This window comes from Christiangramia forsetii KT0803, from assembly GCF_000060345.1.
GTDB lineage: Bacteria > Bacteroidota > Bacteroidia > Flavobacteriales > Flavobacteriaceae > Christiangramia > Christiangramia forsetii.
The window spans coordinates 2,998,284-3,040,000 of sequence record NC_008571.1 but is presented as its reverse complement, the minus strand read 5'-3'; the positions used below and the strand labels follow the sequence as shown (position 1 = coordinate 3,040,000).

At 38.0% G+C, this 41,717-nt stretch carries 31 protein-coding genes and 2 tRNA genes (2 of these 33 cut by a window edge); 24 read left to right on the top strand and 9 right to left on the bottom strand.

The window, feature by feature from the left end; translation table 11 throughout:
• A protein-coding gene (locus GFO_RS13730; protein ID WP_049792111.1) for a DUF4382 domain-containing protein crosses the window boundary here: on the top strand, window positions 1–245 show its 3' end. Its footprint begins 700 nt before the window's first position; the window shows 245 of its 945 coding nt (coding positions 701–945); its start codon lies off the left edge, out of view; the stop codon is at window positions 243–245.
• A gap of 50 nt (window positions 246–295) precedes the next feature.
• Here GFO_RS13730 and GFO_RS13725 read toward each other — a convergent pair whose 3' ends face one another.
• On the bottom strand, window positions 296–1,756 hold the full coding sequence (locus tag GFO_RS13725) for a glutamate synthase subunit beta (RefSeq protein ID WP_011710762.1): 1,461 nt from the start codon (window positions 1,754–1,756) through the stop codon (window positions 296–298).
• Between the two features lie 2 nt (window positions 1,757–1,758).
• Entirely contained in the window at window positions 1,759–6,282 is a 4,524-nt protein-coding gene (gene gltB / locus GFO_RS13720; protein ID WP_011710761.1) for a glutamate synthase large subunit, read from the bottom strand.
• A gap of 642 nt (window positions 6,283–6,924) precedes the next feature.
• Between gltB and GFO_RS13715 the strand changes: the two genes are divergently transcribed.
• Together GFO_RS13715 and GFO_RS13710 are read left to right on the top strand one after the other, a co-directional pair.
• Window positions 6,925–10,404, top strand: a complete 3,480-nt coding sequence (locus GFO_RS13715) for a hypothetical protein (RefSeq protein ID WP_158308630.1) — start codon at window positions 6,925–6,927, stop codon at window positions 10,402–10,404.
• Between the two features lie 565 nt (window positions 10,405–10,969).
• Window positions 10,970–15,376, top strand: a complete 4,407-nt coding sequence (locus tag GFO_RS13710; RefSeq protein WP_011710759.1) for a T9SS type A sorting domain-containing protein — start codon at window positions 10,970–10,972, stop codon at window positions 15,374–15,376.
• Between the two features lie 69 nt (window positions 15,377–15,445).
• Here GFO_RS13710 and GFO_RS13705 read toward each other — a convergent pair whose 3' ends face one another.
• The gene (locus GFO_RS13705) at window positions 15,446–16,588 is read right to left on the bottom strand and encodes an acyl-CoA dehydrogenase (protein WP_011710758.1); all 1,143 of its coding nucleotides are present in this window, start codon (window positions 16,586–16,588) and stop codon (window positions 15,446–15,448) included.
• A gap of 90 nt (window positions 16,589–16,678) precedes the next feature.
• Between GFO_RS13705 and GFO_RS13700 the strand changes: the two genes are divergently transcribed.
• From GFO_RS13700 to GFO_RS13665, 8 genes are all read left to right on the top strand, one after another.
• Window positions 16,679–17,743: an anhydro-N-acetylmuramic acid kinase gene (locus GFO_RS13700; RefSeq protein WP_041250394.1), complete on the top strand. Its 1,065-nt coding sequence runs from the start codon at window positions 16,679–16,681 to the stop codon at window positions 17,741–17,743.
• 65 nt (window positions 17,744–17,808) lie between these two features.
• Window positions 17,809–19,035: a Glu/Leu/Phe/Val dehydrogenase dimerization domain-containing protein gene (locus tag GFO_RS13695; protein ID WP_011710756.1), complete on the top strand. Its 1,227-nt coding sequence runs from the start codon at window positions 17,809–17,811 to the stop codon at window positions 19,033–19,035.
• 113 nt (window positions 19,036–19,148) lie between these two features.
• A complete protein-coding gene (locus GFO_RS13690; protein WP_011710755.1) occupies window positions 19,149–19,850 on the top strand; it encodes a MotA/TolQ/ExbB proton channel family protein in 702 nt (233 codons plus the stop codon).
• 1 nt (window position 19,851) lies between these two features.
• Window positions 19,852–20,244, top strand: coding sequence for an ExbD/TolR family protein (locus GFO_RS13685; RefSeq protein WP_011710754.1), 393 nt, complete (start codon window positions 19,852–19,854; stop codon window positions 20,242–20,244).
• 1 nt (window position 20,245) lies between these two features.
• Window positions 20,246–21,070 carry a hypothetical protein gene (locus tag GFO_RS13680; protein ID WP_011710753.1) on the top strand — a complete coding sequence of 275 codons (825 nt, stop codon included), beginning with the start codon at window positions 20,246–20,248 and terminating at the stop codon, window positions 21,068–21,070.
• Entirely contained in the window at window positions 21,071–22,291 is a 1,221-nt protein-coding gene (locus GFO_RS13675) for a bifunctional folylpolyglutamate synthase/dihydrofolate synthase (RefSeq protein ID WP_011710752.1), read from the top strand.
• 155 nt (window positions 22,292–22,446) lie between these two features.
• On the top strand, window positions 22,447–23,268 hold the full coding sequence (locus GFO_RS13670) for a hypothetical protein (protein WP_148264628.1): 822 nt from the start codon (window positions 22,447–22,449) through the stop codon (window positions 23,266–23,268).
• 146 nt (window positions 23,269–23,414) lie between these two features.
• A tRNA-Val gene (locus GFO_RS13665) sits at window positions 23,415–23,489 on the top strand.
• 90 nt (window positions 23,490–23,579) lie between these two features.
• Here GFO_RS13665 and GFO_RS18090 read toward each other — a convergent pair.
• Window positions 23,580–23,786: a transposase gene (locus GFO_RS18090; RefSeq protein ID WP_148264692.1), complete on the bottom strand. Its 207-nt coding sequence runs from the start codon at window positions 23,784–23,786 to the stop codon at window positions 23,580–23,582.
• Window positions 23,787–24,080: 294 nt separating this feature from the next.
• On the opposite strand from GFO_RS18090, the gene GFO_RS13660 reads away from it, so the two are divergent.
• Window positions 24,081–24,155 (top strand) — tRNA-Val (locus GFO_RS13660).
• Window positions 24,156–24,222: 67 nt separating this feature from the next.
• Window positions 24,223–24,675, top strand: a complete 453-nt coding sequence (locus GFO_RS13655; RefSeq protein WP_011710749.1) for a DUF4440 domain-containing protein — start codon at window positions 24,223–24,225, stop codon at window positions 24,673–24,675.
• A gap of 3 nt (window positions 24,676–24,678) precedes the next feature.
• On the opposite strand, the gene GFO_RS13650 is transcribed toward GFO_RS13655, so the two are convergent.
• Entirely contained in the window at window positions 24,679–25,971 is a 1,293-nt protein-coding gene (locus tag GFO_RS13650) for a UDP-N-acetylmuramoyl-tripeptide--D-alanyl-D-alanine ligase (protein ID WP_011710748.1), read from the bottom strand.
• Between the two features lie 66 nt (window positions 25,972–26,037).
• A complete protein-coding gene (gene gldJ / locus GFO_RS13645) occupies window positions 26,038–27,732 on the bottom strand; it encodes a gliding motility lipoprotein GldJ (RefSeq protein WP_011710747.1) in 1,695 nt (564 codons plus the stop codon).
• Window positions 27,733–28,141: 409 nt separating this feature from the next.
• On the opposite strand from gldJ, the gene porV reads away from it, so the two are divergent.
• From porV to GFO_RS13600, 9 genes are all read left to right on the top strand, one after another.
• Window positions 28,142–29,293 carry a type IX secretion system outer membrane channel protein PorV gene (gene porV, locus GFO_RS13640; protein ID WP_011710746.1) on the top strand — a complete coding sequence of 384 codons (1,152 nt, stop codon included), beginning with the start codon at window positions 28,142–28,144 and terminating at the stop codon, window positions 29,291–29,293.
• 77 nt (window positions 29,294–29,370) lie between these two features.
• The gene (cdd, locus tag GFO_RS13635) at window positions 29,371–29,853 is read left to right on the top strand and encodes a cytidine deaminase (RefSeq protein ID WP_011710745.1); all 483 of its coding nucleotides are present in this window, start codon (window positions 29,371–29,373) and stop codon (window positions 29,851–29,853) included.
• A 110-nt stretch (window positions 29,854–29,963) separates the two neighbouring features.
• Entirely contained in the window at window positions 29,964–30,965 is a 1,002-nt protein-coding gene (pdhA, locus tag GFO_RS13630) for a pyruvate dehydrogenase (acetyl-transferring) E1 component subunit alpha (RefSeq protein WP_011710744.1), read from the top strand.
• Window positions 30,966–30,968: 3 nt separating this feature from the next.
• Window positions 30,969–32,678 carry a pyruvate dehydrogenase complex dihydrolipoamide acetyltransferase gene (locus GFO_RS13625; protein ID WP_011710743.1) on the top strand — a complete coding sequence of 570 codons (1,710 nt, stop codon included), beginning with the start codon at window positions 30,969–30,971 and terminating at the stop codon, window positions 32,676–32,678.
• 63 nt (window positions 32,679–32,741) lie between these two features.
• The gene (locus GFO_RS13620; RefSeq protein ID WP_011710742.1) at window positions 32,742–33,710 is read left to right on the top strand and encodes a M20/M25/M40 family metallo-hydrolase; all 969 of its coding nucleotides are present in this window, start codon (window positions 32,742–32,744) and stop codon (window positions 33,708–33,710) included.
• Complete coding sequence (locus tag GFO_RS13615) at window positions 33,710–34,393, top strand: SDR family NAD(P)-dependent oxidoreductase (RefSeq protein ID WP_011710741.1); 684 nt, start codon at window positions 33,710–33,712, stop codon at window positions 34,391–34,393. Before GFO_RS13620 ends, GFO_RS13615 begins: the two co-directional genes overlap by 1 nt.
• A 3-nt stretch (window positions 34,394–34,396) precedes the next feature.
• On the top strand, window positions 34,397–34,996 hold the full coding sequence (locus GFO_RS13610) for a SprT-like domain-containing protein (RefSeq protein ID WP_011710740.1): 600 nt from the start codon (window positions 34,397–34,399) through the stop codon (window positions 34,994–34,996).
• 5 nt (window positions 34,997–35,001) lie between these two features.
• Window positions 35,002–36,093, top strand: coding sequence for a mannose-1-phosphate guanylyltransferase (locus GFO_RS13605; protein ID WP_011710739.1), 1,092 nt, complete (start codon window positions 35,002–35,004; stop codon window positions 36,091–36,093).
• 3 nt (window positions 36,094–36,096) lie between these two features.
• The gene (locus tag GFO_RS13600; protein WP_011710738.1) at window positions 36,097–37,530 is read left to right on the top strand and encodes a DUF389 domain-containing protein; all 1,434 of its coding nucleotides are present in this window, start codon (window positions 36,097–36,099) and stop codon (window positions 37,528–37,530) included.
• Here GFO_RS13600 and GFO_RS13595 read toward each other — a convergent pair whose 3' ends face one another.
• Both GFO_RS13595 and GFO_RS13590 read right to left on the bottom strand, forming a co-directional pair.
• The gene (locus tag GFO_RS13595) at window positions 37,531–38,295 is read right to left on the bottom strand and encodes an ABC transporter ATP-binding protein (RefSeq protein WP_011710737.1); all 765 of its coding nucleotides are present in this window, start codon (window positions 38,293–38,295) and stop codon (window positions 37,531–37,533) included.
• Window positions 38,296–38,298: 3 nt separating this feature from the next.
• Window positions 38,299–39,036 carry an MlaE family ABC transporter permease gene (locus tag GFO_RS13590; RefSeq protein WP_011710736.1) on the bottom strand — a complete coding sequence of 246 codons (738 nt, stop codon included), beginning with the start codon at window positions 39,034–39,036 and terminating at the stop codon, window positions 38,299–38,301.
• A 116-nt stretch (window positions 39,037–39,152) separates the two neighbouring features.
• On the opposite strand from GFO_RS13590, the gene pafA reads away from it, so the two are divergent.
• Window positions 39,153–40,784 (top strand): alkaline phosphatase PafA, encoded by a 1,632-nt coding sequence (pafA, locus tag GFO_RS13585; RefSeq protein WP_011710735.1) that lies wholly within the window; start codon window positions 39,153–39,155, stop codon window positions 40,782–40,784.
• Here pafA and GFO_RS13580 read toward each other — a convergent pair.
• Window positions 40,781–41,635, bottom strand: a complete 855-nt coding sequence (locus GFO_RS13580; protein WP_011710734.1) for a glycosyltransferase family 2 protein — start codon at window positions 41,633–41,635, stop codon at window positions 40,781–40,783. The genes pafA and GFO_RS13580 overlap by 4 nt on opposite strands.
• Before the next feature lie 46 nt (window positions 41,636–41,681).
• Here GFO_RS13580 and GFO_RS13575 point away from each other — a divergent pair, with 46 nt between their 5' ends.
• Window positions 41,682–41,717, top strand: partial view of a T9SS type B sorting domain-containing protein gene (locus tag GFO_RS13575; protein ID WP_158308629.1) — the 5' portion only. 2,598 nt of this gene lie beyond the right edge of the window; the window shows 36 of its 2,634 coding nt (coding positions 1–36); the start codon lies at window positions 41,682–41,684; its stop codon lies beyond the right edge, outside the window.

Below are 41,717 nucleotides of genomic sequence, written 5' to 3'. Positions count from 1 at the left end.
CAAATGCAGTAAGTAGTTCTGCGGTCTCCAGATCAAATGGAGAATTTGAAATTCACTTTCTTGAAGAAGGTGATTATGAATTACATTTCGCTTCTTATTCTGACGAAAACTCGGATGGAAAACTAGAATTCTCGGGCATGGTGGAAGCAGATACAGCAAGTAGTATTGATTTGAGCGGATTTACTGTAGAAGCTAATTCTGAAGTAAATCTTCAGATTTCATTTACAGGTCTTTTAGGCTTGTAATCCTAGGAAATATGAAATTAAAGAGCCCCCGTTAATCGCGGGGGCTTTTTTTATGGAGTAGGAAGATCGCCCTCTCCTTTTATGGGTAATTTTGATTTCCCCATGAGGAATTTATCTACATTATGTGCAGCTTCACGACCTTCAGAAATTGCCCATACAATTAAAGACTGACCTCTGCGCATATCTCCGGCAACAAAAATATTCTTCATATTGGTTCTATAGTCGTCGGCTCCTTTTATGTTAGTTCTAGGATCTAACTCCAGGCCTAATTTTTCACTTAAAGTCTTTTCTGGACCTGTAAATCCAAGTGATAATAAAGCGAGATCACAAGGCCATTCTTTTTCAGAATTAGGAACCTCTTCTATTTCAGGTCTTTGCCCGGGTCTTCTTATCCATTCTACTTCTACTGTTTTTAATGCTTTCAGATTTCCTTTGGGGTCTTTTATGAACTCCTTGGTTTGAATACTCCAGTTTCTATTTACACCCTCTTCATGCGAAGAACTGGTTTTTAAAGTGAATGGCCAGTAGGGCCAAGGATTTTCCTGTGTTCTAGACTCCGCTGGAATTGGTAGGATCTCGAAATTTGTAACAGAGGTTGCTCCATGTCTATTGGAAGTTCCAACGCAGTCAGATCCTGTATCACCACCCCCAATTACAATCACATTTTTACCATGGGCATTAAGCTTTTCTTCAACTTCGTGCAACCCATCAACAGCTTCATTATTATGTTTTAAGAATTCCATTGCCTGTATTACGCCTTGAGCGTCTGAACCGGGGATTGGTAAATCCCTTTTTTCAGTAGCACCACCGCAAAGTACAACGGCATCAAATGCTTTTAATTCCTCTACTGAATAATTTTTACCAACTTCTGTATTAGTTTTAAATTCGATTCCTTCAGCTAACATTTGGTCTAAACGGCGATCTATTACTTTCTTTTCCATTTTGAAATCAGGAATTCCATACCGAAGTAATCCACCAATTTTGGCATCACGTTCAAAGACAGTAACATGATGTCCCGCTCTGTTGAGTTGTTGTGCTGCGGCTAACCCCGCAGGACCAGAACCTATTACTGCTACTTTTTTATCTGTACGATGAGCAGGCGGTTCAGGCTTAATCCAGCCTTCTTTAAAGCCACGCTCTACAATATACTTCTCGATCATTTCAATTGCCACAGGCGGCTCTATAATACCTAATACGCAAGCCGATTCGCAGGGCGCGGGACATAATCTTCCTGTAAACTCCGGAAAATTATTTGTCGCATGTAATATTTTTAACGCTTTTTGCCATTCATTTCTGTAGACCGCATCATTAAAATCTGGGATCAAATTCCCTAAGGGACAGCCACTGTGGCAAAACGGAATTCCGCAATCCATACAGCGCCCACCTTGTTTTTGGAGTTCTTCTGTTTTTAATTCTTGATGAAACTCGTTGTAATTCTTAACCCTTTCTGCGGGTTTTATATCTTCTTCCTGAATACGATCATACTCTAAAAATCCTCTTATCTCGCCCATTCTTATGCTGTTTTAAGATCTACCTTTTCTTCTTTTTGTTTTTCTGCTTCAAGCTTTTGTAGTGCCTTCTTATATTCTGTCGGCATTATTTTAATAAAAGCTTTGGATGCTTGCTCCCAATCATTCAAAATAACCTTTGCGATTTCACTTTCGGTATATTGATAATGATTTACAATCAGCTCTTCCAATTCTTGTAAATTTTCTTCGGAAGGAGCTTCTAGTTCTATCATTTCCATATTGAAATTATTCCTGTCCAGATCATTTTCCGGGTCAAAAATATAAGCAATTCCTCCACTCATTCCGGCAGCAAAATTTCTACCTATTTCTCCAAGTATCACGGCAACACCACCAGTCATATATTCGCAGCCATGGTCACCAATTCCTTCGATAACCGCTTTGGCTCCGGAATTTCTAACACAGAAGCGTTCGCCTCCAATTCCGTTGATATAAGCTTCACCGGTTACAGCACCATATAAAGCCACATTCCCGATTATGATATTTTCGTTGGATTTAAAAGTCGCTTCTTTAGGTTTTCTAATGGAAAGCACTGCTCCGGAAAGTCCTTTTCCGAAGTAATCATTTGAGTTGCCTTCAATATTCAGGTTTAGGCCTTTGGCAGCAAATGCTCCAAAACTTTGTCCGGCCGAGCCATTAAAATTCAGTGTTAACGTATTTTTCGGCAATCCTTTAGAACCATGAATTTTGGAAATTTCATTACTGATGATTGTTCCCGTGGTCCTGTTAGTATTGCTTATAGGAAAATTAAGTGTTACAGGTTCTTTTCTGTAAATAGCTGGATGGGCCTGTCTCAAAATTTCAAAATCCAGAACACCTTCTATATTATGAAGTTGCTTTTCGGTATTTGAAAGTGGTACTCCAGGCTTAATATTTGGTCTATGTAGGATGTTGGAAAGATCAATTCCCTGAGCTTTATAATGTTTAATAGCTCTATTTGTCTCCAGTTTTTGAGACTGACCTACCATCTCTTTCATGCTTCTGAAACCAAGCTGAGCCATAATCTCTCTTAATTCCTGTGCAATGAAATACATGAAATTGATCACATTTTCCGGGGTTCCTTTAAAGTTCTTTCTAAGCTCGGGATCCTGGGTGGCGATACCCACAGGGCAGGTATTTAAATGGCATGCACGCATCATGATACATCCTGTTGCCACAAGTGGAGCGGTGGAGAATCCAAATTCTTCAGCACCCAATAAACATGCAATTGCTACGTCACGACCAGTTTTTAACTGACCATCACATTCCACCACGATCCGGCTTCGCAGATTATTCAATAAAAGGGTTTGCTGTGCTTCGGCAATTCCAAGTTCCCAGGGTAAACCTGCATGTCTTAGGGAGGTTAACGCAGAAGCACCGGTTCCGCCATCGTAGCCCGAAATTAGCACCACATCTGCCTTCGCTTTAGCAACGCCGGCAGCGATAGTACCTACACCAACTTTAGAAACCAATTTTACATTGATACGTGCTTCTCTGTTTGCATTTTTGAGATCGAAAATCAATTGTGCAAGATCTTCAATAGAGTAAATATCATGATGTGGAGGAGGAGATATTAGGCCTACATAAGGTGTAGAATTCCTCGTTTTCGCAATATCAGGATTTACTTTCGCTCCGGGTAGTTGTCCACCTTCTCCGGGTTTAGCACCCTGCGCCATTTTTATCTGAATCTCACCTGCACTGGATAGATAATCGATACTCACTCCAAATCTTCCTGAAGCTACCTGCTTAATAGCTGAATTCCTCCAGTTTCCATCGATATCTTTCTGAAAACGATCGGAATCTTCACCACCTTCACCAGAATTACTTTTTCCTTTTATCCGGTTCATAGCGATGGCCAGATTCTCATGTGCTTCTTTACTAATAGACCCGAAAGACATTGCACCTGTTTTGAACCTTTTTACAATCTCGGTCCATGGCTCTACCTCTTCAATTGGGATTGGATTGAGCTCCTTGAATTTGAACATACCCCTTATGGTCATGAGTTTTTCATTCTGCTCATTGATGATATTGGAATATTCGGTATAAGTTTCGTAAGAATTTTGCTTGACAGCCTGCTGAAGTTTGGCAACACTGGCAGGATTAAAAACATGGCGTTCTCCATTTCTTCTCCAACGGTAATCTCCGCCCATTTCAAGATCAAGATCGGTTTCAGTTTCCGGAGGGAAAAATGCGTGTTGATAACGTTTCTGAATTTCTTTTTCTACTTCATATAGTCCAATTCCTTCTATCCTCGTAGGTGTATTACAGAAATATTTATTGACAAATTTCTTATTCAGCCCTAATATTTCAAAGATCTGCGACCCGCGATAAGAGAGCAATGTAGAAATACCAATTTTGTTCATGATCTTAACAATCCCTTTACCTATAGCGATATTAAAATTCTCAACAGCTACTTCAGGATCTTCCACATCGATCTCTTTTCTTTTTACCAAATCATAGATCACTTCATTTACCATATAAGGATTAATGGCACTGGCACCATAACCGAAGAGGGCTGCAAAATGATGTGGTTCTCTTGGTTCAGCAGATTCAATTACGATTCCGAAAGAAGATCTTCTATTATGATCTTTTGCGCGATGATGTACAAAAGAACAGGCAAGCAGAGACGGGATGGGAGCGAGTTTTGGATTTACATTTCTATCTGACAGGATGATCATATTACAACCATCATCAACAGCATGTTTAATTTCTGTAACCATCTCCTCCAAACGGTCCTCAAGACCATTCATTCCTTTTTCAGCTTCATAAAGTATTGAAATAGATTTTGCTTTGAAGCCCGGGTAATCGATGTATTTGATTTTGTCCAGATCCTCATTGGAAATAACAGGATTCTGAATTTTAAGTTTTTTAGCCTGCTCTGGAATTATATCAAACAGGTTGATATCTTCTCCAACGGAGAGGCTTATATCAGTCACAATTTCTTCACGAATTCCATCTAGCGGTGGATTGGTTACCTGTGCGAAAAGTTGCTTGAAATAATTAAATAATAACTGTGGTTTATCTGAAAGTACTGCCAGAGGAATATCTGTCCCCATAGAACCAATCGCTTCCTTAGCCTGAGAGGCCATAGGGGAGATGATGGTCGTGATATCCTCATAGGTATAACCAAAAAGTTTTAGTCTTGTAATATACGAGATGTCTTCAACCGGAGTTTGATTCCCTGTATAAGGAACATTTGCGAGTGGTAGCAGGTTCTCGTCAAGCCAATTCCTATAGGGTTTTTCTGAAACAATTTTTTCTTTTACTTCCTGATCTTCGATGATCCGACCTTCTATCATATCTACCAGGAACATTCTTCCCGGTTCCAGCCTTCCATGTTTTAGGACGTTTTCAGGCTCAATATCTAATACACCGGTTTCAGAAGACATGACTACATATCCATCTTTAGTGACGGTGTATCTGGAAGGTCTTAAACCATTTCTGTCCAGTAACGCACCGATATAATTTCCGTCAGTAAATGGAATAGAAGCAGGGCCATCCCAGGGTTCCATGATACAGGCATTATACTCGTAAAATGCTTTTTTCTTGTCGTTCATTGATGGGTTTTTCTCCCAGGCTTCAGGAACCATCATCATAATAGCTTCCGGCAAAGATCTTCCGGTTTGGAGTAGTAATTCTAAAGCCATATCCATCGAGGCGGAATCAGATTTTCCTTCCATTGTAATTGGAACGATCTTTTTTATATCCTCGCCAAATACATCACTTTCAAAAAGCTCTTCCCGCGCTTTCATTCTGCTCAGGTTTCCGCGAAGCGTATTAATTTCCCCATTGTGGCACATATATCGAAACGGCTGGGCCAGATCCCAGGTAGGAAAGGTATTTGTGGAAAATCGCTGATGCACTAATGCTAGTTTAGTGATCACATCAGGGTCGTTCAGGTCTTTATAATATTCGTTGATATCCTGAGGCATCAAAAGACCTTTATATATGATGGTATTAGTTGAAAGACTTGAAAAATAGAAATATTCACTTTCGGCAAGACCAGAATTTTCAATAGAATGTTCTGCGATCTTCCGGGCTGAATATAGTTTCGCATTGAATGCCTGGTCACTTAATTCTTTTGGTCTTCCTATAAATACCTGTTCTATAGCGGGTTCTACATTACTGGCCATTTTACCAAGGCAGGAATGATTTACCGGAACTTTTCTCCATCCCAGAACTTCCAGTTCCTGATTTTCGATTTCCTTCTCAAAAGTGGATTTACAAATTCCAGCCTGATTCTTATTCCTGGGAAGAAAAACCATTCCCACAGCATATTCTCTAGATCCTGGTAATTCGAATTCACAGACTTTTTTGAAGAATTCGTGAGGAACCTCAATTAAGATTCCGGCACCGTCCCCGGTTTTTCCATCTGCACTTACCGCACCCCTGTGTTCCAGTCTAACCAGGATGTCGATGGCTTTATGGATGATGTTATTGGTTCGTTCGCCATTAAGATTACAAATAAACCCCGCGCCGCAGTTATCGCGCTCAAATAGAGGGGAGTAGAGTCCCTGTTCTTTCATTTTCATATGTTTTCCTTCTGAATTATTCTTTTCAAGTTATATAAAACTTAGGAAAACAAATAAATTTTAAAGCTCTTTAAATCAAGTTTTTAGAGATTGACAATTTGAAGCCGTAATAATAAGAATATGCAAAAATATAGCTCATTAAATACGAAATAAATAATGCCGTCCCATTAAAAATCTAGGCGGGGGAAAACCATTATTTTTTGATTTCTATAACATTTATTTAGGGTGATATAAAATAAAATGTTAAATTTAACCTATTGAATATGAGACAATTACTCACTGTTGTTTTAATAAATATCGAAAATTTTGAAACTCAGTAGATTTCAAATTTTTCATATTCTCAATTTTATCCCATTTCAATTTTAATTAAAACCTATCCGTATAAATTGAATACTTCCCTCGGAGTAAATTAATTGCCTTAGAAGGTAACTGCCTGCGTAACTGCCAGGATGATTTGCACCCCCTCTTTTCATAATTATTTTTTCACGCGATAAAAAAATTTGACTGCCCTATCTGCTTTTGAAGGTTAGCCAGGCATATGGTGCCAACCTTTAAAATTATATTATGAAAGAAATTACAATTATCTCAAAATGCCTTTTTAATTCTATATTTAGAGAAAGGTTTTTGCCACGCAAAAATTGTTTGATAATAATCCTCTTTTTTATACCACTTATTGGATTTTCTCAAGCAGTAACAGATGCATTTGACCTTCCGGCAGAAAGAAGATGTACCTCTAACGATCTTGATGTTGTTAGTGCAAATCTGGATTTGGAAACCTGTGACTGTGAAATAGGGGAAACGGTATATGTTCCTCTAAACCTTGGAGTAATAAATAATACGAATTCATTTCGTACCAGTTATGCTTTTTGGGCAAGACTTACAATTACGCATCCAGACGATTCCGAGGATGTGTATTTCATTTCAGGATGTGATGCTGATATCCTTCCGGGTAATCAATTACCCGATCGAACAAAAATTATAAATACAGATGAATTGGATAATCCACTCACTGTTTTACAATATGATGAAGCTTCAGATTCTTATTTACCTGCAGAAGATCCAGAGGGAAATTTAATTACTAGTATACCCTATGTATGTGGAAGTACTCTTAATCTGGCAAATATCTTCCAGGCCTGGACCGATGCTTCTGACAATGCGGCAAGACAGTGTCCATTGGAATCTTCCAGAATTGCTCCAAAATGTGGAGTAGAACCTTCATTGACCGTTGGGGTAGGTTTATCGGCTGAAGAGGAAACTACAGATGTAACCTGTAATGATGAGGATGGTAGCAGTAATGATGGTTCAGTGACCCTTACATTTAGTGGGGGTAAGCCTCCATATTTTGTCAATTTTAATGGAGGAGATTTTATTGAAACCATAAGTCCGGCAGTATTCTCTAATCTTAGCGGTGATACTTATCAATGGGTAGTACGGGATTCTGAAACTCCGGTTTGTGTGAAAAACGGTTCGTCCATTGTTGGATTACCTGATCCTTTTAGTGCCGATGCTACCGGAACGAACCTCACCTGTAGTGATGAGGATGGTCCAAGCGATGATGGTACTGCGACTGCTAATCTGACCAATGGTATAGCACCGTTCAGTTATTTATGGGATGATGGCAGTGCTCAAACCACGGTAACTGCGACCGGACTGGCTGCAGGAACCTATAATGTTGTTGTAACAGATTTTACCGGCTGTAAGGCTTATGCGAGTTATGAAGTAACATCTCCTGATCCTTTTAGTGCCGATGCTACCGGAACGAACCTCACCTGTAATGATGAGGATGGTCCAAGCGATGATGGTACTGCGACTGCCAATCTAACCAATGGTATAGCACCGTTCAGTTATTTATGGGATGATGGCAGTGCTCAAACCACGGTAACTGCGACCGGACTGGCTGCAGGAACTTATAATGTTGTTGTAACAGATTTTACCGGCTGTAAGGCGTATGCGAGTTATGAAGTAACATCTCCTGATCCTTTTAGTGCCGATGCTACCGGAACGAACCTCACCTGTAGTGATGAGGATGGTCCAAGCGATGATGGTACTGCGACTGCTAATCTGACCAATGGTATAGCACCGTTCAGTTATTTATGGGATGATGGCAGTGCTCAAACCACGGTAACTGCGACCGGACTGGCTGCAGGAACCTATAATGTTGTTGTAACAGATTTTACCGGCTGTAAGGCGTATGCGAGTTATGAAGTAACATCTCCTGATCCTTTTAGTGCCGATGCTACCGGAACGAACCTCACCTGTAATGATGAGGATGGTCCAAGCGATGATGGTACTGCGACTGCTAATCTTACCAATGGTATAGCACCGTTCAGTTATTTATGGGATGATGGCAGTGCTCAAACCACGGTAACTGCGACCGGACTGGCTGCAGGAACCTATAATGTTGTTGTAACAGATTTTACCGGCTGTAAGGCGTATGCGAGTTATGAAGTAACATCTCCTGATCCTTTTAGTGCCGATGCTACCGGAACGAACCTCACCTGTAATGATGAGGATGGTCCAAGCGATGATGGTACTGCGACTGCTAATCTTACCAATGGTATAGCACCGTTCAGTTATTTATGGGATGATGGCAGTGCTCAAACCACGGTAACTGCGACCGGACTGGCTGCAGGAACTTATAATGTTGTTGTAACAGATTTTACCGGCTGTAAGTCGTATGCGAGTTATGAAGTATTACTTCCTGATGAATTAACATTGAGTTTAGATAAACAATTTGAGCCCACATGTAAAGACGCCTTTAATGGATCAATTGAAGTCAGTATTGGAGGAGGTGTAGCATCATACGATTTGGTACTTAAGAGATTTGACGTGATACACGATACAAAAGAAAATGTTGCTGCAGGTACGCATACATTTTCTGATCTTGGAGGAGGCACTTATGAGGTGGTGTTAACAGACGATAGTGGATGTATCAATTCTGAGAAATTAATTATCCTGGATGAACCTTTAGAAATTTTAGGAGATCCAACTCCTGGAGCAGAAACTTGTTTAACCAGTGATGGTACAATTAGTTTAGAAGTATCTGGTGGAACACTACCATATACATATGCATGGGAAATGCTTGAAGATGTGAATTTCTCAAGTACAGACCAGAATCTTAGTAATTTGATTGCTGGTACTTATAAATGTACAATTACAGATAAAAATGGATGTATTGGAGTTGTACAAGACGTGTTGGTAGAGGCCCCAATTAATTGCTCTCATTTATTCCCGACTCAAACTGATTGTAGTGATTATTTATACTGTGATAAAGATAGTTTTGTACAGGAATATATGTGTGCTACCATTAAAAAAGTGAAAGGTATAGACCAGGTAACAAACGTGATCCCTGGAGCATTGTTCTATTACGGCGATTTTTCTGTATCTCAGGCAATGGTTAATACACCTATGATAGTTGAATTGCAACAGGAAGCTCCTGTAGGATTTAAATTCATGCTCTTTGTAAACAATTCAAATGTTAGGATATACCAGAATGGTTGTCAGGTAGCGACGATCCGCAAGGTGACAACGCGTGTGGAAAATGGTAAATATTATGTGAAAGCTGAGTTTACACCAGAAATTGCTGGAACACACGTATTTTCTGTGAAGCTTGATCCAAAATCAGTGATTGGCTCTACCGGATTTACCCGTGACGATGGTAATTTCCAAACCAATTCCTATTTAATGGGTATGATTGTAGATGGAAGTCCTTTAGGAGTGAGTTTTGGAAGCCTTGGAATGAATACAGACAGAAGGTGTTCAGATCCGGCGATATTTGATAGAGGAACTTGTAATTATCCATCAAATTCAATAGCTGATGCATTACAATCTGAAACTTTAAAAGCTTCAATATTAGTTGAAGAACCAAGTTTCAGTGTGGCACCTGTACCATTTACAGATCAGTTGAGTTTGAGATATGATTTTGAGTATACTTCCGATGTTAAGATCCAGTTTTTCGATCTTAATGGATCCTTATTGAGAACCTATGCAGATAAGCAGGTGACTCGTGGAGATGAAACATCAATAAGCATCGATTTTGCACTTAAAGCGAATCAGGTTTATATAATTAGAGTAGAAACCGACAGGGATACATTCTCGAAAACTGTGATGTCGGGTAATTAAGAAGTATTTTCGATGAAAAAAAAGGCTGGCCTTAAATAGGACAGTCTTTTTTTTTGATTTTAAGAGTGGCTGGGGGAATACCCTAGTTTTTTGATTAGAATCCTTAAAAAACGTAGTAAATATCTGATATTAAGATTTTTATAGATGATTTGTTATATATTTGAATTAACTATTATTATAGAATGTTCACCCTGAATTTTCTGATTACTAGATTCACGTACCCTACAATTTTTTAATTTCTCCCCCCACTGATGATCAATGAGTTTAACCTTCATTTCAGAATATAGCTGAATTTTAATGTTGTTGATTGCCCTTACTTGCTTATTTAAAGATTATAAAATTCGATTTTCATACTTTTTCTAAAAGTTATTCAAATCGATGTTCTTCCCCCCGGTAGACGGTTTGCCTATTTGGCAATTCCCCTGGTCACATGTGATTCAGGTTTACTACTCTACTCTTAACAGTTTACGATTAATAATTCGATAGATTTCGGAAAAGACATTGCCCAATCGATCTTCCTTTTTTCATAACCTATGCCATGGTCTAACCATTAAAACTAATTATTATGAAGAATTTTACATTGAAGTCTTTCGATTGGTTTTTTAAATCCAACAAAAGATTAATTAAAAGGCAAGCTATTTGGATAATTGCTTTGTTGTTTTTCGTTTTTAACGGTTCATTTGTTTTTGGACAGTCGGCAGATTTGGATCAAATTAGGAATGGAGGCGTTGATAATGTAACCGATCCCGGTGACTGGGTAAATGGAAATGCAGGAAAGCAAACTTCTCATTATGCTGAGGGGATGTCAATTCCCTATAGGGTAATTATGGAAGATATGGTTGCTGGTCAAACCGTAGAATTAACATTAGAATATGATGTTAAGCATAGTGGGAAACATGCTTTAGATTATTTAACTAGTTACGATAGACTCCAACCTCACGAATTGGCATTTGGACATCCCGATCAGGAAGAGATTGATCCAACAATAGGAATTACAGGTTTTTCTGAGCCGCCTGACGATACTTATCCTATTCCAACTCCGCCGTCTGTTGGTTCTCCCGTTTCTGGGCAACCAGGGGATAGTTTTGAGTTAATTAGTGATGCGGGAGATGCAGAAATGTCTATATGGAATGCTACTTTAACAGATGTTTCCTATGGACCTGCAGCAGCAGGAAATTTAAGCCTGAATAAAGTTGAACAGCAAATTACTGTTTCGTTTACGGTAACCAATTCTGGTACTGTTATTCTCGCATGGGGAGGTCATATAGCTAGTAGAATAGACTGGGGAGAATTTGGAGGAGTACCTCAATCAGCAGGTGGTATTTCAGGTTCTCCATATCATATGAGATTAATTGATTGGAATTTAAATAATCTTGGTAATCAAGATAGGTCTTTATCAGCTGATGCTGTTGTGCCTGCTCCTCGCTGTGAACTTGCAGGACCAGATTTGATATGTGAAGGACAGCAGGATGTGATTTATACACTTACTCCTTTGGGAGCGGAAAATCCTACATATACCTGGGAAATTTTAGATAACACGGCTGGAGCTTCCTTTGTTGATCCTCCTCCAGGGGATTTAAGTACTCAGGCCGAGATAATTACTACTTCTAATGGTAGTTATACTGTACGGGTAACAATAACTTCTGCTTTTGGTACTAATATATGCCAAGTGGTTGTTGCTGTAGATAAAGCTCCAGATGCTGGAGATGATGATGATGTAAGCTTTTGTGTAACAACATCGGGTCTTGATATGTATGACCTTAGTGGTCTTCTGTCTGGGGATGCGAATACTGGCGGGACCTTCTCGGTAACCGGCGGTGCGGACATCGTTGGATCTGTTGTGGATGTTAGCGCAGTTGGCGATTATAGCTTCACCTATACCCTTGCTGCCAATGGGGACTGCGACGGCGACACTGCGGTGTTCACCATCGAGGTCTTTGAACAGCCTGATGCTGGAGATGATGATGATGTAAGCTTTTGTGTAACAACATCGGGTCTTGATATGTATGACCTTAGTGGTCTTCTGTCTGGGGATGCGAATACTGGCGGGACCTTCTCGGTAACCGGCGGTGCGGACATCATTGGATCTGTTGTGGATGTTAGCGCAGTTGGCGATTATAGCTTCACCTATACCCTTGCTGCCAATGGGGACTGCGACGGCGACACTGCGGTGTTCACCATCGAGGTCTTTGAACAGCCTGATGCTGGAGATGATGATGATGTAAGCTTTTGTGTAACAACATCGGGTCTTGATATGTATGACCTTAGTGGTCTTCTGTCTGGGGATGCGAATACTGGCGGGACCTTTTCGGTAACCGGCGGTGCGGACATCATTGGATCTGTTGTGGATGTTAGCGCAGTTGGCGATTATAGCTTCACCTATACCCTTGCTGCCAATGGGGACTGCGACGGCGACACTGCGGTGTTCACCATCGAGGTCTTTGAACAGCCTGATGCTGGAGATGATGATGATGTAAGCTTTTGTGTAACAACATCGGGTCTTGATATGTATGACCTTAGTGGTCTTCTGTCTGGGGATGCGAATACTGGCGGGACCTTCTCGGTAACCGGCGGTGCGGACATCATTGGATCTGTTGTGGATGTTAGCGCAGTTGGCGATTATAGCTTCACCTATACCCTTGCTGCCAATGGGGACTGCGACGGCGACACTGCGGTGTTCACCATCGAGGTCTTTGAACAGCCTGATGCTGGAGATGATGATGATGTAAGCTTTTGTGTAACAACATCGGGTCTTGATATGTATGACCTTAGTGGTCTTCTGTCTGGGGATGCGAATACTGGCGGGACCTTCTCGGTAACCGGCGGTGCGGACATCGTTGGATCTGTTGTGGATGTTAGCGCAGTTGGCGATTATAGCTTCACCTATACCCTTGCTGCCAATGGGGACTGCGACGGCGACACTGCGGTGTTCACCATCGAGGTCTTTGAACAGCCTGATGCTGGAGATGATGATGATGTAAGCTTTTGTGTAACAACATCGGGTCTTGATATGTATGACCTTAGTGGTCTTCTGTCTGGGGATGCGAATACTGGCGGGACCTTCTCGGTAACCGGCGGTGCGGACATCATTGGATCTGTTGTGGATGTTAGCGCAGTTGGCGATTATAGTTTCACCTATACCCTTGCTGCCAATGGGGACTGCGACGGCGACACTGCGGTGTTCACCATCGAGATCTTTGAACAGCCTGATGCTGGAGATGATGATGATGTAAGCTTTTGTGTAACAACATCGGGTCTTGATATGTATGACCTTAGTGGTCTTCTGTCTGGGGATGCGAATACTGGCGGGACCTTCTCGGTAACCGGCGGTGCGGACATCATTGGATCTGTTGTGGATGTTAGCGCAGTTGGCGATTATAGCTTCACCTATACCCTTGCTGCCAATGGGGACTGCGACGGCGACACTGCGGTGTTCACTATCGAGGTCTTTGAACAGCCTGATGCTGGAGATAACGGAGATGATAAATTCTGCTTCGGAGATTTATCTAAAAGTTCTGTTAATTTGATAGACGTTTTGGAAGGAAGTCCGGATAACGGCGGGTCTTGGATAGAAACTAGTATTGTTAGTTCTGGATTAACCATTGGAAATGGGATTAATTTAGATTTCACAGAAGTGGTTTCTGGAGTCTATACATTTAAGTATACAGTAAATCCTATTGGTGAGAATTCTAATTGTGAACCAGATTTTGCAATTGTGACAATTACCATTGATGTTGTGCCTTTAGTACCAGAAATTCAAATAAAACAGGCAGATTGTTTTGTTGATACCGGTTCAATTACGATCACCTCTTCGATGGATGGTTTAACTTTCTTGCTTGTAAGAATTGATGGCGATGCTTTATTGGTTATTGAAAATTATGAAAATTTAGAAGAAGGAGATTACGAGCTAACTGCGGAAAATGAAGCTGGATGTATTTCTGATGTGAGAGAATTTTCTATTGAAGGGCCAAGAGATACACCAATTACACCAATAGTTGATAAAATTGATCCTGATTGCGAAACTTTACAGGGAACTATAATAGTTACTTCAAGAACCATAGGGTTAAGGTTTGCGATTCTATTAACTTCAGAAGTTCCTAGTGAGATAGCTTCTATACCAGATTCAGAGTTTATGACATATACTGAAGGTGGATTTGAAGGATATGCGCCAGGTGACTATACTGTAGTTGCTAAAAGTAATGACGGGTGTTTATCAGGTCTAACTGCCGTAAGTCTTATTGAGCCGATTTGTGAGGAATTCGAAGGTTGTACTTTAGGGTACTGGAAAAACCATACCGATAGATGGGGTTGTTATTCAACATGTACACTTTATTCTGCCGTATTTGGAATTGGAGAGGATCATTATGTACCAGAGGAATTACAAGGAAAAACCTTATTACAAGTGTTGAATCTTGGCGGTGGCGGAGTTTACAATATGGGTCGCCAGTCTGTAGCAGCATTACTTAATATTTGTCATGGTGATGTTAATTATGAAATTCTAACAGAAGCTGAGTTAGTACTGTATGTACAGGATAGCTTTGACAACGCAGGTGCTGCTGGAAGTTATTTGGATGAACTGAATAATGCCGGTTGTACCCTTGGAGGTTCAAGAGCTACAACAGCTCCTTCAGAAGGATGCGATGTGCCTGAAGATAGCAAACCAGGTAAAGGTAAACCAGCTAAGAACAATAGAATTTCCGAAACTGGTAACTTTAAAGCATCCCCTGTACCATTCAATGAGAGGTTGACAATTCAGTATGATTTTGAATACACTTCAAGCAAAATTGAGATACAGGTTTATGACCTAACTGGTAGACTTCTTAGAACTTATAAGGACAAAAAAGTGACCAAGGGAGATACCAAGGAACTGGATATTGATTTCGCACTCAAAGCAAATCAAGTGTATATAGTGAGGATGATAACAGATAGAGAAGTAATCTCGAAAAATATAATATCGTCTACTAAAAAGTAAATTGAAGATTAACTAAAAAAAAAGAGCAGCCAACTGGCTGCTCTTTTATTTTATATAAAATTCAAAAAATTAATCTTTAAGAATACTTCTTGAAATTACAATTTTCTGAATCTCTGAAGTTCCTTCGTAGATTTGTGTGATCTTTGCATCGCGCATTAATCGCTCTACGTGGTATTCTTTTACGAATCCATTTCCTCCATGAACCTGTACCGCTTCCACAGTCACATCCATCGCAGTTTTAGAAGCGTAAAGTTTAGCCATTGCTCCTGAAAGATCATAATTCTGTCCCTGATCTTTATCCCAGGCAGCTTTCATGACCATATGTCTTGAAGCTTCAATAGTAGTATGCATATCTGCAAGTTTAAATGCGATCGCCTGGTGGTTGCAAATTTCAGTTCCAAAAGCTTTACGCTGTTTAGAATAATCTTTGGCCAATTCATAAGCCCCTGCAGCAATTCCTAATGCTTGCGCAGCGATCCCAATTCTTCCACCTGAAAGGGTCTTCATGGCAAATTTGAATCCGAAACCATCTTCACCAATTCTATTTTCTTTAGGTACTTTTACGTCGTTGAAATTTAAAGAATGGGTATCACTACCTCTAATCCCTAATTTTTGCTCTTTTGGACCTATTTCAAAGCCTTCGGAATCTTTTTCAACGATAAAAGCATTAATTCCCTTATGCTTTTTCTCCTTGTCAGTTTGAGCGATCACTAAATAATAATCAGCTGTACTCCCATTGGTGATCCAGTTCTTCGTTCCATTTATAATGTAGTGGTCACCTTTGTCTATCGCTGTGGTTCTTTGCGACGTAGCATCACTTCCGGCTTCAGGTTCAGAAAGACAAAAAGCGCCCAGTTTTTCACCAGTAGTTAGCTTAGAAAGGTATTTTTTCTTTTGCTCTTCATTACCAAAAGAATCAAGCCCCCAACATACAAGAGAGTTATTTACAGATATCATCACTGATGCAGATGCGTCTATCTTAGAAATTTCTTCCATCGCCAACACATAAGAAATGGTATCCATACCACCCCCGCCATATTCCGGAGAAGCCATCATTCCAAGAAACCCAAGATCTCCCATTTTCTTCACAAGTTCTCTGGGGAATTCCTGCTTTTCATCTCTCTCGATAACACCCGGTAATAATTCTGTCTTTGCAAAATCACGAGCGGCATCGCGTATCATTAAATGCTCTTCGGTAAGTTTAAAATCCATATTGAAATATTTGTAAAAAACTGATTTTTGGAGGGCAAAGATAGCTTTTTGATACCTATTTTTCAATTGATATTGAGTATTTTTACGAATATGGAAAAAACTGAATACAGATTGATCGGTGTTATGTCTGGAACTTCCCTTGACGGGGTTGATCTGGTTTTCACAACTATCAATTTTCAAAGTGAACCTGAATTTTCTATAATCGCTGCTGAAACTTTTCCGTATTCAAATGAGTGGCGAAATAAATTGTCAACAGCTATTACCTTAGATCCACCGGAGCTTAATAAACTGGATGAAGAGTACACCGTATATCTGGCACAAGTAATTAGGCGTTTTATTCAGAAATATGAGATAGACCTTTTAGATGCGATTTGTAGTCACGGCCATACCGTTAAACACAGGCCAAAACAAGGAATTACCTTTCAGATTGGGAATATACCAAATCTGGCAAAATTGATAGATGCACCCGTGGTATGTGATTTTAGGGTTCAGGATGTAGAGCTTGGTGGGCAGGGGGCCCCTTTAGTTCCTATTGGAGATCGTTTGCTATTTAACGAATATAAATACTGTATCAATCTGGGCGGTTTTGCAAATGTATCCATGGAGAAGGATTCTCAAAGAATAGCTTATGATATTTGTGCCGTAAATACAGTCCTTAATCATTTCATGCGAAAATTGGATAAAGAATATGATGAGGATGGTAAACTGGCAAGAACTGGAGATTTAGATAAGGACTTACTGGATAAACTCAATGCTTTACAATATTTTAAAAAAACACCACCAAAATCTTTGGGGATTGAATGGGTGAATTCTGAAATAATTCCTCTATTGGAAAAGAATCAAAAAGATATTCCTGCGATTTTGAAAACTTTTTCTATTCATGCTGCTACTCAAATAGCCAATTCGCTGGATGATGATCCAGAATCAAAAGTATTGCTAACAGGTGGTGGAACATTCAATAAATTTCTTATTGAAGAAATTAAATCCAGATCTTCCTGTGATTTTGTGATACCAGATAAACAATTGATAGATTTTAAAGAGGCATTAATATTTGCGCTCTTGGGGGTTCTAAAACTGAGAGGTGAAATAAACGTTTTGAGTTCTGTTACCGGTTCTAAAATGGATCATTCTTCGGGACGTGTTTATGAACCCTGAAAATTTTGCCAATTTCGGAATTGCGCCTGCTTAGTTTTTTATATTTGTCTCAAAATATTTCAAAAATGAAAGAATTACTCAAAGTATACGAGAATAAAGAGCCTGAAATAGTATTTAACTGGAAAGATTCTGAAACTGAAGCCGAAGGCTGGACAGTTATCAACTCCCTTCGTGGGGGAGCTGCCGGTGGTGGAACGAGAATGAGAAAGGGATTAGACCAAAACGAAGTTCTTTCATTGGCTAAAACTATGGAAGTGAAATTTACAGTTTCGGGACCTCCGATAGGCGGCGCAAAATCTGGAATTAATTTCGATCCAACCGATCCTCGTAAAAAAGGAGTTCTAGAACGTTGGTATAAAGCCGTATCTCCACTTCTTAAAAGTTATTATGGTACTGGTGGTGATTTAAATGTTGATGAAATAAATGAGGTAATCCCAATCACAGAGAACTGTGGTGTTTGGCATCCGCAGGAAGGTGTTTTTAGCGGGCATTTTCAACCAACCGAATCTGACAAGATCAATAGAATTGGTCAGTTAAGGCAGGGTGTAATTAAAGTACTGGAAAACACCAATTTTTCGCCAGATATCAGCAGAAAATATACCGTAGCAGATATGATTACCGGTTATGGAGTAGCTGAGGCAGTTCATCACTATTATAGTATTTATGGAGGTGATATTAAAGGAAAAAAAGCCATCGTTCAGGGATTTGGAAATGTTGGTTCATCAGCAGCCTATTATCTTTCTCAAATGGGAGCGAAGGTTGTTGGAATTATAGATCGTGCCGGAGGACTTATTAATGAAGAGGGTTTCAGTTTTGAAGAGATCAAACAAATGTTTTTGAATAAGGATGGAAATGCTCTGAGAAATGAGAATTTAATGCCTTTTGAAGAGATCAATGAAAAAGTTTGGAAGCTTGATGCGGAGATTTTTGCACCATGTGCAGCTTCAAGATTAATTTCAAAAGATCAGATCACCAATCTTATAGATCGTAAACTGGAAGTTATTTCTTGTGGAGCCAATGTTCCATTTGCAGATAAAGAAATTTTCTTTGGACCAATTATGGAATATACCGATGAAAAAGTAAGTCTTATTCCAGACTTTATTTCAAATTGTGGGATGGCTCGTGTCTTTGCATATTTTATGGAGAGAAGAGTTCAGATGACAGATGAAGCCATTTTTAATGATACTTCTATGATCATTAAGAATGCTATTCAGAATACTTTTGATAATAATAGCAGTAAGACCAATATTAGTAAAACGGCTTTTGAAGTAGCTCTTAAACAGCTTGTTTAAAAGTTTTTATAAACATTTTGAAGGTTCAGATAAATCTGCCCGGTTGTTTATTTAAATTTGGTTTACAATTAAAATCATATTAGCACGTTACAATACAAAACCCAATTATACATATGCTTAACTTTTTTCAGCAGGACGAGGTGGCTGAAGCTGCACAGGCAGCAGAACCGGTCGTAGAAGAGAAGACTTTATCGTTATTCGATCTAATGTTTAGCGGCGGTCTTGGTGGCCAGATCATCATTATTATTCTCTTTGTTCTATTATTCGCAGCGGTATACATCTATTTTGAAAGACTTTTTGCAATCAAAGCAGCAAGTCGGGTGGATAAGAACTTTATGCATCAAATTAAAGATAGTGTTCAGGGGGGTAATATTGAATCTGCAAAGATTAGATGTGCCCAGAGCGAATCCCCTGTTGCCAGGCTAACTGAAAAAGGGATATCCAGAATTGGAAGTCCGTTGGAAGATATTAATACCGCAATCGAGAATGCAGGTAGGCTAGAGGTCTATAAACTGGAAAAGAATGTGAGTATTCTGGCAACTATTGCCGGAGCAGCGCCCATGATTGGTTTCCTTGGAACTGTAATTGGTATGGTGCTTGCTTTCCATGAACTGGCTACAAGCAGCGGGCAGGCGCAAATGGGAGCACTGGCAGAAGGAATTTATACTGCTATGACTACTACCGTCGCCGGTCTAATAGTGGGAATTATCGCTTATATAGGTTATAACCACCTTGTTGTAAAGACAGATAAAGTGGTTCATCAAATGGAGGCTACTGCGGTAGATTTCCTTGACCTTTTAAACGAACCTGCTTAATATGAATTTAAGAGGAAGAAATAAAATAAGTCCGGAGTTTAGCATGAGCTCGATGACAGATGTAGTTTTTCTACTGCTCATCTTTTTTATGCTAACCTCACCGGTAATCACTCCAGAGGCATTGGATCTAATCCTTCCGAAGGCAAAAGGTAAAACTACCAATAAGCAAACACTTTCGGTAAGTATTACTAAAGATCTTCAGGTGTATATCAACAGTGAAAGAATTAGTAATAGTGCCCTGGAATCAACGCTGAAAAGTAAATTGGCCGGGGAAGAGAATCCAACGATTATCCTGAGAGCTGAAGAAGGAGTACCTATTGAAAAGGCGGTAAACGTAATGGATATTGCTAATAGAAATAGTTATAAGATAGTTTTAGCGGTAAAACCTGAATAGAATGTCAATGCTGGAAACAAAACATGAGAAGAAATCACTGACCATTACAGTAGCAATACATGTAGTGCTTATTCTTCTTTTGATTTTTTTCGGTCTAACCTATTTAGATCCACCACCAGAAAGTGGGATTGCTATAAACTTTGGGACTTCTGAAGTTGGTTCAGGAAATGAGCAGCCTAAAGAACCTGTAAAATCTGCACCAAAACAATCAACAGCACAGCCGGTAAAATCTGAACCAGTGATCGAGAAAGAGGTGGTTACTCAGGATATTGAGGAAGCCCCGGTGATCGAAAAGAAAAAGAAGAAACCAACTCCCGTTGAAACAAAACAACCTGAACCTCCTAAAGAAGACCCTAAGCCAGTAAAGAAACCGGAACCAAAACCAGATAAATCTACGAACGATGCTCTAAGTAGTATTCTAAATGGACCAGAAAGGTCTGGTACTGCAAACGGTGGAGAGGGAAATGATAATGTGGCCGGAGATAAAGGAAGTCCGGATGGAGATCCAAATGCAAGTTCTTATTATGGGCAGGGATCAGGTCTGGATGGAGATGGTAATTATAGGCTGGGAGGAAGAAAGGCGCTGAATAAGGAGAAATTTGTTCAGGATTGCAACGAATCTGGAATTGTGGTAGTGAAAATAGTGGTAGATCAGTCAGGTAGGGTTGTAAGCGCACAGCCAGGAATGAAAGGAACTACAAATAGCGCTTCGTGTTTAACAGGACCTGCAAAAAGAGCCGCCCTCGCAACAAGATTTAATAGCGATTCTAACGCACCATCTCAGCAGGTAGGAACAATCATCTACAATTTTAAACTTACCGAGTAAGTGAAAGCTTATAAAGAAACTGTTGACTGGATGTTTCAGCAGTTACCAATGTACCAGCGAGTAGGAAAGACAGCTTTTAAAAAAGATCTTTCCAATACTTTGGAATTAGCTGAACATTTGGATCATCCCGAAAATAAATTTAAAAGTATTCATGTTGCCGGGACCAATGGGAAAGGCTCTGTGAGTCATATGCTGGCTTCAATTTTTCAGTCGGCCGGTTATAAAACCGGCTTGTATACTTCACCACATCTAAAAGATTTTAGAGAGCGTATTAGGATTAATGGAAAGTTAATTTCAGAAGGAGATGTTGTTCCGTTTATTGAAGAAAATCAAAATTTTCTAGAACAAAATAAGCTTAGTTTTTTTGAAATGAGCGTGGGAATGGCCTTCGATTATTTTGCAAAACAGGAAGTTGACATTGCCATTATTGAGACCGGAATGGGGGGCAGGCTTGATTCTACTAATATTATCATTCCTGAACTTTCAATAATTACCAATATAGGCTTGGATCATACTGCTTTCCTTGGAGAGAATTTATCTGAAATCGCTGGAGAGAAAGCCGGGATCATTAAAGCTAATATTCCGGTGGTGATAGGTGAAAGGCAAACAGAAACTGAAGCTGTTTTTAAAAATGTTTCAGAAAAATTAAATTCCAGAATATTATTTGCTGAAGATTTTAAGTTCCAACAATATTATACAGATTTAAAAGGGGATTATCAGAAAAAAAATATCAGAACTGTGCTTGCTTCAGTAGAGGTATTAAAGGGAGCCGACTGGGATATTTCAGAAGAAGCAATTATAAATGGATTAACCAGCGTAAAACTACATACGGGACTTCAGGGACGCTGGGATGTGATACGTGAGAAGCCAAAAGTAATTTGTGATACAGCGCATAATGCTGAAGGTCTCAAACTTGTAATGAATCAACTGAAAAAAGAGAAATTTCAGCAACTTCATATAGTTCTCGGTGTGGTGAATGATAAAGACCTTTCTAAAGTTTTACCATTATTTCCTGATAGTGCGAAATTTTATTTTGCACAACCTAACGTTCCCAGAGGACTTGAAGTTGATATTCTTCAAGCTGAAGCTGCTAAATACAGTTTAGAAGGAAATATATACATGTCAGTTTTGGAAGCTTTTCGAGCTGCGGAAGAAGAGGCCTTAGATGAAGATCTTATTTTTGTTGGAGGCAGCAACTTTACAGTGGCAGAAGTATTATAATTTAAAGATTACTTAGAATTAAAATTTACCTTATCTTTATAAAATACTGTAATTCAGTAAATTGAGTTATTCTTCGTTTTAGTATTTTTCCCATACCTACCTATTAGTTGACTTTTTATACTATGAATATTTATTCACTAAAAAATCAACTCACAATGAAAACTATTTCAAAACTCGTATTATTTGTATTCATGCTATGCCTATGCAGTATTGGCGTGAGTCAGGAAGAGACAGATCAACCAGAGGCGCAAGCCTATGAACCTGTTTTTATTACAATGACCATTACTCATTGGAACGATGATCCCAATACCGATTTTTCAGATTGGTTAGATACCGAAAAAAAGTTTTTCCAAAATGTTACCAGTAAAAATGAACTTATCCTTTCTTCAGGGGTTTATACCCATTATTTTACTCCAGATAATTCAGAGGTTTTGCTTGTAAATGTCTATAAAACCTGGGCAGATATTGAAAAATCTAATGAAATAAATCAAAAGCTAATAGAGGAAGCATGGCCTAATGAAGATGAAAGACAGGCATTTTTCGTTAAACAGGAAAATTATTATTCACGCGATCATAGCGATGAGATCTATCAATCCATGAACTTTATGATTCCAGAATCTGAGACAGATAAATCACGTATCTATTATATGCGTAGCAATAATCTTGCAATGGACGGTGAGGGTTCTCCAGAAAAATTCAAAGAGTATTTTGAAAAAATTACAAAGAAGAGTCAAAAACTTAAAGGTTACTACACTCACAGACATTTATGGGGCTCTAACAGCCGTGAAATGAGTGAAGTTTTTGTATTTGATAGTTTGGCAGATATTGAAGAATTTTTTGAAGAAGAGGAGGGCTTGGTTTCATCCAATTGGGAGGATGAAAAGGAGCGAAGCACTTTTATTAAAGATATGGGGAAACTTTTTACAGGTAAACATGCAGATTACGTCTATCGAAGTGTACCCGAATTAATGAAGTAAAAAACTGATGTAGAACTCTTTAGTTTATATCTTTTTTCGTGGGGTTTATTCATCAATTTTAGGCTGGAAAAAATAATTTAATTTTTTTCTTGAATTGTTTTGCGTAATTGAAAATGTAGCCTATATTTGCATCCGCAATCACGCAAGGGCGCGTAGCTCAGTTGGTTCAGAGCACTTGGTTTACACCCAAGGGGTCAGGGGTTCGAATCCCTTCGCGCCCACAGAATCTAAAAAGGTTTCCAATTATGGAAGCCTTTTTTTATTTCTATCATGATTTAAGTCTAATTGTGGATCAAGCCTAATTGTTGTGTTTATGCAAAAATATTGGTTAATCTATATAGGAAGAATTCTACATTTCTTACTCCTCTAAATTGGGACCTAAAGGCTTTTATCTTTGCATTAAATGATTCTGCTGAAGCATTTGTGCTTCTATTGATAAAAAAGTTCAAGATGGATCTATAGTTGAGTTTTATCGTGTTTGCAATTGTATTGAATGCTTTAAACCCTGTTTCTTCTATATCTTTGTACTAGTGAGCCAGTTTTGTATAAGCCGCCTCTATTGACTTTGCTTTACTAAATATATCCCATAGCCTTTGCGCAAGGGTAAATACCAGTGCGATATTGGGGTAAAGTTCAAATAGTATTTTACTTCGCCCGTATTGGTTTTCTGTCCAGTTTGAAGGTGCTTTGTAAAGGAGGTACCTATGCTAGGAAGTCCGGAGCTTTGGAGTGAAGATAATAAGCCTTGGAATTTTAATGTGAAGAGCAGTTATATATTCCAGACGGAGTTTTTATATATTTGTTTTGTGATTGGGTGATTAGCTCAGTTGGTTCAGAGCATTACCTTGACAGGGTAGGGGTCACTGGTTCGAATCCAGTATCACTCACATGAATTAGGCCTCACAATTATGTGAGGTTTTTTCGTTTTCCGGAAATTCATTAAAATTTTGACTCATGAAAAAGCTTTTAATTTACTTTGTTCTATTCTTCTATATGATTAATACTTCGCGTGCTCAAACCGTTTCTGATGAGGAGCAATTAAAAACTTTGGTTCAGAACTCTTTTGATGATATTTTATCTGAATTGGATGCGGAAAGCATCCCTGAGTATTTTACAGATGATTTCGTTCTCCTCGAAAATGGAGAAGTTTGGGACATGATGAAACTTAGGAGGATGCTGAATTCAGAAACTATGAAAGGTGTAAAGCGTATGAATGATTTTGAGTTCATTCAGATAACCATACATGGAGATGCGGCCTGGCTTGCTTATCATAACAAAGCGACTTTCAGGAAAGGGGATAAGATTGTTGGTGAAATGAATTGGTTGGAAAGTGCAACGGCTATTAAAACTAAAGATGGCTGGAGACTGGATATGCTCCACTCTACCAGGAAAACTGAAGTTAAATAGATTTTATTTCTTTATGGAATCCAAAACTCTTTCCAGGGCCATTCCTCTAGAACCTTTAATAAGGAAATAGCAATTTTGAAAATCGGTTTCTTTTAAATGTTCTTTTAGGCTCTCTATAGATTTAAATTTAAAGATAAAATTGCTACTTGTATTGGTGTTTTTGAAATTATCCCCAAGGAGATAAGTTTCTGCGAAATCACTATTTTGAACATAATTTGCAATAATTTGATGTTCTGTGACGGCGGAGCTTCCAAGCTCGAACATGTCTCCCAGAATAGCAATCTTTTGCTTATTGGTTTTAAGTTGCTTAAAATTCTCTAATGCGGCGTGCATGCTGGTAGGATTTGCATTGTATGCATCCATTATTATAGTGTTGGAAGCAGTGTTTAAAGTTTGGGAACGATTATTATCTGGGCTGTAATTTGAGAGTGCTGTTTGGATCTCTTCAAACTTCACTTTAAAATAAAGGCCTATACATAGTGCGGCAGCCATATTTTTAGCATTGTATTCGCCAGTTAGCTTGCTCTTAAAATCGGTATTATTGTAATTAAGTTGTGCATTAGCAAGTCCTGATTGATAGCTTAGTTGTACATCGGCCTCGTTACTTTCTCCAAAGCTAAAGGTGTGGTTGTAATTTTCGTGTTTCCTTTGAACTTCATCATCAATATTCAGAAAGATCAATTTATGTCTTTCCTGTAAATTTTTATAAAGTTCGGTTTTGGCTTTTACAACTCCTTCCAGACTCCCAAAACCTTCAAGATGGGCTTTTCCAAAATTAGTAATATATCCGTAATCCGGGTTAGCAATTGTGCAGAGAAACTCTATCTCTAAGGGGTGATTTGCCCCCATTTCCACGATTCCAAATTCAGTATGATCATCCATGGATAACAAGGTAAGAGGAACTCCAATATGATTGTTTAAATTGCCTTTAGTGGCAATGGTTTTAAATTTCCTTAAAAGAACAGAATGAACAAGCTCCTTTGTCGTTGTTTTTCCATTGCTTCCTGTAATTGCGAGAATAGGAATGCCCAGATATTTTCTATGAAAAATAGCTAATTTCTGAAGTGATTCCAGAACATTCTGAACTAAAATATAGTGTTCTTTATTTTTGACAAATTTTTTATCATCAACAACTACATAGCTAGCTCCCTGTTTTAAAGCTTCACCAGCAAATTCATTTCCATTGAAATTAGTGCCTTTTAGGGCAAAGAACATACTATCTTTCCTAATATTGCGGGTATCTGTATCAACGCCAGAGCAAAGCAGAAAACGTTGATGTAGTCGAGCTGTATTCATAAAATAAAGCTATAAAAAAAGCCCTAAACAAATTAGGGCTTTAAGTTTATTTTATGGTAATGGCCTTTAATTACTTCTAGCCGTTTTATTTTTATCTAATGATTTAGATCCTACTCTTGACATTGCATTTCTAAAGCCTATATAATCTGTAGCCATGCCCTGTGGGAAATAACGTCTTTGAGCCGGGTCTAACCAATAAGCTCTGTCTCTCCAGCTACCTCCTTTGTAGACTCTTACTTCATCACTTATAAGAGTAGTTCTCTTTTCTTTGTCATAACCTCTTTCGGTAATTCCACCTTCTGCACTGCTATCTGCATAAGTAAAATTATCGTAAGTTGGTGAGTTGTACATTCTCTTGGAAGGATCTTCTTCCGTTTCCTGAAAAGGTTGATAGTATCTACTTGAACTCTTGTCTCCATCACGGTAATCTCTTTGATCGCTTTCTGTGAAGTTTGTCCTCATATATGTGTCTTCCTCAGTAACAGGAACCTGAGCGATTTCACCTGGAAGGTTTCTCGCAACGAGTTTACCATTGCTCAATGTGTCATAAACAATATCGTCTGTTCCTACAATTTTTACGCTTCCGTCTTCATTAATAGCATGCTTAGTGTAGACATTACCACGGTAGTAGTTAAAATCGTTGAACTCATCATCTACGATTGGTCTGTAGACATCTGCAACCCATTCAGCTACATTTCCTGCCATATCATAAAGTCCGAAATCATTTGATTCATAAGATTTCACTTCTGCAGTAATATCTGCACCATCATCACTCCATCCGGCGATTCCGCCGTAATCACCATCACCTTGCTTAAAGTTAGCAAGCTGATCTCCCATTTTCTTTACATCACCATTTCTGGTGTATTGTCCATCCCATGGGTATTTTTTTCTACCACGATATGTGTTGTAATTTCTAATTCCGGTAAGTCCAAGAGCTGCGTATTCCCATTCAGCTTCCGTTGGAAGTCTGTATTCAGGATAAATCAAGCCACTTTCCCGACCAGGATAAATCTTTTTAATAGGATTTCCATTGTCGTCTGTATCTGCAAGTCTGTCTTGAGACTCATCTCCACCCTGACTAATTTCAGTGTTTCCTCCGTACGCTTTACTTGGAGTGTGTATGTAGGTATCTGTATTAAAAGTAGAAGATGCATCTACGTCTGTGTATCTAGCGCCTTCTTTAATGAAACCTTCTCGTTCAAGATTGCTTTCATTTACACGATCTGTTCTCCATTTGCTAAATTCAACAGCCTGTATCCAGCTCACTCCTACTACAGGATATTCTGCATAGGCAGGGTGACGAAGATAATTAGTGACCATTGTTTCATTATAACCCAGTCTGTTTCTCCAGACTAAAGTATCAGGAAGAGCTCCGTCATAAATATTCTTGTAATTTTCTTCACTAGGAGGAAAAACACGTCTTAACCAATCCAGGTATTCAAGATACATTTTGTTGGTAACCTCAGTTTCGTCCATGTAAAAGGACTGGACGTGCTGTTGAGTAGGAGTGTTGTTCCAATCATGCATAGGATCATCTGCTACCCGTCCCATTGTGTAAGTTCCTCCTTCTACAAATACCAATCCCGGAGCAGCTTCCTGCTCTTTGAAATCAGAATTGTATTGGAATCCACCTTCGTCCGAATTTATGTCCCATCCGGTAGCACGTGAGGTATTTTTGTAATTGTTCGATTTATTACAGCTTAGTAAGCTAACGCCACAAACAACAGCAATAATGGCTTTTAAAGCTACATTCAATTTCATAGTATTCCCTTCTTTATGATAGAAATTTAGGCTTTGCAATATACTAATTAACGATAAATGTACAAGATTATTTTGTTAATTCTAAAAGAGGTTGCAATCGTATAACTCTCTGATATGCTATGCGCTAAGTTCGCTATATATTTTCTTTATAATTAGGCTTTTAAGTTTTAAATCTTAAGAGTAATAGTAAACGGCAAAATAACCTAAAAATTATATTCAATTGTCATTTTTATAGTTACTTGTATATCGGTTACAATAATTTCCATTAATTTGAGTTATATTTATTAACCCCTAACCTTATCGTTATCTTGATTTTATTGAGTTTATACTGTTTGAGAAGGCTTTTTCCTTTAGACGTTCTTCCTTAACAGGAATATTACTATATATTTGTTTATCATTAACTACTATAATGAAAAAAAATACATTCTTTTTGATCGCGGCAGTTTTGTTTGCCAATCTTTCATTGTTTGCACAGGAAGGTACCAGGGATAGGGTTATTACAACGGCAGTGCCTTTTCTGAAAATTGCATCAGATGCCAGATCTGCCGGAATGGGAGAATTAGGAGTGGCTACTTCTTCAGATGTATATTCTCAACAATGGAATCCGGCGAAATATGCTTTTTATGAGCATGGTAATGGGGTGGGAGTAACTTATACTCCTTACTTAAGCAGGATCGTTAACGATATTTTTCTTGGAGGCGTTTCCTATGTTCAAAAACTAGATGATCGAAGTGCTATTGCCGGGGGCTTACGATATTTTAGTCTTGGCTCTATTGAGACCAGGGAGGTATTTGAGCAGGAACCTTTATTTGTTAATCCAAATTCTTTTACTCTGGATCTTTCTTATTCATTGAAACTAAGTGAAGATTTTTCAATGGCCGTGGCAGGGCGCTATTTAAGATCAGATCTTGATACCGGTGGAGATGAAAATTTTCCCGGTTCTACATTTGGAGTAGATGTGGCAGGATATTACCAAAGTCAGCAAATTACTTATCAGAATTTTGATGGTGTCTGGAGATTGGGTGCTAATATTTCAAATATTGGCCCTAAGATTAAATACGACGATGCTGGTCAGGAAAATTTTATCCCGACGAACCTTGGAGTAGGTGTAGGTTTTGATTTTATATTTGATGCAGATAATAAATTAGCGACCTACCTTGAATTCAATAAATTGTTAGTGCCAACCCCTCAGGATTTTGATGATGATGGAGATATTGATAGTGAGGATGATGAAGAATACAATTCTACAGGGTCTATAGAAGGAATTTTCAAGTCTTTTGGAGATGCACCTGATGGTCTTTCAGAAGAAGTTAAGGAGGTAACCGTTGCTCTTGGTGCTGAATACTGGTACCAGGAGAAATTCGCTTTAAGAGCGGGGTATTTTAATGAAAGTGAAGAGAAGGGATTTAGAAAATTCTTTTCCTTAGGTGCTGGTTTTGCTTATGAGAATATAGTTATTGATGCATCTTATTTATTTTCTACCTCTTCTGTTCCAAGTCCTTTGGAAGGAACACTTAGATTTGGCTTAAGTTTTAATTTTGGAGATAACTACAGTAATTAAAATTATTTCTTAAAACTCTCTTATTGCTACTTGAAACCTATGTAGTTTCTATTATCTTGTTTTCCCAATAAATTTATATGAAGCCACTTACCATTACTTCACGTTTAGAAGTTTATGAATCTATAGAAGAAATTCCTGAGGATGTTCAGGATTTAATGCAAGAAGCGATTGAGGTTAGAGATAATGCTTATGCGCCATACTCCAACTTTAAAGTAGGAGCTGCAATTCTTTTGGAGAATGAGGAGGTGGTTGTTGGGAGCAATCAGGAAAATGCTTCTTATCCATCCGGTCTATGTGCAGAAAGAACAGCCGTCTATGCTGCCGGAGCTAAATATCCCAATACCAGAATTTTAAAGATTGCTGTTACTGCAAAATCATTGAGACATAAAGTGATATCTCCTGTACCTCCTTGTGGTGCCTGTAGGCAGGCACTAATTGAATACGAAGTAAAACAGGAAGAAGCTATAGAGCTTTATTTTATGGGTGAAACCGGAAAAGTTGTAAAAGCTGAATCTATTAAAGATATACTACCATTAGTTTTTGATAATTCCTGTCTATAAGGTTTTCGTGATTTTTTGCGATAAAACTGTTTTCGTTTCTTATCGAAAATAGTATTTTTGTTATCCGCTTGGCAAAACCAATCTGTCTGGCCTTTAAATATAAATTTTAGATGAAGAAAATTACAAAAGCCACCTACTTAAAGTGGTACGAGGATATGTTGTTTTGGCGCAAATTTGAAGATAAACTTGCGCAGGTTTATATTCAACAGAAAGTTAGAGGATTTTTACATTTATATAACGGGCAGGAAGCTATTTTGGCCGGTGCGCTGCATGCAATGGATCTTGAAAAGGATCGTATGATCACTGCATATCGTAACCACGTTCAGCCAATAGGAATGGGAGTAGATCCTAAAAAAGTAATGGCGGAGCTTTATGGTAAGAAAACAGGTACTTCTATGGGGCTTGGTGGATCTATGCATATTTTTTCTAAAGAACATAGATTTTATGGAGGTCATGGTATTGTAGGTGGTCAAATTCCTGTAGGTGCCGGACTTGCGTTTGCAGATAAATATCATAAAAGAGATAATGTCACCTTGACTTTTATGGGGGATGGTGCTGTAAGACAGGGATCACTTCATGAAACACTCAATATGGCTGTAAACTGGAATCTTCCGGTAGTTTTCTGTGTTGAGAATAACGGTTATGCAATGGGAACCTCAGTTGCTCGTACTTCTAAAGATACAGAGATATGGAAACTTGGGAATGGGTACGAAATGCCGTGTGGTCCTGTAGATGCGATGGATCCTGTTAAGGTTGCTGAAGCACTTGATGAAGCGATTACAAGAGCAAGAAAAGGAAATGGCCCTACGTTTCTGGAATTAAAAACGTATAGATATCGTGGGCATTCAATGAGTGATGCTCAAAAATACCGTACAAAAGATGAGGTTGCAGATTATCAAAAACTGGATCCTATTTCTAAGGTTAAGAAGGTGATTAAAGATAAAAAATACGCTTCAGAAAAAGAAATAAAAGAGATTGATAAGCGCGTTAAGGAAAAAGTTTTAGAATGTGAGAAATTTGCAGATGAATCTGATTTTCCTGATAAGAATATAATGTATGACGTTGTTTATGAACAGGAAAATTATCCTTTTCTAGCACATAAATTAGACTAAACTATGGCAGAAGTTATCAAAATGCCACGTTTGAGCGATACCATGGAAGAGGGTACCGTTGCAAAGTGGCTGAAAAAAAAGGGAGATAAAGTAGAAGAAGGTGATATTTTGGCCGAAATCGAAACAGATAAGGCTACAATGGAATTTGAATCCTTTTACGAAGGTACTTTGCTTCATATTGGTGTTGAAGAAGGAGACGGTGCACCGGTTGATGAATTACTTGCCATTATAGGTGATGAGGGAGAAGATATTTCTGAGCTTATCAGTGGAGGCGGAAGTGATGATGCTGAAGATAAGAAAGAAGACAAGAAAAAAGATAAGTCTGAAGAGTCTGAAGAAAAGAAGTCGAAAGATGATTCAGATAAGGATGATGAATTAGAAGACGATTCAGATGATGATGACGATCAAGATGGTGGAATTCCTGAAGGGGTAGAAATCATCAATATGCCACGTTTAAGTGATACCATGGAAGAAGGTACGGTTGCTTCCTGGTTGAAAAAGGAAGGTGACAAAGTAGAAGAAGGAGATATTCTGGCTGAAATCGAAACCGATAAAGCAACAATGGAATTCGAGTCCTTTTATGATGGTACATTACTGAAAATAGGTATTCAGGAAGGTGAGTCTGCCAAAGTAGATAGTCTTTTAGCTATTATTGGTCCTGAAGGAACTGATGTTTCAAAAATCGATACTTCCGGTGGAGGAGAGAAAAAGAAAAAGAAATCTGATTCAGCAGACAAAAAAGAAGAAGATACAGATGCTTCTAAAGATTCAGAAAAACAGGATAAAGAAGAAAAAGATTCTTCAAGCCAGTCTGAAGGGAAAGACGGAAAAAGAATATTTGCTTCGCCATTAGCTAAAAAGATGGCAGAAGATAAAGGAATAAATCTATCTGATGTCAGCGGTTCTGGAGAGAATGGCCGAATCGTAAAGAAAGATATAGAGAACTTTAAAGAATCTGATAAACCTGCAGAAACAAAAGCCGATTCTGCTGAAAAAACTACAGCAGCTCAACCATACACTCCGGCAGGAGAAGAAAGTTTTGAAGATCGCAAGAATTCTCAAATGCGTAAGGTTATAGCCAAACGTTTAGGTGAGTCCAAATTTACAGCACCTCATTACTATCTTACTATTGAGGTAGATATGGCGAATGCCATGGCTTCAAGAAAGCATATTAATGAGATGCCAGATGTTAAGGTGTCTTTTAATGATATGGTAATTAAGGCTTCAGCAATGGCGCTTAGAAAACACCCGCAGGTAAATAGTCAATGGACGGGAGATAATACTAAAATTGCGAAGCACATTCATATGGGTGTTGCGGTAGCAGTGGAAGAAGGTCTTGTGGTGCCGGTACTTAAGTTTGCAGATCAAATGTCCCTAACTCAAATTGGTGGGAATGTGAAAGATCTTGCAGGTAAGGCTAGAAATAAGAAAATTCAGCCAGCCGATATGGAAGGAAGTACTTTCACGGTGTCCAACCTTGGAATGTTCGGAATTGTAGAATTTACTAGTATTATTAATCAGCCTAACTCAGCAATACTTTCCGTAGGAACTATTGTAGAAAAGCCTGTGGTTAAAAATGGTGAGATCGTTGTAGGAAACACGATGAAGCTAACTCTTGCATGTGATCACCGAACGGTAGACGGTGCAACTGGAGCAGCCTTTTTACAAACTTTGAAAACGTATATGGAGAATCCGGTTACCATGCTGGCCTAATCCTAAACTTTAATAAATAATAAGAATCCCGCCTAATCGCGGGATTTTTTTATCTTTAGCAGTATGAGAAAAATTAGAATATTCAAAGGGTTTAACGGAGTGTTTTTAATGTTTTTTACCATTTTAGCCTGTACCGCCCAGAAACCAAAAACTACTGATATTGAAGTTTCTAAAGAAGAAGTTCAGAGAACTCTTGATTATTTATCTTCTGATGAATTGAAAGGTAGAAAAACCGGCACTCAGGGAATTGAAGATGCCGCGGTTTTTATCGAAGATAAGTTTAAGGACTTTGGTGTAAAACCATATTTCGAAACTTATAGGGATAGTTTTAATATTAACGAAATAAACGGTTTCAACATAGTTGGCTATCTTGAAGGGAACGACCCTCAATTGAAGGATGAGTTCATTCTTGTTGGAGCGCATTATGATCATATTGGGGCCAGTAAAGAGGTGAATGGTGATACCATCGCAAATGGTGCTAACGATAATGCTGCAGGAACAGTTGGAGTACTTCAACTGGCAAAGTATTTTGCTAAAAATGGAGGTAATAAAAGAAGTATTATTTTCGCTTTATTTTCAGGAGAAGAGATGGGTTTAAAAGGTTCAGAGCATTTAGCTGAAAAGTTAAAATCTGAAGATCTTGATCTTTATGTAATGTTCAATCTAGAAATGATTGGAGTGCCTATGAAGGCCAAGGATTACAAAGCTTATTTAACCGGTTTTGAAAAATCTAACCTTGCAGAAAAATTCAATGAATATTCTAACGGAGATAAAGTACTTGGGTTTTTACCACAAGCCCAACAGATGAGTCTTTTCAAAAGAAGTGATAATTATCCGTTTTTTGAAGCTTTTAATGTGCCGTCACAAACAGTGAGTACATTCGATTTTTCTAATTATCCTTACTATCATCATGTAGATGATGAATCTGAATTTCTCGACACAGGATTTATGGCTTCACTAATAGAAGATTTGATTCCCGGTCTTGTAAAAATGTCTAATACCGATGGGATGGAAATTAAAATGAATGATTAATGAAGAATATTGTAGTTACAGGGACAAGTAGAGGGATTGGTTTTGAAATGGTTTCAATTTTGGCAAAAATGGGACATAATGTTCTGGCGCTGTCGAGAAACGCAAAACCTGTAAAAGATTTAAACCTGGATAATGTACATGCATTTTCTTTCGATATAACAGACGAAGATAGCCACATTCGGGCTGAAAGTTTTATTGATGATCATTGGAGTTCCAGAGTGGATGTACTTATAAATAATGCCGGGGCTCTTTTAAATAAACCATTCGAAGAAACAAAATCTGATGATTTCAGAGCAGTATATGAAGTAAATGTAATTGGAGTTGCGACTATTACCCGCAAATTACTTCATTTTATGCATAAAGATTCCCATGTTTTGAATATTAGCAGTATGGGCGGAATTCAGGGAAGTATGAAATTTCCAGGTTTAGCAGCCTATAGCTCCAGTAAAGCTGCGATATTAACTCTTACAGAATTGCTCGCTGAAGAGTACAAGGAAAACGGACCTTCATTTAATGCATTGGCACTTGGAGCTGTCCAGACTGAAATGCTTGAAGAAGCGTTTCCTGGATATAAAGCTCCGGTGACAGCGCAAGAAATGGCTCAATATATTGCTGATTTTAGCCTTAACGGGCAGAAGTTCTATAACGGTAAAATTATGCAGGTGTCTAATAGTACACCTTGATGAATGAAAGATATTCTTGTTAAATATTTACCGGTAAATGCAGTAGAACCTGTTTCAGAACTGATAAAAATGAACGGAGTTCATTTGAAAATAGTCAATGAACGGGTGACACGGCACGGGGATTATCGTAGAATGCCAGATGGCTCCCAGCAAATTACCATCAATGCTAATTTAAATAAGTATAGGTTTCTTATAACCAGTATTCATGAAATAGCACATTTAATAGCTTTTGAAAAATATGGAAAAGGAATAAAACCGCATGGATCTGAGTGGAAACATTGTTTTAGAAGCTTAATGCTGCCATTTATAAGGCCGGAGATATTTCCTAATACTTTATTGCCGGTAATAGCGAATCACTTTAGAAATCCTAAGGCAAGTAGTGATACAGATGCCGGATTGTCTATAGCGCTAAAAAGTTTTGATCCTGAAAACGATAAAAGCTATATTTTTGAAATTCCTGTAGGAAGTTTATTTAAGATACATAATGGAAAAACCTTCAAAAAAGGTCCTCGGAAAATAAAGCGATACGAATGTCTGGAAATGGATACAGGAAGAATTTATTTATTTCAGCCTAATGCTGAAGTACACTTAATTAAGGTTTAATTTTTATGACGGGTACAAAAAAAGATAATTACTATGCAATTCTTATGGCAGGTGGTGTTGGATCACGATTCTGGCCGGCAAGTAAGGCATCAAATCCCAAACAATTTATAGATATACTTGGAGTAGGAGAAACACTATTTCAAACAACATTTAAAAGACTTTCAAAGCTCATTCCTGTAGAGAATATCTATGTGCTTACCAATAAAAAATATGTAGATATAATTAAAGAACAGGTTCCGCAGATTAAAGAAGAGCAAATTGTTCCCGAACCTGAAATGAGGAATACCGCACCCAGTATTTTGTTAGGTGCTTTAAAGATCTATAAAAGAAATCCCAAGGCCTTAACAGTAGTTGCGCCAAGTGACCATTGGATTAAAGAAGAAGACGAATTTATAGATTCTATTAAGGAAGCTTTTACAAATATAGAAGATAGCGATAAGCTTGTAACCCTTGGGATTGAACCAACTTTTCCAAATACAGGTTACGGATATATCAAATACAATAAAGAAGATAAGGAAAGCCTTAAAAAGGTTGATGTTTTTACAGAAAAGCCAAATAAAAAGAAGGCGGAAAAGTTTATTGAAGCCGGGAATTATGTCTGGAATGCAGGGATTTTTATCTGGAGCGCTAAATTTATCATTGAAAATTTCAAGCAATATCTTCCGGATACTTTTGCAGTTCTAAATAAAGGAGAGGATAAATGGAATACCAGGGAAGAGAAAGAGTTTTTAGAAGAGAATTATTCTAAGACCTCGAATATTTCTATTGATTACGGGATCATGGAGAAATCTGATTCAGTATATGTTATTCCCGTGAGTTTTGATTGGAGTGATCTTGGAACCTGGTCTTCAGTTAAAACCGAATTGCCTTCAGATGAAGATGATAATACTGCTATAAATTGCAGGCTGGTTTCAGAAGATTCAGAGAATAATATAGTTTCTACAACTAATAAAAAGATCGTAGTTTTAAAAGGCCTTTCAGACTATATTATTGTTGAAGATAAAGACGTTCTAATGATTGTTCCAAAATCTGAAGAGCAGGAAATAAAACAGATTAGGGAGAAAGTAATGAAAGATTTTGGTGAAGATCTAGGTTAGAAAATGGCAGATATAAAAAATACAGAAACCGAATCTAAGAGTTCCAATGGAGAAAATCTCCGGGAAGATGCAAAGGAGATTAAAGAAAAGGCCAGAACCTTTTTTAGTCGATTATTGGATATTCGTGAAGATACCGATAGGGAGTCTACAGTAGAAGCGGTACAAAAGGATATTTCATTTAAGGGGCATAATGCCTGGATCCTTATATTTTCAATTTTTGTTGCATCTATAGGTTTAAATGTTAGTAGTACGGCAGTAGTAATTGGTGCCATGCTAATTTCTCCATTAATGGGGCCTATTGTAGGTGTGGGTATGTCTGTAGCTATTAATGATGTAGATACGCTTAAACGATCTTTTGTCAACCTTGGGATTATGGTTGGACTTAGTGTTATTACAGCGAGCATTTATTTTTTTATATCTCCTGTGAAAAATGAGACGCCGGAGTTAATTGCCAGAACGTATCCTACTATTTTGGATGTTTTGGTGGCTATATTTGGTGGGCTCGCATTAATAGTTGCTAAAACGAAAAAAGGAACAATAGCAAGTGTGATACTGGGGGTTGCGATTGCTACCGCTCTTATGCCGCCGCTTTGTACTGTTGGTTACGGTTTAGCAAATGCTAAATGGGATTTTGCTTTAGGGGCTTTATACTTATTTTCGATCAATGCTGTATTTATAGCCTTATCAACTTTTGTAGTATCTAAATTACTAGGATTTCCCCTGGTGAAATATGCAAATAGTAAAAGGAGAAAAAGAACTGCCCAGATAGCTTCTACGGTTGCTATAATTGTAATGATACCTAGTGTAGTTCTTTTTGTGAAATTACTCAGGCAGCAGGTTTTTCAGAGTAAGGCTACAGAGTTTATAGAAAATTCGATAAGATACTCCGGAACAGAGACTTTGAAAGCTACCAGTGATTATAAGACGAAGACCATCGATGTATATATGATAGGAAATACTATTCCAGGTGCTACAATAACTACATGGCAGGAAAGATTAGGAGAGATAGAAGCTTTGAAAGAAGCACAGCTCATAGTGCATCAGGGAAATGATCAAAGTCAGGATATAAATCAACTCTCAACAGAGGTTAGAAGTGGTATACTGGAAGATTTGTATGTCAAGAATCAGGAAGTTTTGCAGAACAAGGATCGTAGGATCGAACTACTTGAATCTGAACTTTCTAAATATAGGGGAGATAAATTTTCTTTTGTTAGTTTGAGTAAGGAGGCAAAGATCAATTATGAAAATATTCAGGAAATTGGCTACTCTAACTTAATAACCACCAACTTTCAGAAGACCGATACCATCCCAACATTCACCGTGATATGGAATGATAAAATTGGAAATAAGGAGCTTGTTTCCCAGCAGTCAAAGTTTGCAGATTGGATGCGGGTGAGACTAGATCTTGATACGCTGTCTATAAAGAATGTTAGGTAACTAGTGCCCTTTTAGCTGCGCTTCTCTTACTTTTTGAAAAAGATTGGATGAGTATACAAAATCGGTTACCGTTTTATCATCGGTTTTAAAAATTTCTTCCTTCGTGCCTTTCCAGGCAAGTTTTCCATCTTTTAAGAAAGCAATACGTTCTCCAATTTCTAATACCGAATTCATATCGTGTGTAATCAGTACCGTGGTAATATCATTTTCATGAGTAATATCCTGAATTAGATTATCTATTACCGTAGCGGTTTGAGGATCAAGACCTGAGTTTGGTTCATCACAGAATAAATATTTCGGTTTGTTTACAATAGCCCTGGCAATGGCAACCCTCTTCTGCATTCCTCCACTAATCTCAGAAGGCATTTTATTTCCGGTTCCATCTAGATTAACACGTTCCAAAACTTCATGAACCCTTGAAAACATTTCTTTTTTCTTCTGCTTAGTGAACATTTTTAATGGGAACATTACGTTTTCTTCAACAGTCATAGAGTCAAATAATGCTCCACCCTGAAAAAGCATCCCCATTTCAGTTCTTAGTTCTCTCTGTTCTTCATCAGAAAAACTTGAATATGGTTTTCCGTCATATTCAATAGTTCCTTTATCAGCCTTAAAAAGGCCAAGCATACATTTTAGAAAAACACTTTTACCAGACCCAGACTGACCGATGATTAAGTTTGTCTTACCTCTTTCAAAAGTATAGGAGATTCCCTTAAGAACTTCCTGATCGTTAAAACCTTTATGTAAATCTTTTACCTGTATCATTCGTTAACTTAATAAGAGTTGAGTGATTGCATAATTGGTTATAATTAATACTACGCTAGTCCATACAAAAGAAGTGGTGGATGCTTCCCCAACCTCTAGCGCTCCTCCTTTCATATAATATCCATGATATGAGGGCACTGTTGCTAAAATAAAGGCAAAAAGAAATGTTTTTATAAAGGCATATGTAAGGTGAAAGCCGTTAAAATCATCCTGAAGTCCCGTTAAAAATTGATCTGAAGTAACAAAACCACCAAATACTGCAGCAAAATAAGCTCCGGCTATACCCAGAAACATTGCGATCGCAATCAAAAAGGGATACGTTAGCATGGCAATTATTTTAGGTAAGATGAGATAATTTTTAGAATTTATACCCATCACTTCCAGTGCATCAATTTGTTCGGTAACCCTCATGGATCCTATACTGGAAGTTATAAACGAACCAACTTTACCAGCCATAATTATTGATATAAAAGTAGGGGCAAACTCCAGAATCACCGATTGTCTTGCGGCAAATGCCACAAGAGACTTGGGTATAAGCGGATTATTTAAATTTAGTGCGGTCTGGATGGCAACTACCGCTCCGATAAAAAACGAAAGGAATGCAACAATTCCCAGTGAGCCCATGATAAGCTCGTTTATTTCTTTAAAAATAAGATTTCTGAGAACCGAACCTTTGGTCATTCGGCCAAAAACTCCTTTAAGCATTATAAAATATTCCCCAATGGAGTGCAGGTAGGTCATTAATTGGATTTTGAAAAGCTAAAATACTAAAATTTCGCGCTAAACTATTTAACGCTTAATTAAACTTTAGCGTTTCAAGTTTAGTATTTTTGAAGCCTATTCAAAAAATTAACCTAATGAGACGGTATTTATTCATACTAATATTGCTGCTTAACTTGTCGCCCTTAAAGGCGCAGATTGTAAATGAAAAGCCAAAACTAGTTGTTGGAATTGTAGTGGACCAGATGAGGTACGACTATTTAACTCGTTTTTGGGGCCAATTTGGAGACGAAGGTTTTAAAAGACTGGTAAATGAGGGCTTCAATTTTAAGAATAATCATTTTAATTATGTTCCTACGTATACCGGTCCCGGTCATGCTTCAGTATTTACAGGTACTACGCCAGAATATAATGGAATTATAGGTAATGGTTGGTTCGATAAATTCGAGAATAAATCGGTTTATTGCGCGGGAGACGATTCGGTAGAGTCTGTCGGAACCACGAGTGAGGCGGGTAGAATGTCTCCACATAGAATGAAATCTACCACCTTTGGAGATGAGAACCGACTTCATACCCAAATGAAGGGGAAAACTATTGGAATTGCCTTAAAAGATCGTGGCGCTATTTTACCAGCGGGCCACACAGCAAATGCAGCCTATTGGTTTCATGGAAGAGAGGAAGCAAAATGGATTACCAGTACTTACTATATGAAGGGACTACCTGATTGGGTAAAAAACTTTAATAATTCTGAGAAGGCTAAAACATATTTAAAAACCTGGAACACTTTACGGGATATTAATTCCTATAAAGAAAGTGGCGTAGATGAAAATGACTTTGAATTTGGATATCAGGGTAAGGAAACGGCCACTTTCCCTTATGATCTTAAAACCCTGGCTTCAGAAAATGGCGAATACGAATTGATTAAAGCGACTCCTTTTGGAAACGATCTTACTGCAGAATTTGCAAAGGCCGCGATCAAAGGAGAGAATTTAGGGAAAGATGATGTTACAGATGTTCTAACCCTTAGTTTTTCGAGTACAGATTATGTGGGTCATAACTTTGGGGTAAATTCAAAGGAAATTGAAGATACTTATTTGAGACTGGATTTAGCGCTTGCAGATGTTCTTAAATACTTAGATCAAACGGTAGGAGAAGGGGAGTACACTGTCTTTTTAACTGCAGATCATGGTGGGGTGGATGTCCCTTCCTATTTAAAAAGTCGAAAAATTCCTTCCGGCTATTTTGATGATGTTACAGAAAATAAAAAAATTGAAGAATTTGTTCGTGAAGAATTTAAAGTTGATAGTTTAATTCAGAATATTTCTAATTCACAGATTTTTCTTGATTACAAGGTAATGAGGGGGGAAGGCTTGGATGCCCACAAAGTCCAGCAAAAAATTGCTCATTATCTGCTTCAGCAGAAAAGCATTTCCAGAGTGTATACACGAGAGCAATTGCAATCTGGTAGTTTTACCAAAGGGATTAGTTCCCTAATTCAAAACGGATTTAATCAGGAGCGTAGTGGTGATGTGGTTTTCGTTTTGGATCCCGGTTATATAATTTATCCTGAAAAAGGAACAACTCATGGCTCCGGTTTTATATATGATACGCATGTGCCATTAATTTTCTTCGGAAAAGGTATTAAGCATGGAAGTAGCCTGGAGCGTACGGTAATTCCAGATATAGCTCCCACAATATCGGCGATGCTGGGAATATCATATCCAGATGCGTCCAGTGGGAAACCTTTAAGTATTATACTTGAAGATTAGGTAAATTTCTTTCTAATATTCGTCCAGCGGTATTTACGAATAAAGTCTCCTTCTTCTTTAGAAACAATAAAGGGCAATTTATTTTTAGAAGCGTTAAAATATCCTTTTATGTAGGTATACAGAAGTTTTATGTCTTTTTGTTTCATGCTCATTTTAAGAGCGGTTAATAATGATAGTACATATCCGTATCGCATTCTGTACAAAGCCTCTCCCTGAAGGAATTTAGTTTTTTTCTTATAGGACTTCCAGGTAGGGCGAAGATGTTTTACATGTAAGGTTTTAACGGTTTTAGTTTCGAATCCGTAAAAGTTAGCAAGTAAAATATCTACAGAGTCCCAACCTATTGATGTTCTAAGGCCATCAATCCATTTAAAGCATTTCTTAGAGTACAATTTTATAGGGCCCCTAATATGGGATTTGTCAGAAATATTTTCATGCACCCAATGGTTATTTGAATCCTTGATGAAAATTAAACCGGAACACATTCCCACTTTTTCGTTTAGTTGAAATTCACGTTCTATTTCTTCAAAATAATTTTTCGGCAATACAATATCAGCATCAAATTTACCAATTAGATCGTAATCGTTCTTGATCTTTGATATTCCAAAATAAAATGTATTCACTATTTTAGCCCCTGGAGAGTGCTCAGATTTACCGAAATTATTTTTAAAAACTTTTATCCAGTTATATTTATTTGAATATTTTAGAGCTGTTTCATAAGTGAAGTCTGTAGAATTATCATCGATAATTATCAATTCATCTGGTTTTCTGGTTTGATTAATCATGGAGTCCAGACAATAGGAGATAAATTTTTCCTCGTTATAAGCAGGAATAATTATAGAAATCAACATTAAGTGATCATTTTAAATGGGTAAATTTAGAATAAAAATTTTCTTTGTGTTCATTCTTTTTTTTAAAACCTTTCATAGTTTT

Coding starts and splice junctions, on each gene's coding strand:
- GFO_RS13605 (WP_011710739.1), top strand. CDS start 35,002: ATGACGGGTACAAAAAAAGATAATTACTATGCAATTCTTATGGCAGGT.
- GFO_RS13595 (WP_011710737.1), bottom strand. CDS start 38,295: ATGATACAGGTAAAAGATTTACATAAAGGTTTTAACGATCAGGAAGTT.
- GFO_RS13590 (WP_011710736.1), bottom strand. CDS start 39,036: ATGACCTACCTGCACTCCATTGGGGAATATTTTATAATGCTTAAAGGA.
- GFO_RS13650 (WP_011710748.1), bottom strand. CDS start 25,971: ATGAATACAGCTCGACTACATCAACGTTTTCTGCTTTGCTCTGGCGTT.
- GFO_RS13690 (WP_011710755.1), top strand. CDS start 19,149: ATGCTTAACTTTTTTCAGCAGGACGAGGTGGCTGAAGCTGCACAGGCA.
- pafA (WP_011710735.1), top strand. CDS start 39,153: ATGAGACGGTATTTATTCATACTAATATTGCTGCTTAACTTGTCGCCC.
- gltB (WP_011710761.1), bottom strand. CDS start 6,282: ATGAAAATGAAAGAACAGGGACTCTACTCCCCTCTATTTGAGCGCGAT.
- GFO_RS13700 (WP_041250394.1), top strand. CDS start 16,679: ATGGAAAAAACTGAATACAGATTGATCGGTGTTATGTCTGGAACTTCC.
- porV (WP_011710746.1), top strand. CDS start 28,142: ATGAAAAAAAATACATTCTTTTTGATCGCGGCAGTTTTGTTTGCCAAT.
- GFO_RS13685 (WP_011710754.1), top strand. CDS start 19,852: ATGAATTTAAGAGGAAGAAATAAAATAAGTCCGGAGTTTAGCATGAGC.
- GFO_RS13610 (WP_011710740.1), top strand. CDS start 34,397: ATGAAAGATATTCTTGTTAAATATTTACCGGTAAATGCAGTAGAACCT.
- GFO_RS13625 (WP_011710743.1), top strand. CDS start 30,969: ATGGCAGAAGTTATCAAAATGCCACGTTTGAGCGATACCATGGAAGAG.
- GFO_RS13600 (WP_011710738.1), top strand. CDS start 36,097: ATGGCAGATATAAAAAATACAGAAACCGAATCTAAGAGTTCCAATGGA.
- GFO_RS13680 (WP_011710753.1), top strand. CDS start 20,246: ATGTCAATGCTGGAAACAAAACATGAGAAGAAATCACTGACCATTACA.
- GFO_RS13620 (WP_011710742.1), top strand. CDS start 32,742: ATGAGAAAAATTAGAATATTCAAAGGGTTTAACGGAGTGTTTTTAATG.
- cdd (WP_011710745.1), top strand. CDS start 29,371: ATGAAGCCACTTACCATTACTTCACGTTTAGAAGTTTATGAATCTATA.
- GFO_RS13705 (WP_011710758.1), bottom strand. CDS start 16,588: ATGGATTTTAAACTTACCGAAGAGCATTTAATGATACGCGATGCCGCT.
- GFO_RS13580 (WP_011710734.1), bottom strand. CDS start 41,635: ATGTTGATTTCTATAATTATTCCTGCTTATAACGAGGAAAAATTTATC.
- GFO_RS13695 (WP_011710756.1), top strand. CDS start 17,809: ATGAAAGAATTACTCAAAGTATACGAGAATAAAGAGCCTGAAATAGTA.
- pdhA (WP_011710744.1), top strand. CDS start 29,964: ATGAAGAAAATTACAAAAGCCACCTACTTAAAGTGGTACGAGGATATG.
- GFO_RS13710 (WP_011710759.1), top strand. CDS start 10,970: ATGAAGAATTTTACATTGAAGTCTTTCGATTGGTTTTTTAAATCCAAC.
- GFO_RS13655 (WP_011710749.1), top strand. CDS start 24,223: ATGAAAAAGCTTTTAATTTACTTTGTTCTATTCTTCTATATGATTAAT.
- gldJ (WP_011710747.1), bottom strand. CDS start 27,732: ATGAAATTGAATGTAGCTTTAAAAGCCATTATTGCTGTTGTTTGTGGC.
- GFO_RS13725 (WP_011710762.1), bottom strand. CDS start 1,756: ATGGGCGAGATAAGAGGATTTTTAGAGTATGATCGTATTCAGGAAGAA.
- GFO_RS13670 (WP_148264628.1), top strand. CDS start 22,447: ATGAAAACTATTTCAAAACTCGTATTATTTGTATTCATGCTATGCCTA.
- GFO_RS13615 (WP_011710741.1), top strand. CDS start 33,710: ATGAAGAATATTGTAGTTACAGGGACAAGTAGAGGGATTGGTTTTGAA.